Source organism: Streptococcus halitosis (assembly GCF_003143695.2).
Lineage (GTDB): Bacteria > Bacillota > Bacilli > Lactobacillales > Streptococcaceae > Streptococcus > Streptococcus halitosis.
The window spans coordinates 629,571-687,241 of record NZ_QEMY02000001.1 but is presented as its reverse complement, the minus strand read 5'-3'; the positions used below and the strand labels follow the sequence as shown (position 1 = coordinate 687,241).

The window sequence follows — 57,671 nt, the reverse complement described above, 5'->3', positions numbered from 1 at the left end:
AACGATAGATGCAGGAAGTTCAAAGGGTGCTTCTGAAAATATGTTGGCCATTGCAAACGGGGGCTTGATTGGCAGTGTTTCAAAAGTGGAGGATCATTCAACAACGATCAACCTATTGACAAACACCGAAAATTCAGACAAAATTTCCGTTAAAATCTTGCATGGTTCTACTGAAATTTACGGAATTATCGTTGGTTATGACAAAGAAACCGAACTTCTTAAAATTAGTCAATTAAACAGTAACAACGACATTAGTGCCGGAGATAGGGTGACTACAGGGGGGCTTGGAAACTTTAATGTTAAGGATATTCCTGTTGGAGAGGTTGTTGCTACAACTCATAGCAGTGATTATCTAACACGAGAGGTAACAGTAAAGTTAAGTGCTGATACTAAAGATCTTCATGTGGTAGAGTTAGTGGGGAATTAGCAATGAGACTGTTAAAACAAGTTGGTATTTTCTTTTTACTTCCTTTTCTTGTGCTAATTGATGCACATATTGGTCAATTAGTAGAATCCTTTTATCCACATTTTCACTTAGCAAGTCATTTCCTGTTTTTATTTCTCTTGTTTGAGACAATTGAGGTATCAGAATACTTCTATTTAGCTTATTGCTGTATAGCAGGTTTGGTGTACGATATCTATTTTTTCCACTTGATAGGAATTGCGACACTTTTATTTATCTTGATAGGTGCCTCACTTCACAAGTTTAATAGTGTAACTTTGTTGAACCGTTGGACGAGAATGTTAACAATAGTTGTGATGAGCTTCCTATTTGATATGGGTAGTTATCTTCTGGCCCTTGCTATGGGACTGACAGTAGAATCAATGCCAGTTTTCATTGTTTACAGCCTTGTCCCATCAATGATTTTAAACTTTTTATGGATGCTTATTTTCCAATATATTTTTGAAAAATATTATCTATAAGAAAGAAATAAAAATGTAACAAAGGCGTAATATTTATTATGTCTTTTTTTGGTATACTAGTAATGTCTTAAATAGAAGGAGTATCTACACAATATGAAGAAAAAAATCTTAGCGTCACTTTTATTAAGTACAGTATTAGTGTCTCAAGTGGCAGTGTTAACAACTGTTCACGCTGAAACAACTGATGAAAAAATTGCTGCTCAAGATAGTAAGATTAGTGACTTGACAGCTCAACAAAAAGAAGCTCAACAACAGGTAGATGAAATCCAAACGCAAGTTACAGCCATTCAAACACAGCAAGCAAACTTACAAGCTGAAAATGAAACACTACAAGCGGAATCTAAAAAACTCGAAGGAGAAATTACAGAGCTCTCTAAGAATATTGTTGCTCGTAATGAATCTTTGGAAAAACAAGCACGTAGCGCACAAACAAACGGTGCTGCAACTAGCTATATCAACACAATTGTAAATTCAAAATCAATTACAGAAGCTATTTCCCGTGTTGCGGCTATGAGCGAGATTGTATCGGCTAACAACAAAATGTTAGAGCAACAAAAAGCTGATAAAAAATCAATTTCAGAAAAACAAGTCGCAAATAATGAAGCAATCAATACTGTCATTGCGAACCAACAAACGCTTGCTGACGATGCACAGACATTGACAACAAAACAGGCGGAGTTAAAAGTTGCTGAGTTGAACCTTGCTGCAGAGAAAGCTACTGCAGAAGGTGAGAAAGCTACCTTGTTGGAACAAAAAGCAGCAGCAGAGGCAGAAGCGAAAGCAGCAGCTGAAGCAGAGGCAGCTTATAAAGCACGTCAAACAAGTCAACAACAATCAGTTGTTGCTTCTGGAAACACAAGTTTCTCAGCTCAAGTGCAAGCAACATCTACATCAACGTCAGCATCAGCATCTGATGACGAGGACTCAAGCTACACTCCAGCACCTACACCTACTCCAACTCCTACTAGACAACGTCCAACATACAGTACAAATGCTTCAAGTTATCCAACTGGTGAATGTACTTGGGGAGCTAAAACATTAGCACCTTGGGCTGGAGATTACTGGGGTAACGGAGCACAGTGGGCTACAAGTGCAGCAGCTGCAGGTTTCCGTACTGGTTCTCAACCACAAGTTGGTGCGATTGCATGTTGGAATGATGGTGGCTATGGACACGTAGCGGTTGTTACAGCAGTTGATTCAACTACTCGTATTCAAGTATCAGAATCAAACTATGGTGGAGATCGTACAATCGGTAACAAACGTGGATGGTTCAACCCAACTACAACATCTGAAGGTTATGTTACTTACATTTATCCAAACTAATGAATGAAACGAAGAGGCTCGATTTGAGCCTCTTTTATTATTTTTAATCGAGAGCAAGATCGAAATCTATCAAAATCACTTGAAAATATCGCTAAAATGTGGTAGAATGAAACTTGTCGTGTAAACGATAATACTCATTCTTGATGAATTGTGAAACTGTTGCCCTCGGGTCGTTTTGCAAGTTGAAATCAAGAAGAGGAAAAAAACAAAAAGGAGAAATACTCATGGCAGTAATTTCAATGAAACAACTTCTTGAGGCTGGTGTACACTTTGGTCACCAAACTCGTCGCTGGAACCCTAAGATGGCTAAGTACATCTTCACTGAACGTAACGGAATCCACGTTATCGACTTGCAACAAACTGTAAAATACGCTGACCAAGCATACGACTTCATGCGTGATGCTGCGGCTAACGATGCAGTTGTATTGTTTGTTGGTACTAAGAAACAAGCTGCTGATGCTGTTAAGGAAGAAGCAGAACGTTCAGGTCAATACTACATCAACCACCGTTGGTTGGGTGGAACTCTTACGAACTGGGGAACTATCCAAAAACGTATTGCTCGTTTGAAAGAAATCAAACGCATGGAAGAAGAAGGAATCTTTGATGTTCTTCCTAAGAAAGAAGTTGCACTTCTTAACAAACAACGTGCACGTCTTGAAAAATTCTTGGGTGGTATCGAAGACATGCCTCGTATCCCAGATGTAATGTACGTAGTTGACCCACATAAAGAACAAATCGCTGTTAAAGAAGCTAAAAAATTGGGAATCCCAGTTGTAGCGATGGTTGACACAAACACTGATCCAGACGATATCGATGTAATCATCCCAGCTAACGATGACGCTATCCGCGCGGTTAAATTGATCACAGCTAAATTGGCTGACGCTATCATCGAAGGACGTCAAGGTGAAGATGCAGCAGCAGTTGAAGCAGAATTTGAAGCTTCAGAAGCTCAAGCTGACTCAATCGAAGAAATCGTTGAAGTTGTAGAAGGCGACAACGCTTAATTCAAATAAGTAATCATTACCTAGGAGGGCGGGGCTTAGCCCGGCTCTCCTATTTTTAAAAAATATAGGAGAATCAAAATGGCAGAAATTACAGCTAAACTTGTTAAAGAGTTGCGTGAAAAATCTGGTGCTGGTGTTATGGACGCTAAGAAAGCATTGGTTGAAGTTGAAGGTGATATCGAAAAAGCAATCGAATTGCTTCGTGAAAAAGGTATGGCTAAGGCAGCTAAGAAAGCTGACCGTGTTGCAGCTGAAGGTTTGACTGGTGTATTTGTTAACGGTAACGTTGCAGCAGTAGTTGAAGTAAATGCTGAAACTGACTTCGTTGCGAAAAACGCTCAATTCGTTGAGTTGGTAAATGCAACAGCTAAAGTAATTGCTGAAGGTAAACCAGCGAACAACGAAGAAGCACTTGCTTTGACAATGCCTTCAGGTGAAACTCTTGAAGCAGCCTATGTATCTGCAACAGCTACAATCGGTGAAAAAATCTCATTCCGTCGTTTTGCTTTGCTTGAAAAAACAGATGCGCAACACTTTGGAGCATACCAACACAATGGTGGTCGAATTGGTGTTATCTCTGTTATTGAAGGTGGAGACGAAGCGCTTGCTAAACAAATCTCAATGCACATTGCTGCGATGAAACCAACAGTTCTTTCTTACAAAGAATTGGATGAGCAGTTCGTTAAAGATGAGTTGGCACAATTGAACCACGTGATTGACCAAGATAATGATAGCCGTGCAATGGTTGGTAAACCAGCTCTTCCACACTTGAAATATGGATCAAAAGCTCAATTGACTGATGAAGTGATTGCTCAAGCTGAAGAAGATATCAAAGCTGAATTGGTTGCAGAAGGCAAACCGGAAAAAATCTGGGATAAAATCATCCCAGGTAAAATGGATCGCTTCATGCTTGACAACACTAAAGTTGACCAAGCATACACACTTCTTGCACAAGTATACATCATGGATGACAGCAAGACGGTTGAAGCCTACCTTGATTCAGTTAACGCTTCAGTAGTTGAGTTCGCTCGCTTTGAAGTTGGTGAAGGTATCGAAAAAGCTGCAAATGATTTTGAAGCTGAAGTTGCAGCTACAATGGCAGCAGCCTTGAATAACTAAAGAATCTGAAACAAAATAGTTCTCAGCCACAAAAAAGCTAGAGGTTTCCAATTGAGGAACTCTAGCTTTTTAATTTTGACTCCTTCTCTTATTGTATTTTAAGAGGTTATTGGCCATGAGTATGAATCCCATGTTAATTCTCACTTGACGCTTACCTCTCAGATTACATCTCGTGTAACCCCAGCAAGCCTTTATCTGCCCCAAAACTTTGTTTTAGAGAATAGGCTCTATATGAGTATATAAAAAGCCCTTTAATAAGGGCTAAGTGCATTTAGGAGACTACACTTCAAATTCGTAGAGTGCTGTAGACAAATAACGTTCGCCGTTATCTGGTGCTAAAGCAAGAACTTTCTTCTCTGTACCTAATTTCTTGGCAACCTCAATTGCCCCGTAAATTGCTGCAGCTGAAGAAATCCCAACAAGGAAGCCTTCTTTTCCACCAATTTCACGTCCGAGTGCTAGAGCATCATCTGACGTTACGCGGACGATACCATCATAGGCTTTTGTATCAAGGGTTTCAGGAATAAATCCAGCTGAGATGCCTTGAATTTTGTGAGGTCCTGGTTTTTCACCAGACAAGATAGCTGACTCGTCTGCCTCAACTGCATAAACTTGAATGTTTGAATTTGCTGCTTTAAGAGCGTGAGAAACACCTGAGATCGTTCCACCGGTGCCAACACCACCCACAAAAGCATCTAGTCCATCAGAACCGAAAGTAGCCAGTATTTCAGCTCCTGTTGTTCTTTCGTGCACTTCTGGATTAGCTGGATTATTAAATTGGAGGGGAAGGAAGCCGTCACGTTCAGCGGCGATTTCCTGAGCTTTGGCAATAGCCCCTTTCATTCCTTCACTTCCAGGAGTAAGGACGAGTTCAGCACCATAGGCTTGGATAATCTTACGTCGTTCCACACTCATCGTTTCAGGCATGACGATAACAACTTTATATCCTTTAGCGGCACCAACCCATGAAAGACCGATACCAGTGTTTCCACTCGTTGCTTCAACAATGGTAGCACCCGGTTTTAGAATACCATCTTGTTCCGCTTTTTCAATCATACTAAGGGCAATACGGTCTTTTACTGACGATCCAGGGTTAAAAGCTTCTAGTTTAACATAGACGTCTGCAGCACCCTCTGGAACAATGTTGTTGAGTTTAACAATCGGTGTTTGTCCAATTAGTTCAGTGATATTATTATAAATAGTCATAGATATACCTCTTTGTATAAGATGATACTAGTATAACGCGCTCAAGGCTATTTGTAAAATATAGAAATCCTATCAAAGTGATAGGATTTTTTTATATCAAAGGTCTAAGCCATTAATTTTTAATCGATTGTGATAAGCCAATTCTAATAAATAGGTGTAAAGCGGAAGGATGTCCGTTTTTTTAGGGAATTCAAATTTATGGAAACTCAGATGCTCATTATGTGCTTTTAGAAAGACATTTTCTAAATAAGTGATCGTAATCTCACTATCATCTATACCTGCTCCAGCAGTTTCCATTTCAACGTTTACAATGTTCATCAAAAAGAGTGACTTAACAGACATCTTGCGACCAGTGGCACCTTGCTTATCTGTAAAGATGATACGGATATTTGTAAAAATAATTGAATCGCGAATAAGTTTATATCCACTTTGAATTTCTTCATTCTCTAGTAGATATTGTCCATATTCTTTGATAAGAGTCTCTTTGTTTTCCTCGCTGAAGTTACCAGCAAGTCCTTGAATAAATTTTCCAAACGCCATGTATTTCTCCTTTGTTTACACTAAGTTTACAGGGACTTCAACTTCTCGTAAACCTTGATCCGTTAAAGTAACCTTTCCATTAAAAAACTCTACAAGAGCAGCCTTGATATTTTCTTTCTCTTCCTTATCAACATAAATCATTGTATCAACTTGATCTGTAAAGTTTGTATCCAGCTCCATGAGATTATGTTCTTTAAGAAAATTGCCATATTCTTGATACTGAGTGTAGGACATCTGAATGGCTATACCAGCCTGTTCTTTGATTTCAATAATGCCAATTTCTTTGACAGCCAAGGCCACACTACCTGCATAGGCACGGATCAAACCGCCAGCACCTAGTTTGATGCCACCAAAGTAGCGTGTCACTACCACACAGAGATTGGTTAGATTATGATTTTCTAAGACACCCAGCATAGGGACTCCAGCAGTACCACTAGGTTCCCCATCATCACTCGTACGTTTGATTTCACTGCGTTCCCCTATAATAAAAGCAGAGCAGTTATGGGTGGCTTTATAGTGTTCTTTTTTGATGGTAGTGATGAAGTCACGAGCCTCTTCTTCGCTATAAACACGCTTGACATGACAGATAAAGCGGGATTTTTTGATTTCTTCTTGGACCTGCCCATCCTCTTTAATTGTTCTAAATTCCATGATTCAATTGTACTAAAAAAATATCTAAAGTGCTAGATTTTTACGAATATTAAAGTATGAAAGTAAATCCAAATTACCTCGGTCGCTTGTTTACTGAGAAAGAATTAACGGAAGAAGAACGACAGGTAGCAGTGAGACTGCCAGCAATGAGAAAAGAGAAGGGGAAACTGTTTTGTCAACGTTGTAATAGTTCGATTCTAGAAGAATGGTATTTGCCTATTGGCGCATACTATTGTAGGGAGTGCTTACTGATGAAGCGAGTCAGGAGTGATCAAGCCTTATACTATTTTCCGCAAGAAGATTTTCCTAAGCAAGATGTCCTCAAGTGGCGTGGTAAGTTAACCCCTTTTCAGGAGAAGGTGTCAGAGGGATTGATTCGAGCAGTCGAAAAGAAAGAACCGACCTTGGTTCATGCTGTAACAGGAGCTGGAAAGACGGAGATGATTTATCAAGTTGTGGCCAAGGTAATCAATAATGGTGGTGCAGTGTGTTTGGCCAGTCCTCGAATTGATGTATGTTTGGAATTGTATAAGCGACTGCAGAATGACTTTGCTTGTGAGATAGCACTGCTTCATGGCGAATCAGAGCCCTATTTTCGAACTCCACTAGTTGTTGCAACGACTCACCAGTTGTTAAAATTTCATCATGCTTTTGATTTGCTGATAGTAGATGAAGTAGATGCCTTTCCTTATGTTGACAACCCTATACTTTACTACGCTGTAAACCAATGTGTAAAGGAGGAGGGGTTAAAGATATTCCTTACAGCGACTTCTACAGATGAGTTAGATAAGAAGGTTCGCACAGGAGAATTAAAACGATTGAGCTTGCCAAGACGATTTCATGGAAATCCATTGATTATTCCTAAACCAGTCTGGTTATCGGATTTTAATCGCTGTTTAGAGAAAAATCAATTGTCAACCAAGTTAAAGACTTATATTGAGAAACAGAGAAGAACAGGTTATCCCTTACTGATTTTTGCATCAGAGATTAAGAAAGGCGAAAAACTAAAAGAAATCTTGAAGGAGCAGTACCCGAATGAGAATATCGGCTTTGTGTCTTCTGTGACAGAAGACCGATTAGAGCAGGTGCAAGCTTTTCGAGATGGAGAACTAACAATACTAATCAGTACGACAATCTTGGAACGCGGGGTTACCTTCCCTTGTGTGGATGTTTTCGTAGTAGAAGCTAATCATCGTCTCTTTACCAAGTCTAGTTTGATTCAGATTGGAGGGCGAGTTGGACGCAGTATGGATAGACCAACTGGTGAGTTGCTCTTCTTTCATGATGGATTAAATGCTTCCATCAAGAAGGCAATCAAGGAAATCAAGCAGATGAATAAGGAGGCAGGGTTATGAACTGTTTATTATGTGGCCAGACTACAAAGAGTGAGCTGACTTTTAGCAGTCTCTTCCTTTTGAAGGATGACTGCAGTTATCTTTGCTCAGCTTGTGCTTCTAGTTTTGAGAAGATTGGAGAGAATTATTGTCCAAACTGTATGAAAACAGATATGTCAACTAAGTGTCAAGATTGTAAGTTTTGGTGTAAAGAAGGAGTTCGTGTTGATCATAAGGCAATCTTTACCTATAATCAAGCTATGAAAGACTTTTTCAGTCGCTATAAGTTTGATGGCGATTTTTTGCTTAGAAAAGTTTTTGCTTCTGTTCTTGCTGAGGAGCTGAAAAAGTATAAAGGTTATCAATTTGTTGTAATTCCCCTAAGTCCTGGAAGATTGCTTGAGAGGGGGTTCAACCAAGTCGAGGGTTTGGTTGAGGCAGCAGGCTTTTCTTTTAAAGATATATTAGGAAAAAGAGAAGAGAGCGCTAGTTCTTCTAAAAGCCGTTTGGAAAGGTTGGCTACTGAAATTCCATTTTTTATTAAAGATGGAATCTCACTTCCTAAGAAGATTTTGCTGATTGATGACATCTATACAACAGGGGCAACTGTGAATCGTGTGAAACGACTTTTGGAAGAAGCAGGTGCTTTGGAAGTTAAAACTTTTTCCCTTGTAAGATGAGGAAAAAATTTGCAAAATGAAAATGAAAGCGTTATAATATAGTTAGAAAAACAAAAATGTTTAGAAAGAAGGTACTTATATGATTAAATATAGTATCCGTGGTGAAAACCTAGAAGTAACAGAAGCAATTCGTGATTATGTAGTTTCTAAACTCGAAAAGATCGAAAAGTATTTCCAACCAGAGCAAGAGTTGGATGCACGTGTGAATTTGAAAGTTTACCGTGAGAAAACAGCAAAGGTTGAAGTAACAATTCCACTTGGATCTATTACTCTTCGTGCAGAAGATGTTTCTCAAGATATGTATGGTTCTATCGATCTTGTAACAGATAAAATTGAACGTCAGATTCGTAAAAATAAGACTAAAATCGAACGCAAGAATAAAAATAAAGTTGCGACAAGTCAACTCTTTACAGATGCTCTAGTTGAAGATGCAGATGTTGTGCAACCCAAAGTCGTTCGTTCAAAACAAATTGATTTGAAGCCAATGGATTTAGAAGAAGCGCTTCTTCAAATGGATTTATTGGGACATGATTTCTTTATCTATGTAGATGTAGAAGATCAAACAACTAATGTTTTGTATCGTCGAGAAGATGGTGAAGTTGGTTTGCTCGAAGTAAAAGAATCATAAAATTGAAATAACTAATAAGAGTGGTTTACTGATTTGTAAACCACTTTTTCTTGTGCCTATAAGTAAGTAGAAAAACGAGGAAATCCTTGATAAAACAGTCAGAATCAGCCCCTATAATCTGAACTTATAGGGGTGTTTATATTTATTAAGTAGACAAAATAATACCCTAAGGGATAGAATGGGGTTGTCAACAAATAGCGAATACAAAAATGTAAGCGCTCTTATAACAAATAAAGGAGTCATGACTATGGCAACAAAAGAAGAAATTTTACGCGAACTATATCCTGAGGACCTTTTTCACTATGCAGATGGTCTAACTTTGGGAGAAGCAGAGGTTTTACAAGAAACTCGCCGTTTGATTGAGAAACATCTCCGTCCGGTTATTAATGAATACTGGGAAAAACCTGATTTTCCTTTTGAAGAATTCTATGCTGTGGCTAAGGGCGCTCAAATTATGAACAATCCAAAATTGTTTGAAGGACGTGAGGGCAGCTGGAAACCTTCTGAACTTTATATTGCTTTCTTGTATCTTGAACTTGCTCGCTTCGATGCTTCTATGGCAACATTCTACACCGTTCATGGTGGACTTTGCTACAACACAATTCTCTTGGGTGGTGATGAGCGTCAACAAAAAGAATTTCTTCCAAAACTAGCTGCATTTGATTGGCAAGGTTGCTTCGCTTTGACTGAACCTCTTTCAGGTTCTGATATTGCTGGAGGACTTGCAACTACTGCAGAACGTGTTGGAGACAAGTGGATTCTAAATGGTGAAAAACGCTGGATTGGTGGTTCAGATACTGCGGATGTCGTTCCTGTATTTGCTCGTGATGTTGCGGATGGCAAGGTGAAATGCTTTATCGTTCGTAAGGGAGCTCCTGGATATCATGCGGAACCAATCCCACATAAGATTGCTCTTCGTTGTGTCCGCAATGGCCATATTACTATGAAGAATGTAGAGGTTCCAGATTCAGACCGTTTGGTAAATATCAATGGTTTTGGTGATGTAGCCCGTATCTTGACCTTCACTCGTGCGGACGTTGCTCACATTGCTATGGGAGTGACTTGTGGATCTTATGTAGCAGCTCTTAAATATGCTAAAGATCGTGAACAGTTCAAACGTCCAATTGCCAAATTCCAAATTGTTCAAGAAAAATTGGCTCGTATGCAAGCAAATGCTGTAGCAGTTATTGCTTATTCAACTCGTATTGCTGAGATGCAAGAGAAAGGTAATGAATTGATGCTTAACTCTGCTCTTGCTAAGATGCACAATTCCTTGGTGATGCGCGAAACAGTTGCCCTTGCTCGTGAAACTTGCGGAGGTAATGGTATTACACTTGAGACAGACGTTGCTCGTTTCTTTGCAGATGCTGAATCAATCTATACCTATGAAGGTTCACACGAAGTGAATGCCTTGATTGTTGGTCGTGAGATTACTGGACTAGGTGCCTTTGTTTAATGTCAGAAGGGCGATTGAAGGATTTCTGTTCAATAGTCCTTGCTTCATGCACTGGATTTTTGTAAAATAAGAAGGAGAAAATAATGATATCTAAGGTGATGATTATTGGTTCTGGTCAAATGGGAAGCGGAATTGCTCAAGTATTTGCTCAGGCTGGTTTTACAGTTTACTTAAACGATATTAAAGAAGAATTTGTTCAAAGAGGCTTGAATAATATCACAAAACAATTGGAACGTTCAGTTGAAAAAGGACGGATGTCTGCGGATGAGAAGGATCAGGTATTGGCCAATTTGCTTCCATCTGTTTCATATGAAGATGCGAAACAAGTCCAATTGGTGATTGAAGCTGCAACTGAGAATCGTGAGATTAAGTTGAATATTTTCAAACAATTGGATGAATTGACAGATCCTAAAACTATCTTAGCATCAAACACATCCTCTTTGTCAATCACGGATATAGCTGCTGCTACTAAACATCAAGAGCGCGTGATTGGAATGCACTTCTTTAATCCTGCCCCAATCATGAAACTTGTAGAGGTTATTAAGGCCTTGCAGACTTCAGAAGAAGTGGTTCAGGCGGTTCGTGAACTGACAGTGAAAATTGGTAAAACACCAGTTGATGTTAAAGATTCTTATGGTTTTGTTGTGAACAGAATTTTGATTCCTATGATCAATGAAGCCATTTACATTCTAGGTGAAGGAGTGGCTAGTGCCGAAGAAATCGATGAAGCGATGAAACTTGGTGCAAATCATCCTATTGGACCTTTGGCTCTTGCTGACTTGATTGGGTTGGATGTTTGTTTGGCTATTATGGGCGTCCTAAACCAAGGGTTTGGTGATCAAAAATACCGTCCTGCCCCTCTTCTTAAGAAAATGGTCGAAGCAGGAAAATTGGGACGGAAGACAAAAGAAGGTTTCTTTACTTACTAGACACTGATGGAGGTAGTCATGAAAGACGTAGTTATTGTTTCGGCAGTGCGAACACCTTTAGGTTCCTTTGGCGGGAGCTTGAAGAATGTTTCTGCTGTTGATTTGGGATCTTTGGTAATTAAGAGTGCTTTGGAAAAAGCGAATATTAAACCAGAGCAGGTAGATGAAGTGATTATGGGGAATGTCCTAGGCGCAGGTTTAGGTCAAAACGTAGCTCGTCAAATGAGCATTCACGCAGGACTCCCTGAATTTACACCAGCCTTTACTATCAACAAGGTTTGTGGTTCCGGTTTGAAGGCAGTGCAGTTGGCTGCTCAAGCGATTCGATGCGGCGATGCAGATATTATCGTAGCTGGTGGTGCAGAAAACATGAGTCAGGCGCCATACGTTTTGCCAAGTTTCCGTTGGGGTGGTCGTATGGGAGATTCGAAAGTGGTAGATACCATGATTAAGGACGGTTTGTCTGATGCCTTTAACGAATACCATATGGGGATTACAGCTGAGAATGTGGCAGAAGAATATGGTATTAGCCGAGATGATCAAGATGCGCTTGCTTTGGAATCACAAAAACGAGCAGTGGCGGCTATAGAATCTGGACGCTTTAAGGAAGAGATTGTTCCGGTGGTTATTCCTCAACGTAAAGGCGATTCTATCGTCTTTGATACAGATGAATTTCCTAGAAAAGATGCTAGCTTGGAGAGTCTGTCTAAGCTACGACCTGTTTTCAAAAAAGACGGTTCTGTTACAGCGGGTAATGCATCAGGTATCAATGACGGAGCAGCGGCTGTCTTGGTCATGAGCGCTGAAAAAGCTGAAGAATTGGGACTCCCAGTGATTGTTCGCATTCGTTCGTATGCAAGTGCAGGTTTGGATCCTAAAATTATGGGATGTGGACCGATTTATGCGACTCGCAAAGCTCTAGAAAAAGGCAATTTGACAGTTGATGATCTTGACTTGATCGAGTCAAATGAAGCCTTTGCTGCTCAGGCTTGTGCGGTTGGGAAAACACTTGGCTTTAACACAGATATTGTCAATGTTAATGGTGGCGCGATTGCTCTTGGTCATCCAATTGGAGCTTCAGGCTGCCGTATCTTAGTGACTCTGGTACATGAGATGATGAAACGTGATGCCAAAACTGGTTTAGCAACTCTCTGTATCGGAGGAGGGATGGGAACAGCCCTCATCGTTGAACGTTAGTTATTAGAAAACTGAACGTCAGTTCCTCTTTTTCAATATTACGATTACAAAATGAGATATTGATCCGATCTCATAGTTACATACCTTATCAAGTGTCTTTCTCCGAAAGTGCTTGATAAGGTATTTTTGCTTTTCCTAAGACTTTGAGGGTAGATTGAATGGCTCTATTCTATAAGCTGGACTTATAGGTCTATAAATAAAGATTAAGTAGACGGATAGGGAAAAAAGGATTATGATGAAAATGTAAGCTCTTACATTTTGTGTTGGTATTTGTTGACGCTGTACTCTGTACTCAAAATAAATCAAGTAGGAGCAGAACAATGAGTAAAACTGTTTTATTAGAGGTTAAGAATGGTTTTGGCTATCTAACAATTAACCGTCCATCGGCTTTGAACGCTTTAAGTTCAGAAGTCTTAAAGGATTTGAATCTCGCTTTAGACCAAATTGAAGCAAGCGAGGACATTCGTGTTGTCATTGTGACCGGTCAAGGAGAGAAAGCATTTGTCGCAGGAGCAGACATTAAAGAGATGGACCAAATGTCTCCAATTCAGGCTCATGAATACATGACCTATGCGAACGACACCTTTACCCGCTTATCTGAATTGACTCAGCCAACTATTTCAGTATTGAATGGTTATGCTTTGGGAGGCGGTTTAGAATTAGCTCTTTCAACTGATATCCGAATCGGCTATGACAAGACAATGGTTGGCTTCCCTGAAGTCGGCTTGGGAATCATTCCTGGTTTTGCAGGTACTCAAAGAATGTCTCGTTTGATTGGTACTAGTAAAACAAAGGAATTAATCTTCACTGCTAGAATGGTTAAAGGACAAGAAGCATACGATCTTGGAATTCTTAACAAGTTGGTAGCAGCAGAAGAACTATTGCCTGCGGCAGAAGAGCTAGCAGGAGCGATTATGAAAAATGCACCGCTAGCAGTTGAAAAAGCTAAACATATTATCCAAGTTGGCTCAGAACTCCCTCTGAAAAATGCTATTCGTTTGGAAACAGAAGCGGAAGCTCTACTCTTCTCAACAGAAGATAAGGTAGAAGGAATGCGCGCTTTTGTTGAAAAACGCAAAGCTGTCTTTCAACGTAAATAAGAGAGGAGATAGGTTATGAAAGTTGTAACATTGTCTGAAGCTATTTCCTTGATTCATTCAGGAGATAAAGTTGGTATTTCTGGATTTCTCGGAGTGGGAGAACCACTTGAGTTAATTGAGGAACTGGTTCGTCAAAACCAGCAAGATTTGACCTTGGTGTCTGTTGTAACCTCTCAACCCGGTAAGGAAGTTGGAGTTGGTCGTCTTTGTGAAAACCATCAGGTTACAAAATACATTGCAGCTCACGTAGGGACATCTGCTGCTGCTCAGCATGATTATTTTTCAGGAGCCATGAAAGTGGAGTTCACTCCGATGGGAACTGTTGTAGAACGCTTGCATGCTGCGGGTGCGGGTCTTGGAGCAGTCTTAACACCAACAGGTGTAGGAACAATTCTTGAAGATGAACACGAAAAAGTGACTCGAAATGGAAAAGAATATTTGATTTATGATCCATTGAAGATTGATGTTGCCTTGATTAAAGCTACAAAGGCTGATAAGTATGGCAACCTTTATCTGGATGGGACTACTAAAAACATCTCCCTTCAACTCGCTCTAGCAGCTGACACAGTTATTGTTGAGACAAACGAATTGGTTGAAGTCGGAGAAATTGATCCAAATGATATTTACATCCCTGGTATCCTAGTTGACTATGTCGTTCAAGGATTGACACCACAAGAGCATCATCAGATGATGGGAGATCTGTGGACAGAGACAAAGAAACTGGCGGGGGTGAAGTAAAATGAAAGCAAAAGAGATTATCGCAAGACGTGTAGCACTTGAATTTAAAGATGGAGATGTGGTCAATCTTGGTTTTGGGATTCCAAATGCCTCTGCTGATTACATTCCTGAAGGTGTAAATGTTATTTTACAGGCAGAAAATGGCGCTCTTCGATTTGGGGAAACACCTACCAAGGACAACTATAATGCCAATTTAGCGAACTCTGGTGGAGCTCCTATTACATTGTTGCCAGGAGCAGCCTTGTTTGATCTACAAACTTCCTTTGCCATTATTCGTGGTGGACACGTGGATGCAACCGTTCTTGGAGCTCTTGAAGTCAGTCAAGATGGAAGCATTGCGAACTGGATTATCCCAGGGAAATTTGCTCCTGGTATGGGTGGCGCAATGGACTTATTGGTAGGAGCTAAGCGCGTAATCGGGGCTATCCAACATACAACTGCTGATGGGGAATCTAAGTTGTTGAAAGAATGTACCTTGCCACTTTCAGCTAAAGGAGTATTGGATCTTGTCATCACAGAATTAGCTGTTTTTGGATTCAAAGATGGTAAATTCCTGTTGAAAGAGCTGGCTCCTGGTGTGACATTAGAAGAAGTTCTTGAAAAAACAGCTGGGGAAGTCATTGTCTCAGAAGACCTAAAAATAATGCCGATTTAAGCAAAAAAAGAGCTATTTTCTACTTAGTGTGTTATGATATAAACTAGATAGTATTGTAAGCGCTTTATATACAACGTTAAAATGAAGTATTCGAAATGTTATTTCGATAAAAAGTCAGTAGACAACTATCAAACACTAGAATAGTTGTCTAATTGACCTACTAAAATAGTGAAGGAAAGCTAGGTGATGGGTAAGTGGATATTATCCAAATGAACTATTTCATCAATATCATAGAATGCGGATGCAACCTTTCCATTGCTGCAAAGAAGATTCACATTAGTCAATCAGCCTTGAGTCAATTTGTGACAAATTTTGAAGCAGCTGAAGGGGTTCAATTATTCAATCGCAAGAATGGAAGATTAGAAAGTTTAACAGAGGCGGGACGCAAAATTTATCGTTATGCGACCGAGATTGTGAATCGACATGAAGAAATGCTTTCCATGATCCATATAGAAGCTCAAAAGCAAAAAGGCACCATTAATTTTGGTATTCCGTCCTTGATTTTACGAGTTTATTTTGCTAGTGCCTTGCCTCATTTTCTGAAAAATAATCCTCATATCCATATCCAGGTTACGGAAGGTGGAGGGAAGGAAATTCGTCAAAAAATGGTTGATGGAGATTTGAATCTCTCTATTCTGATAGAGCCTACGAGCCTGGATGCTAAAAAATATGAACAACATATCATTCAATTGGATGAATACGTTGCTTATATGGATAAGGATCATCCGCTGGCTCAGAAAAGCTTGTTGGAATGGTCTGATATTGCTGGTTATGAATTGGCAACCTTCAACAAAACATTTACGACTTATGATTTAGTGACAGAAAAACTTCGTTCACAACGAATTGAGGCTAAATTTGCTTATCTTTCCTCTACTTGGGACTTCCTAGTTGAATCAACTCATCAGACAGATTTGATTGCCCTTTTGCCAAGGCCGGTTGAATATTTTGTGGATAAGAGTCGTTTTAAGGCGGTTAGATTCAAGGATCCGATTCCATTTAATATTTGGTTTTGTAGACCCTATAAAAACTCCTACAATGAAGTAGAGTCTTATGTGTATGAAGAATTGTTGAAAGATTATTACCAACCGTTTTCTGACAACTAAGATGAGGTGAATGCGATGACCTATAATGACGTGCTGGCACGAGAATTGAAGGCAGATGTGAAAGTGTTGATTCGGGACTATCTTAAGTCTCATGAGGATGAACAACAGTTCCCTAGAGAATTGCTTTATCAGTTTATTGAGCAATTTGATATCTTTTCCTTGCTTTTAGATAGTCAAGATTCTGTTTTGAGAACCGAGTTTTTAACCTTTATTCGCTTGATTTCAAAAGATTTTCCTGCTTTTTCTGCTGTTCTACTAACTCAGGCATGTTATGGTATCTATCCTATTTTACGATATGGGAGTCAGGAACAAAAATCGCGTTATGTAGAACCATTAGTAAGGGGAGAAATCTTAGCTGGCTTGGGATTTTCTGAAGGAAAATTGATGGACAGCTTGGAGGTTATTGCAACAACTGCAAGGAAAACAGAAACAGGTTGGTCTTTAACTGGGAAGAAGTCAATTGTATCAAATTGCCGCTATACAGATATTTTGTTAATCTTAGCCAAGGTTCAGGAAGCTAACGGAGAAGATGGATACGGATTTTTCATTGTTGATACGACTCGACCGGGAGTTGCTTTTGGAGATGATATTGCAAAACCTGGTTTACAGGGTTTGCCTGTGAATTCGGTAACTTTTGATCAGGTCATATTGCCAGAAGATAGTCTGCTAGGATTGACGCTAAATGGGGAAACTCAGTTAAATGATATTATCAAAAAATTACAGCTAGGATTAAGCGCAATCTCTATTGGTATCTCTGAGGGAGCTTTTGAAACAGGTCTGGCTTTTGTAAAGGTCAAAAGAAGATTTGGGAAACCATTAATCGATGCGACAGTCTATCAACATCAATTCGCAGACTTGTATACTAAGCTGTGTGCGGCTGAATCTTACTTTGCTTCCTACAAGGATAGGATGAAGGCGGATTCTCTCTTTGTATCTCAGATAAAACTTTATACGACAAAAGTAGCAATTGAGATTTCTGAGGAAATTATTAGATTAATTGGACCTCTTCAAACCTTGGATGACATCCCCATAGACCGTTATCTAAAGGATGCCAAAACGATTGAAATCTATGGAAAATCTGGGGATTCGATTCGTAAAAGAATAGCAGCCCAATGGATAAAGGAGTAAAGCATGGCAGAACTCACCTTACAGGAATATCAATTTCATGATATGAAACTGACATGGCTACGTGGAGCCGATAAATTGACGGATGCAGGGACTCTTTTTGGTCCGGTTCCGAAAGTTGTGTGGTCTCGTTACTACCCAACAAATGATGCTAATATGATGGCAGAATTGACGGATCCTATTTTGATCCAGTACAAGGGTAAAAATTACTTGATAGATGCAAGTTTTGATACAGCAAAATTATCCGATAAACAAAGGCGCAACTTAGGAATCTTAACTGAAAGTCGGGTAGAAGAAAGTTTATCTCTTTTAGGACTATCGCCTGAAGACATTGACATCGTGCTGATGACACATATGCATCATGATCATTCTGGTGGCTTGACGCGTGTGAATGATCAAGGAGAGTTGGTTTCCAAGTATCCAAACGCTAAGATTATTGTGAATGATGTCGAATGGTATGAGATGAGAAACCCTAATAATCGAACACGAGGAACTTATCTGAGAGAGAATTGGGAACCGATTCAAGATCAGGTGACGACTTTCTCAGAGTATATCAATGTCATTCCAGAAATCCAAATGATTCACACAAGTGGTCACAGCAATGGCCACAGTATTATCTTGCTCAAACAGGGGAAAGATACGATGATCCATATGGGGGACTTGATGTTATCACATGTTCATCGAAATCCTCTCTGGGTTCCAGCAGTTGATGATTATCCTATGAAATCCATTTTAGCCAAAGAGAAATGGTTGCGTCAGGCTTTTGAGAATCATTACAAGTTTTTCTTTTATCATGATCAATTTTTCGCGGTGGTAGAGTTTGACAAGGATGGGAAGGAATTTGTAGATTATGTTCTACGTTCTCGCCCCCCACTTATTCCTTTTACAGATCAGCAGGATCGTAAGCCAGATTTTTTAGGATAACAGAATATGAGGAGACAAATGTAACATTTTCTTGTTGACGGGGATATTGGTGCACTATGCATCCATTTGCCAACAAGAATCAACAGAAAATAAAAGGAGGACTCATATGTCAATTACAAAACTTTTACAGATTCAATATCCAATTTTCCAAGGGGCCATGGCTCAAATCTCCCACTATCAACTAGCAGCAGCTGTTTCTGAGGCTGGAGGATTAGGAATTATTGCGTCAGGTGGTATGACTGGAGAGCAGTTGCGAGAAGAAATTCGTGAATTGAGAAAGTTGACAGATAAGCCTTTTGGTGTCAACATTATGTTGATGATGAAAAACATCAAGGATATTGTGACTGTTATCATCGAAGAAAAGGTTCCGGTGGTAACTACAGGTGCAGGAACACCTAAGCATATCATGCCTTACTTGAAAGAAGCAGGAATCAAGGTTATTCCAGTTATTGCCAGTGTCAAGCATGCTCAAAAAATGGAAGAATTTGGAGTTGATGCTGTAATCGCTGAGGGTTCAGAAGCTGGTGGGCATATCGGAGAGACCAATACAATGGCTCTTATCCCGCAAATCGTTGATGCGGTATCAATTCCGGTCATTGCTGCCGGAGGTGTGGCAGATGGCCGAGGGCTGGCTGCTGCGATTGCCCTAGGTGCACAAGGAGTTCAAATGGGAACAGTTTTTCTTGCTTCAGAAGAATGTCCAATTTCTCCAGCCTATAAAGAAGCTATTTTGGCGGCAAGTGATACAGCGACTGCGGTTACAGGTCGCATTGCGGGAGCGCCAGTTCGTTGTATTCGCAATGAGATGACAGATCACTATATTGAATTAGAGCAGAAAGGTACAAACCGAGAGGAACTGGAAGAAATTACGATCGGTTCCCTATCTAAGGCTGTCTATGAAGGTGATACAGTTCATGGTTCAATGATGAGCGGACAAATTGCAGGTTTGGTGAAAGACATCAAACCATGTAAGTCTATTTTAGAATCAATTGTGAAACAGGCGCAAGAGCGCCTACAAGACATTCGACTAGAATTAGGTGAATAATGTAATCTAGGCGGAAGATTCTGCACTGATGTGGAAAAAGGAGAGCGAGGAATTTGCTCTCCTTTTTTATGTATGGTTTCTTTAAGAGTATCTTACTATAATAAAAGCAGTGCTTTCTCTTTAAAGGTCGCTTTTTAAGGGCATTTGTGATATAATAATGCGCAAGAGGTTTAGAATGAAAAAAAATAATTTAACTCCGAATTCTGCGATTCTACTAGGGATTGCAACTTTCGGAACCTTAACAATGCTGATTATTTTTTCACAAAATAATGTTGTAACAATCAGTGTCTTGTTTTTATTTGTACTTCTTTATCTGCTTTTATTTGTCTGGCAAAAAAAACAGTATGAAAAGAGCGAAATTGAACAAATCCAATACGTAAATCATCAAGCTGAAAATAGCTTGAGTACTTTGCTTGATCAAATGCCGGTGGGAGTCCTGAAATTAGACTTATCTAGTGGCGAAGTGGAATGGTTTAATCCCTATGCTGAGCTGATTTTGACGAATGAAGAAGGGGAAATTGATGTTGAATTAATTCAAACCATCATCAAGGCTTCTGTTGGGAATCCTGGTTCGTATGCTACCTTGGGCGAAACACGGTATGCTGTTCATATGGACAAGGCTTCGGGTGTTTTGTATTTCTTTGATGTTTCTGGGGAGTACGAAGCGACTGTCGAATTGGTAACTAGTCGTCCAGTCATTGGGGTCATCTCAGTGGATAATTACGATGATTTGGAGGATGCGACGTCTGACTCTGATATCAGCCATATCAATAGCTTTGTAGCTAATTTTGTTTCAGAATTTGCTAGTAAGTATGCTATGTTTTCTCGCCGTGTGGGGATGGATCGTTTTTATTTATTCACAGATTACACAGTACTCGAGGAATTGATGAATGATAAATTCTCTGTTATTGATAGTTTCCGAGAAGAATCAAAACAGAGGCAACTGGCCCTAACCTTAAGTATGGGATTTTCTTATGGTGATGGAAATCATGAAGAGATAGGGAAAATTGCCTTGCTCAACTTGAACTTAGCAGAAGTTCGCGGTGGTGACCAGGTGGTGGTCAAGGAAAATAACGAAACCAAGAATCCTGTCTACTTTGGTGGAGGAACTGCTGCATCTATCAAACGTACTCGTACACGTACCAGAGCCATGATGACAGCCATTTCTGATAAGATTCGAAGTGTTGACCAAGTTTTTGTAGTCGGTCATAAAAATCTAGATATGGATGCTTTGGGCTCTGCTGTTGGTATGCAGTTGTTTGCAAGTAATATTATTGAGAACAGTTATGCTGTCTACGATGCAGACCATATGCCAGCAGATATCGAACGTGCTATTCAGTTCTTGAAGAAGGAAGATGTCACGAAACTTTTATCTCTTACAGATGCGATGAAGCTAGTTACAAACCGTTCATTATTGATTCTGGTGGATCATTCCAAGACGGCTTTAACCTTGTCAAAAGATTTTTATGATTTGTTCACTCAAACTATTGTTATTGACCATCATAGACGTGATCAGGATTTCCCTGAGAATGCGGTCATCACCTATATTGAAAGTGGGGCAAGTAGTGCCAGTGAGCTGGTCACAGAATTGATTCAGTTCCAAAATTCTAAGAAAAATCGTTTGAGTCGTATGCAGGCCAGTGTTTTGATGGCTGGTATGATGCTGGATACCAAGAATTTCACATCTCGCGTGACGAGCCGAACCTTTGATGTGGCTAGCTACCTGAGAACACGGGGAAGTGACAGTATTGCTATTCAGGAGATTGCTGCGACAGATTTTGAAGAGTATCGTGAGGTAAATGAACTCATTTTACAAGGTCGTAAGTTAGGTTCAGATATCTTGATTGCCCAAGCTAAGGACCCAACCACTTATGACACCGTTGTTATTAGTAAGGCTGCTGATGCTATGTTAGCTATGTCCGGCATTGAGGCTAGTTTCGTTCTGGCAAAAAATACACAAGGATTTATCTCTATCTCGGCTCGAAGTCGTAGTAAAATCAATGTGCAACGCATTATGGAAGAGCTGGGTGGTGGAGGTCACTTTAATCTAGCAGCTGCGCAAATCGAGGATATGAGTTTGTCGGAAGCGGGAGAAAAATTGACTCAACTAATCTTGGAAGAACTAAAGGAAAAGGAGAAAGAAGAATGAAAGTAATCTTTTTAGCAGATGTTAAAGGAAAAGGGAAGAAAGGCGAAATTAAGGAAATGCCAACTGGCTACGCTCAAAACTTCCTGATTAAAAAGAATTTGGCCAAGGAAGCAACTGCTCAAGCAGTGGGTGAGTTGCGTGGAAAACAAAAATCAGAAGAAAAGGCTCATGCTGAAATGATTGCTGAAGCAAAAGCCATCAAGGCTAAGCTTGAGGCAGAAGAAACAGTTGTAGAGTTTGTTGAAAAGGTTGGACCAGATGGCCGTACATTTGGTTCCATCACTAACAAGAAAATTGCAGAAGAATTGCAAAAGCAGTTTGGTATTAAGATTGACAAACGCAATATTCAAGTGCAAGCACCAATTCGAGCAGTAGGTTTGATTGATGTACCAGTGAAGATCTATCAAGATGTTACAAGTGTCATCAATCTTCGTGTAAAAGAAGGCTAAGTTTACAACTTCTTGACAAGATTGTAAAAGGAAGGAAAGTCGGATGGCAGAAGTAGAGGAACTGCGAGTTCAACCTCAGGATATTTTAGCAGAACAATCTGTTTTGGGGGCTATTTTTATAGATGAGAGTAAGCTCGTTTTTGTCCGAGAATACATTGATTCTCGTGACTTCTTTAAGTATGCTCATCGATTGATTTTCCAAGCGATGGTAGATTTGTCGGATCGTGGGGAAGCAATTGATGCGACTACAGTTCGGACGATTTTGGATAGTCAAGGGGATCTCCAAAATATTGGCGGCCTGTCCTATCTTGTCGAAATTGTCAACTCTGTACCAACCTCAGCTAATGCGGAATATTATGCTAAAATCGTAGCCGAAAAGGCTATGCTACGTCGCTTGATTTCCAAGTTGACAGAGTCTGTCAACCAAGCCTATGAAGCTTCTAAGCCTGCAGATGAAATCATCGCTCAGGCTGAAAAGGGGCTTATTGATGTTAGCGAAAACGCCAATCGTAGTGGGTTCAAGAACATCCGAGATATTCTAAATATCAACTTTGGGAACCTAGAAGTTCGGTCACAACAAACAACGGATATCACTGGTATTGCAACGGGTTACCGTGATTTGGACCATATGACGACAGGTCTCCATGAGGAGGAACTAATTATCCTAGCGGCGCGACCAGCAGTTGGTAAGACGGCCTTTGCCTTGAACATTGCTCAGAACATTGGGACTAAGTTGGACAAGACGGTTGCCATCTTTTCACTGGAAATGGGTGCGGAAAGTCTAGTAGACCGTATGTTGGCGGCCGAAGGCTTGGTGGAGTCTCATTCTATCCGTACGGGTCAATTGACTGATGAGGAGTGGCAAAAGTATACCATTGCTCAAGGGAACCTAGCCAACGCGAGTATCTATATCGATGATACGCCGGGGATTCGGATCACGGAAATTCGTTCGCGGTCACGCAAACTGGCTCAAGAAACGGGCAATCTAGGATTGATTTTGATAGACTACCTACAGCTTATTACAGGGACTGGTCGTGAGAACCGCCAACAAGAAGTTTCTGAAATTTCTCGTCAGTTAAAAATTCTAGCCAAGGAATTGAAAGTTCCAGTCATTGCTCTTAGTCAGTTATCTCGTGGAGTGGAACAGCGTCAGGATAAGAGACCAGTCTTGTCTGATATTCGTGAATCGGGTTCTATCGAGCAGGATGCGGATATCGTAGCTTTTCTATACCGTGACGACTACTACGATCGTGCGGGTGAAGAAGAGGAAGGAATTCCAAATAATAAGGTTGAGGTTATCATCGAGAAAAACCGTAGTGGAGCTCGCGGAACGGTGGAATTGATTTTCCAAAAAGAATACAATAAATTTTCAAGTATTTCAAAGAGGGAGGCATAAGATGTCAGATGCATTTACAGATGTAGCCAAGATGAAAAAAATCAAAGAAGAAATCAAGGCACATGAGGGACAAGTCGTTGAAATGACTTTGGAAAATGGCCGTAAGCGCCAAAAAAATAGATTGGGTAAGCTAATTGAGGTTTATCCATCTCTATTTATCGTTGAATTTGGGGATGTTGAGGGAGATAAACAAGCTAATGTCTATGTTGAATCCTTCACCTACTCAGATATCTTGACAGAAAAGAACTTGATTCGCTATCTAGACCAAGAATCCTAAAATGAAGTGAGCTTTGCTCACTTTTTTCTTTTTCTCCCGAATAGTATAAACGAGGGTAACCTCGGAAATATATATTATTAAGGAGAATGAATGACGTTTTTTAAATCAGGAGTTAAGAAGAGTAGATGTACTCAGTTGAGTGTAGGGCTGGCTACTTTGTTTGTTACAAGTACCTTTTTGTTTGGTGGAGAATCGGTTCAAGCTGATAGTGTAGCGCGTGGAGATGACTATCCGCTTCACTACAAAAATGGTAGTGTTGAAATCGATCAGTGGCGGATGTATTCTCGCCAGTGTACCTCTTTTGCGGCCTTTCGTTTGAGTAGTGTAAATGGCTTTGAGATTCCTCCTGCTTACGGAAATGCGAATGAATGGGGACATCGTGCAAGGCGAGAAGGCTACCGTGTGGATACTAAGCCAGAAGTTGGAGCTATTGCTTGGTCGACAGAAGGTTATTATGGGCACGTGGCCTGGGTATCAAATGTATCAGGGGATACGATTGAAATCGAAGAGTATAACTATGGGGTTCGAGAAAAGTATAACCGTCGAAAAGTCAAGGCTAGTTCGATGACAGGTTTTATTCATTTCAGGGATTTATCCGCTACCCATAGTGTGAGTGAGGGTTCTCGTAACTCAGAGCTTCCGTCCAGCGGGACAATAGTATTCACGGGGAAATCGCCGATTATGGACCAACCGTCAAGTACAGGACAGGTTATTGATTACTATTATGCTGGTGAGAGTGTGAGTTATGATCAAGTTCTTGAAAAGGATGGTTATAAGTGGCTCGGCTATCTATCCTACAGTGGTGCTAGAAGATATGTGCAGTATGCAGAGTTAAGCAATACAGAGAAAGGCTGGAAAAAAGAAGGAGGGAGTTGGTATTACCGAGAGAATGGTAAGCTAGTGATAGGTTGGAAAAAAGTTAACGACAATTGGTATCATTTAAAAGAAAATGGGGCCATGTCAACTGGCTGGATTAAGGATGGCTCTCACTGGTATTATCTAAAGGCTTCAGGTGAGATGCAGACGGGATGGCTCAAGGAAAATGGAACATGGTATTATTTGGAGAGTTCAGGGGCTATGAAGTCTAGCCAGTGGTTCCAAGTAGGAGGAAAGTATTACTACGTTAATGCTTCAGGGGCTTTAGCAGTGAATACCACTGTGGATGGCTATCAAGTAGATAGTAACGGAGCTAGAATCTAGAAAGAATATAAAAAAGAGGACTTCATTACCATTTGCCTATTCTTTCCGATGGTATTTTTCCCCTCTTTCCTTTATAATGGGTGTATGGACAAGAAAAAATTATTATTAATTGATGGATCTTCTGTTGCTTTTCGAGCTTTTTTTGCGCTCTATCAGCAGTTGGATCGGTTTAAAAATGCTAATGGCCTTCATACCAATGCAATCTATGGCTTTCAACTCATGTTGAATCATGTCTTGGAGCGGGTTGAGCCCAGTCATGTTTTGGTAGCCTTTGATGCAGGTAAGACGACTTTCCGAACAGAGATGTATGCGGACTACAAGGGGGGGCGTGCTAAAACTCCAGATGAGTTTCGTGAGCAATTTCCCTTCATTCGTGAGTTGTTAGACCACCTTGGGATTCGCCATTATGAGTTGGCCCAGTATGAAGCCGATGATATCATCGGGACTCTAGGCCGTTTGGCTGAGAAGGATTCTTTTGATGTGACAATTGTTAGCGGAGATAAGGATTTGATCCAGTTGACGGATGAGCATACGGTGGTCGAGATTTCCAAGAAAGGTGTGGCTGAGTTTGAGGCCTTTACACCAGACTATCTCATGGAAAAAATGGGCCTCACACCAGCTCAGTTTATTGATCTTAAGGCCCTTATGGGGGATAAGTCTGATAATATCCCTGGTGTCACTAAAATTGGTGAAAAGACGGGTATCAAGCTCTTGCTAGAGCACGGTTCGCTTGAGGGTATTTATGAAAATATCGATGGGATGAAGGCTTCTAAGATGAAGGAAAATCTCATCAATGACAAGGAACAGGCCTTTTTATCGAAAACACTAGCGACCATTGAGACTCAGGCACCGATTGAGATTGGACTAGATGATTTGGTCTATAATGGCCCAGATGTGGAAAATCTTGGGAAATTCTACGATGAGATGGGCTTCAAACAGCTCAAGCAAGCTCTAAATGTGTCATCAACGGATGCGCCTGAAAGCTTGGATTTCGCCATCGTTGACCACGTTAGTCAAGACATGCTGAGCGCAGACTCTATCTTCCACTTTGAACTCTTTGGTGAGAATTACCATACAGATGACTTGGTTGGTTTTGCCTGGTCCTGTGGGGATAAACTTTACGCTACAGACAAACTTGAGCTCTTGCAGGAGCCGATTCTCAAGGATTTTCTAGAAAAAACACCTCTGAAAGTGTATGATTTTAAGAAAGCTAAGGTTCTTTTAAATCGCTTTGGTTTGAATTTACAGGCTCCTGCTTTTGACAGCCGTTTGGCCAAATACCTCCTCTCTACTGTCGAGAATAATGAAATTTCAACCATTGCGAATCTCTATGGCCAGACTTATTTGGTCGATGATGAGACTTTCTATGGTAAGGGGGTCAAGAGGGCAATTCCTGAACGTGAGAAATTCTTGGAGCACTTGGCTCGCAAGATTGCTGTATTGGTTGAGACTGAGCCGGTTTTACTTGAAAAACTCAGTGAACATGTACAGTTAGATCTCCTCTATGACATGGAGCAACCTCTGGCTTTTGTCCTTGCTAAGATGGAAATTGCTGGTATCAAGGTCAAAAAAGAAACTCTGCTTGAGATGCAGGCTGAAAATGAGCTTGTTATTGAAAAACTGACTCAAGAGATTTACGAGTTGGCTGGTGAGGAGTTTAATATCAACTCCCCTAAGCAGTTGGGCGCGCTTCTCTTTGAAAAACTCGGTCTTCCTCTAGAATACACTAAGAAAACCAAAACGGGTTACTCGACAGCCGTGGATGTGCTAGAGCGACTAGCTCCTATTGCTCCGATTGTTAAAAAAATCCTCGACTACCGTCAGATTGCTAAGATCCAGTCTACCTATGTGATTGGTTTGCAAGACTGGATCTTGGATGATGGCAAGATTCATACGCGCTATGTACAGGACTTGACTCAGACAGGTCGTCTGTCTAGTGTGGATCCAAACTTGCAAAATATTCCTGTACGTTTGGAACAAGGTCGTTTGATTCGTAAGGCTTTCGTACCTGAATGGGAGGATAGTGTTCTTCTTAGCTCGGATTATTCACAGATTGAATTGCGCGTTTTGGCTCATATTTCTAAGGATGAGCATCTGATTAAGGCCTTTCAAGAGGGAGCAGATATCCATACTTCGACGGCCATGCGGGTCTTTGGAATTGAACGCCCTGAGGATGTGACTCCAAACGACCGTCGTAATGCCAAGGCGGTTAACTTTGGAGTGGTTTACGGGATTTCAGACTTTGGCTTGTCTAATAATCTGGGCATCAGCCGTAAGGAAGCAAAAGCCTACATTGATACTTACTTTGAACGCTTCCCAGGTATTAAAAACTATATGGATGAGGTGGTGCGTGAGGCGCGTGATAAGGGCTATGTAGAAACTCTCTTCAAGCGTCGTCGTGAGTTGCCTGATATTAATTCGCGCAACTTCAACATTCGTGGTTTTGCAGAGCGGACGGCCATCAACTCTCCTATTCAGGGTTCGGCAGCAGATATTCTCAAGATTGCTATGATCCAGCTAGACAAAGCTCTAGTTGAAGGTGGCTATCAGACTAAGATGCTGTTGCAAGTGCATGATGAAATCGTCCTCGAGGTTCCAAAATCAGAACTAGTAGCCGTCAAAGCTCTAGTGAAACAAACCATGGAAGAAGCCATCCAGCTTAGTGTTCCCCTCATTGCAGATGAAAACGAAGGAGCAACTTGGTACGAGGCTAAATAAGAGAGTTATGATAGAGTTTGAAGCATTTGCCTTCAAACTCTTTTTCAAGATTTTCTGTAAGCAGTTTCCTTGACTTTTCCTTGTATTTGCGTTACTATATGTCCATATAAGATATGGGAGTCTGTGTACAGTCTGAGAGGAAGTGTTAAACTTCGACCGCACCTGATCTGGGTAATGCCAGCGTAGGGAACGATACTTAGCCAAATTCTGCACCTTTTCCATATATGGAAGGGGTTTTCTTTTTGTCAAAAGGAAACCTGAGAAAAGGAGGTTTTTATGAAAGCAAGCATTGCCTTGCAAGTCTTGCCCCTATCGCAGGGGGTTGATCGAATTGCTATTATCGATCAGGTGATTGCTTATCTGCAAGCTCAGTCCGTGACCATGGTAGTGACATCATTTGAAACGGTATTGGAAGGGGAGTTTGATGAGCTCATGCGCATTCTCAAAGAAGCGCTTGAAGTGGTAGAGCAGGAGGCAGATAATGTCTTTGCCAATGTCAAAATAAATGTAGGAGAGATTTTAAGCATCGATGAGAAACTTGAAAAGTATGATGAGACGACACATTAGTCTTTTGGGCTTTATAGGAGTCTTGTCGGTCTGGCAGTTAGCGGGAATATTCAAACTTTTACCCAAGTTTATCCTACCAACTCCCTTTGAAATTCTCCAGGCCTTTGTTCGTGACAGAGAATTTCTCTGGCACCATAGCTGGGCGACCTTGAGAGTAGCTTTACTCGGACTAGTCTTAGGAGTCTTGATTGCCTGTCTCATGGCGGTGCTTATGGACAGTCTGGCTTGGCTCAATGACCTTATCTACCCTATGATGGTGGTTGTTCAGACCATTCCTACCATTGCCATAGCCCCTATTCTGGTCTTGTGGCTAGGTTATGGGATTTTGCCCAAGATTGTCTTGATTATCTTGACAACAACTTTCCCTATCATCGTCAGTATTTTAGATGGATTTAGGCATTGTGACAAGGATATGCTGACCTTGTTTAGTCTGATGCGGGCCAAGCCTTGGCAAATCCTTTGGCATTTTAAAATACCGGTCAGCCTGCCCTACTTTTATGCAGGTCTGAGGGTCAGTGTCTCCTACGCCTTTATCACAACAGTGGTATCTGAGTGGTTGGGAGGCTTTGAAGGACTAGGTGTTTACATGATTCAGTCCAAGAAACTGTTTCAGTATGATACCATGTTTGCCATTATTATTCTGGTGTCGATTATTAGCCTTCTGGGTATGAAGTTGGTCGATGTCAGCGAAAAATATGTGATTAAATGGAAACGTTCATAGGACAAGAACGTTTGAGAAAAAGAAAAGAGGAAATCAAAATGAAAAAAACATGGAAAGTGTTTTTAACGCTTGTAACGGCTTTTGTAGCTGTCGTACTTGTGGCTTGTGGCCAAGAAACTGCTTCTAAGGATAACAAAGAAGCAGAACTCAAAAAGATTGACTTTATCCTAGATTGGACGCCAAATACCAACCACACAGGGCTGTATGTTGCCAAGGAAAAAGGTTATTTCAAAGAAGCTGGAGTGGATGTTGATTTGAAATTGCCACCTGAAGAAAGTTCTTCTGACTTGGTGATCAATGGTAAGGCACCATTTGCAGTGTATTTCCAAGACTACATGGCTAAAAAATTGGAAAAAGGGGCAGGAATTACTGCCGTTGCCGCTATCGTTGAGCACAATACATCAGGAATCATCTCTCGTAAATCTGACAATGTAAGCAGTCCGAAGGATTTGGTTGGTAAGAAATACGGAACTTGGAATGACCCAACGGAGCTTGCAATGTTGAAGACTTTAGTAGAATCACAAGGTGGAGACTTTGAGAAGGTCGAAAAAGTACCAAACAACGACTCAAACTCAATCACACCAATTGCTAATGGCGTCTTTGACACTGCTTGGATCTACTACGGTTGGGATGGTATTCTTGCCAAATCTCAAGGCGTAGACGCTAACTTCATGTATTTGAAAGACTATGTAAAAGAGTTTGACTACTACTCACCAGTAATCATCGCTAACAACGACTATCTCAAAGACAACAAAGAAGAAGCTCGCAAAGTTATCCAAGCTATCAAAAAAGGCTACCAATATGCCATGGAACATCCAGAGGAAGCTGCAGATATCCTCATTAAGAACGCACCTGAACTCAAGGAAAAACGTGACTTTGTTATCGAATCTCAAAAATACTTGTCAAAAGAATACGCAAGCGACAAGGAAAAATGGGGACAATTTGACGCAGAACGCTGGAATGCCTTCTACAAATGGGACAAAGAAAATGGTATCCTTAAAGAAGACTTGACAGACAAAGGCTTCACTAATGAATTTGTAAAATAATGACAGAAATTAGACTAGAACACGTGAGCTATGCCTATGGCGATGAAAAGATTTTAGAGGACATCAACCTGCAGGTGAAGTCAGGTGAAGTAGTTTCTATCCTGGGACCTAGTGGTGTTGGAAAGACCACCCTCTTTAACCTAATCGCTGGGATTTTAGAAGTCCAGTCTGGGCGAATTGTCCTTGATGGCGAGGAGAATCCTAAGGGGCGCGTGAGTTATATGTTACAAAAGGATCTCCTCTTGGAGCACAAGACGGTGCTTGGCAATATCATCCTGCCGCTCTTGATTCAAAAGGTGGATAAGGCAGAGGCTATTGCCCGAGCGGATGACATCCTTGCGATCTTCCAGTTGACAGCTGTACGGGACAAGTATCCTCACGAACTCAGCGGAGGGATGCGCCAGCGTGTAGCCTTGCTTCGGACCTATCTTTTTGGACACAAACTCTTTCTTTTGGATGAGGCCTTTAGCGCTTTGGACGAGATGACCAAGATGGAACTCCATACTTGGTATCTGGAGATTCACAAACAGCTACAGCTGACGACTTTGATTATCACACATAGTATCGAAGAGGCCCTCAATCTCAGCGACCGCATCTACATCCTAAAAAATCGTCCTGGGCAAATTGTTTCAGAAATTAAACTAGATTGGTCTGAAGACGAGGACAAGGAAGTCCAAAAAATTGCCTACAAACGACAAATATTAGCAGAATTGGGCTTAGATAAGTAGAAAAATAGGGAGTTGGTGAAGATTATCCTTCACCAGCGCCCTTTTTCTTTTAAAAATGAAAAAATTTCGGTATAATAGTCAAAGATAGTCAAGGTTCAAAGAAGGAGTTTGATTTACTATGAGATTTAAAAATACATCAGATCATATCGAAGCCTATATCAAGGCGATTTTAGACCAGTCTGGTATCGTGGAATTGCAACGGAGCCAGTTGGCAGATACCTTTCAGGTTGTACCGAGTCAGATTAACTATGTAATTAAGACCCGCTTTACGGAAAGTAGAGGTTACTTAGTTGAGAGCAAGCGTGGTGGTGGAGGCTACATTCGCATAGGGCGGATTGAGTTTTCCAGTCATCATGAGATGCTCCGCGATTTGCTTTACTCGATTGGTGAGCGAGTTAGTCAGGAGATCTATGAGGATATTCTCCAGCTTTTGGTGGAGCAGGACTTAATGACCAAGCAGGAGATGACCTTGCTAACTTCAGTAGCAACGGATCGTGTCCTAGGGGAAGAATCCTCAGTTGTTCGTGCCAATATGCTCCGACAGCTATTGCAAGAGGTAGATAGAAAAGAGAAGTAAGATGAACTATTCAAAAGCATTGAATGAATGTATCGAAAGTGCCTACATGGTTGCGAGCCATTTTGGAGCTCGTTACCTAGAATCTTGGCATTTATTGATTGCCATGTCCAATCACAGTTACAGTGTGGCAGGTGCAACTTTAAATGATTATCCTTATGAAATGGACCGTTTAGAAGAGGTTGCGTTGGAACTGACTGAAACGGACTATAGCCAAGATGAAACCTTTACGGAATTGCCCTTTTCCCATCGTTTAGAAGTTCTCTTTGCAGAAGCAGAGTATGTGGCCTCAGTGGTCCATGCAAAGGTGCTTGGGACAGAGCATGTCCTCTATGCGATTTTGCATGACGGCAATGCCTTGGCGACTCGCATCTTGGAGAGAGCAGGTTTTTCTTATGAAGACCAGAAAGATCAGGTCAGAATTGCCGCTCTTCGTCGCAATCTAGAGGAGCGTGCAGGATGGACAAGAGAAGATCTTAAGGCTTTACGTCAACGCCATCGCACGGTATCTGACAAGCAAAATTCCATGGCCAATATGATGGGCATGCCTCAAGCTCAAAGTGGTGGTCTAGAGGATTACACGCATGATCTAACGGAGCAAGCGCGCTCTGGCAAGTTAGAGCCAGTTATCGGTCGTGACAAGGAAATTTCACGTATGATTCAGATTTTGAGTCGGAAGACCAAGAACAATCCGGTCTTGGTTGGGGATGCTGGTGTCGGGAAAACAGCTCTGGCACTTGGACTTGCCCAGCGTATTGCTAGTGGGGATGTACCTGCGGAAATGGCTAAGATGCGCGTTCTAGAGCTCGATTTGATGAATGTCGTTGCAGGGACACGTTTTCGTGGTGACTTTGAAGAGCGCATGAACAATATCATCAAGGATATCGAGGAAGATGGCAAAGTGATCCTCTTTATCGATGAACTCCACACCATCATGGGTTCTGGTAGCGGTATTGACTCGACTCTGGATGCGGCCAATATCTTGAAACCAGCCTTGGCTCGTGGAACTCTGAGAACGGTTGGTGCAACCACTCAGGAAGAATACCAAAAACACATCGAAAAAGATGCTGCCCTTTCTCGTAGGTTTGCCAAAGTGACGATTGAAGAGCCAAGTTTAGCTGACAGCATGATTATTTTGCAAGGTTTGAAAGCTACCTATGAGAAACACCATCGTGTGCAAATCACAGATGAAGCTGTTGAAACAGCTGTTAAGATGGCGCATCGTTACTTGACCAGTCGTCACTTGCCAGACTCTGCTATCGACCTCTTAGATGAAGCAGCAGCAACAGTGCAAAACAAATCCAAGCATGTGAAAGCAGACGAATCCGACTTGACTCCAGCTGACAAGGCCCTGATGGATGGCAAGTGGAAACAAGCTGCCCAGTTAATTGCAAAAGAGCAGGAAGTCCCTGTCTATAAAGACTTGGTAACAGAATCTGAAATTTTAACCACCTTGAGTCGTTTGTCAGGAATTCCAGTTCAAAAACTGACACAAACGGATGCCAAGAAATACCTTAATTTGGAAGCGGAGTTGCACAAACGTGTCATCGGTCAAGATCAAGCTGTTTCAAGTATTAGCCGTGCCATTCGCCGTAACCAGTCAGGTATTCGCAGTCACAAACGTCCGATTGGCTCCTTTATGTTCCTAGGACCGACGGGTGTCGGAAAGACCGAATTGGCTAAGGCTTTGGCAGAAGTTCTCTTTGATGACGAATCAGCTCTTATCCGCTTTGATATGAGTGAGTATATGGAGAAATTTGCAGCTAGCCGTCTCAACGGTGCCCCTCCGGGTTATGTGGGCTACGAAGAAGGTGGGGAATTGACAGAGAAGGTTCGTAATAAGCCTTACTCCGTACTCCTCTTTGATGAGGTCGAGAAGGCACACCCAGACATCTTTAATGTTCTCTTGCAGGTCTTGGATGATGGAGTTCTAACAGACAGCAAGGGGCGCAAGGTTGACTTTTCAAATACCATTATCATCATGACGTCAAACCTTGGTGCGACAGCCCTTCGTGATGACAAGACTGTCGGTTTTGGGGCCAAGGACATTCGTTTTGACCAAGAAAATATGGAAAAACGAATCTTCGAAGAGTTGAAAAAAGCTTATCGACCAGAGTTTATCAACCGTATTGATGAAAAGGTGGTCTTCCATAGCTTGGATAGTGAACACATGCAGGAAATTGTCAAGATCATGGTTAAACCATTGATTGCTAGCCTAGCAGAGAAGGGTATTGACTTGAAACTGCAAGCTTCGGCACTGAAGTTACTAGCAAGCCAAGGATATGATCCAGAAATGGGAGCTCGCCCACTTCGCAGAACACTGCAAACAGAGGTGGAAGACAAGCTGGCAGAACTCCTCCTCAAGGGAGAACTGGTAGCAGGCAAAATCCTCAAAATCGGTGTCAAAGCTGGTCAACTAAAATTTGATATTGCTTAAAAATGGAGAATCAGGAGAAGTCCTGATTCTTTTTTGTATTTATTTTTATGAAACCAAAGGAAACAAGTTGACAATATGTAAATATTGGTTATAATAAGAATAGATATTAAGATTTGTATAGCATGAAAAAGAGCAGAGTTTCCTGAAATTTCCACCATTTCAATAGAGCCCTGTTTCTTTTTTTGCGTATGAAATGAAAATAATGTAAACCTAGCAAAAGGGTGAATTTTAGATAGGTTAAGAAGGGAAATAGATGAACATTTTAGTTGTAGATGATGAGGATATGATTAGAGAGGGGGTCGCTGCTTTTTTGAGAGAAGAAGGCTATCATGTTATTCTAGCAAAGGATGGGCAGGAGGCTTTGGAGAAATTTCATGAGTTCCCGATTCATCTGATGGTCTTGGATCTGATGTTACCGAAGCGGAGTGGATTTGAGGTTTTAAAAGAAATTAATGGAAATCATGATATTCCTGTAATCGTCTTAAGTGCGCTCGGAGATGAGGAAACTCAGATGCAGGTATTTGACCTTTATGCTGATGATCATGTGACAAAACCATTTTCACTGGTGCTCCTAGTCAAACGGATTCAAGCCTTGCTTAGGCGTTACTATGTTGTGGAGGATATTTGGCATTATCAAGATGTGACAGTGGATTTCACATCCTACCAAGCTCGAGTCAAGAACGAGGAGGTTGCAATTAAGCCGAAAGAATTGTTGGTTTTAAAATGTTTGATCCAACATAAGAACCAGGTCTTGAGTAGAGAGCAGATACTCGAGTCTATCTCAAATGATTTTGCAGATTTGCCTCTTGATAGAGTAGTTGATGTTTACATTCGAAATCTTCGTAAGAAGTTGGATCTGGATTGCATTGTAACAGTGAAAAATGCCGGATATAAAATTAGCTTATGATAAAAAACCCTAAATTATTAACCAAATCATTTTTAAGAAGTTTTTCGCTTTTAGGTGCAATAGCTTTGGTCATCCACATTGCCATCTATCTGACCTTTCCTTTTTATTACATTCAGCAAGAGGGTGAGAAGTTTAATGAGAGTGCGACTATTATGAGCAGGTACTTAGAAGGCAAAAATTTTCATGAACTGCCTAGTTTGCTGGAGTCCTATTCGAAATCTCTTCGTATCTCTGCCCATTTGAAAGATGACGTACTGGATAAGAGAATTTCCCTTGTGCACGACTTGGAAATAAAGGAAGGCAGCCCCACTAACTATATCGTAACGATTGACCGTCAGATTACGACAGCTGATGGTAAAAAGGTAACCATTCAATTTATTCAAGGTGTGGATATTTATAAAGAGGCAACACGGATTATGCTTCTCTATCTCCCTTATACCTTTTTAGCAACGCTTGTATTTGCCTTTCTCTTTTCCTACTTCTATACGAAACGTTTATTGGAGCCTCTCTTTTATATCTCAAAAGTTACAGGTAAGATGCAGGAGTTGGATCATGATATTCGCTTTGATGAAACGCGAAAGGATGAAGTTGGGGAAGTTGGAAAGCAAATCAATGATGTGTATGAAAACTTGTTGGCAGTCATTGATGAATCTGAGAGAAGAAATGAACGGATTATCAGGTTGCAAAAGCAGAAAGTTTCTTTTGTTCGTGGAGCGTCACATGAGTTGAAAACCCCTTTAGCCAGTCTTCGAATTATTCTAGAGAATATGCAGTACAATATTGGGGATTATAAAGACCACCCTAAGTATATAGCAAAGAGTATCGATCAAATTGATCAAATGAGTCACTTGCTCGAAGAAGTTTTGGAGTCCTCTAAGTTCCAAGAGTGGACAGAGTGTAGCGAGACCTTGATAATCCAGACTGTTTTGACGGATGTTTTATCTCGCTATCAGGAATTAGCACGCTCAAGAGGAATAGAAATTGAAAATCAATTGACAGATGCTACTAGGGTCATCATGAGTCTCAAGGCATTGGATAAGGTTTTGACAAACTTGATTAGTAATGCGATTAAATATTCAGATAAAAATGGGCGCGTAATCCTATCCGAGCAAGATGGCTATCTTTCTATCAAAAATACCTGCCAACCTCTTAATCAAGAAGAGTTGAATCATTTGTTTGATATTTTTTACCACTCTCAAGTTGTTACAGACAAGTCTGAAGGGTCTGGTTTAGGACTCTATATCGTGAATAACATCCTAGAAAGTTATCAAATGTCTTATAGTTTTCTCCCTTATGAACAGGGAATGGAATTTAAAATTTACTTGCAAGCAGATTAGTTGTATAAAGTAACAGAACGGAAATCTCTCCGTTCTTTTTTGTTAAAGTTCACATAGGTTTAACATGAGAATATTATTTTAAATATAGAAAAAAGAAAGGATACTGGTATGGTATTAGCGATTATTTTAGTAACCTTCCTCGTTCGATTGATTTTTTTAAAACGTTCGATGGAGAATGAAAAACGAATCCTTAGCAATGGCGGGAAAGAATTTGGAGTTGAGAATACAAAACGATTAACGATGGCTCATATTGTTTTTTATCTCTCTTGCTTCGTTGAAGCAATGGTGCACAAGACAAATTTTGATGGCATGAGCATAGTTGGTTTAGTTTTGCTTATTTTTTCCATGTTGATGTTATTGCTGGTCATTCACTTGTTGGGAGATATTTGGACAGTTAAGCTAATGCTTGTCAATAATCACAAATATGTAGATCATCCTCTCTTTCGAATTGTGAAACATCCCAATTACTTTTTAAATATTCTCCCTGAGCTAGTTGGTTTAGCTTTGGTGAGTCATGCTTACGTAACTTTTATCTTTATTTTTCCTGTCTATGCGGTTATTCTTTATCAAAGAATAGCAGAAGAAGAGAAATTACTGCAAGAAGTTATCATTCCTAATGGAAGAATGAAAGGATAGCGAAAATAATATAGCAAATTTCATATACAATTCATATTGGCAGGATATACTGTAGTTAATTAAAATCACGGAGGATATAGATATGTTTAAATCAAATCATGAACGAAGAATGCGTTATTCCATTCGTAAATTTAGTGTAGGAGTAGCTAGTGTACTAGTAGCTAGCTTCTTTATGGGGAGTGTTGCTCATGCTGATGAGATGAACTCGAGTGCACCCACAAATAGTGCCAAGGTCACTGAACAAACTTCATCTAAGGATAAGGCAGGAGAAAACAAAGAAACTTCTTCTGAAAATAATAAAAAAACAGAACCAGCTAGAGAAACTTTGAAAGATGCAAAAGAAAAATTAATAAAAGAGCTAGCGGAAAGTGACCTTCCTGCAGATAAAAAAGCAGCATATAAGCAGAAAATCGAACGGGCGAATGATACAGGAAGCTTGCTTTCGATAGATAATGATTTTCACCTAGACTTACTAAAACATCATGAAAAGCAGCATATAGAACAAGAAAGTAAGGAAAAAGAAAATCAATCGAAAGATGAAAACAAGGTAGTTCCACCGACTAAGGAGAGCTCGGAACAGTCTCAAGATACTTCTACAAAAGAGAACACAGGTGCGGTCGCTGAAATTCAAAAACGTTTAAAAGAAGAAATCAGAAAGGGTACCCTACCAACTGAGCGGAAAGATTCCTTGATAAAAGAGATTGAGGGAGAAGATGACCGTGATAACCTAGAAACTTTGGAGAATAGTTATAGAGAGCTGGAAGATACTTTCAAAAAAATCAATGAAGAACTCGACCATCAAAAGAAATTGATTAGCGATATGGTAACTACAAAAGGTATCACCGAAGAGGATAAAAGTTCTTTAGTAGGCGAAATCAATAAAATCAAAGAGCGAGTTGTAAATGATTTTAAGAACGAGTCGGATAAATCACTCCAAACGATTAAACAAGAAGTTATTGCTGATCTAGGTAAGTTATTCAAATCTTACAAAGCTTACGTTGAAAAAGAAATTCAAAACTACGTCAATGAACGAGTGGACAAAAACATAAAGGAGAAAAAACTAAACAAAGAAGAAGCAAACGAGGATGCCACAATCAAACAGTTACGCGAGTTGGAAAAAAAGGCGCTTCAGCAACTCGATCAGGCCGCGAAAAACGAAGAGGTGCTGAAGGCTAAACACAGTCTTCTTGATGAGATTGCAAAACTCAAAACATCTAATGGCAATAAAGAGACAACGAAACCGAGAGACAAACGAAGTGCTAAGGAGACTGATCAGCAAGATTTGGCTAAACAAATTTCAGAAGCTAATCTATCGCTTTCTAATCACATGAGTGAGCTGTTGGATAGAACTAAAAAGGATCTGAAATCTGAGGACGAGTCTAAATTTGATGAATTAATTAAAAATGCCTTAGGAATTGTAAATAAATATAGATCAGAGCTTTCTAAAGCTCAAACAAAAGAGGAACTAGATCGGATTCTAGAAACAGCGAAGTCAGAGCTAAATGCTGTTGTGGAGGAATTCAAAAAAGGGTTAACGAAACCAACTGAGCCTCAAAGAAAGCCTGATATGGAAGGTCATATTCCTCCAACTAAAGATGGGAAATCTCAGACACCGACTGAAGAAACGAAAGAGATAGAATCTTTGAAGAATAAGGCTAAGGAAGAGCTAAAAAAACTAGAGCAAGCTTTGGCTGAAGTGAATAACTATCCAGAGTTACCAGAAAATAACAGTGATTATAAGGTGCAGAAAAAAGATATTTGGGAAGATTCTAAAAAGATTGCTCCTGCTAAAATAAAAGCATTTAGAGAGCAGTTAGAAAAAGGTTCATACACTGCCAAAACTCTCCAAACGTTTATAGATGACTTTATCTATTATCAAATCCATGCACAAATCGAAAAGATGACAAGACAAGTCGCTTTGTATCGAGAGAAATACGCGAAAATTCCTAGTTTAGAAAAAGAATTTGAATCAGGTATCAAGCAAATATGGAATAAGAATTATGCTACCTTAGAAGGGAAATATCTAGCGGATTACTTTAAGAACGAATTTCTTCCATCCTTTAATAAGATTCAGCAGATTGTGGAACTTCAGAAGGCTATCAGTCAGCTTGAAGAAGAAATGAAGACGGTTCCAGATGGAGCTAAGTTAACAGGAGAAGCTGGTTCTGCTTATGAAAAGGTCAGAAATCGCGCAAGCGAAATCATTAAACAGGGGAAAGAGCTTCTAGAACAAGTAAATATTACAGAAAAGCAGCTAGATACTCAGATAGGAGAGCTTCAGAAGAGCTTATCGGAATTGAAGGTAGCGAAGGCCAACTTAGTGCCAAAGAAAGAAGATAAGAAAGAAATTCCAAAACCAGATATGCAACCAAGTCCTCAACCAGAAGGCAAAAAACCGCAAACACCGACACAACCTGGTACTGAGGATAAAAAGCCATCTGCTCCAAAACCAGGTATGCAACCAAGCCCTCAACCAGAGGGTAAGAAACCACACACACCGGCGCAACCCGGTACTGAGGATAAGAAGCCATCTACTCCAAAACCAGATATGCAACCAAGTCCTCAACCAGAAGGTAAAAAACCGCAAACACCGGCGCAACCCGGTACTGAGGATAAGAAGCCATCTGCTCCAAAACCAGGTATGCAACCAAGTCCTCAACCAGAGGGTAAGAAACCGCAAACACCGGCACAACCAAAGACACATAAAATTTTTACAGCAGCAGATGGCAAGACGAAAGTCTCAGTAATATTTGATAAACCTACAGATGCAGATAAGTTACATCTCAAGGAAGTAACGACGAAAGAGTTGGCTGATAAAATTGCTCGTAAAACAGGAGGGGGAACAGTTCGTGTGTTTGACTTATCTCTTTCTAAAGGAGGCAAGGAAACTCATGTCAATGGAGAACGAACTGTTCGGCTCGCGCTTGGGCAGACTGGATCAGATGTTCACGTCTATCACATAAAGGAAAATGGCGATCTTGAACGCATTCCTTCTAAAGTTGAAAATGGGCAAGTTGTCTTTAAAACGAGCCACTTCAGTTTGTTTGCGATTAAGACACTTTCTAAGAATCAAAATGTCACTACACCTAAGCAGACTAAGCCGTCTATCCAAGATAGTCAAACACAGATAGGAGAGAGCCGAACTGGAAAATTCCAGAATAAAGAAGTTAATCATAAACCACTGGCTACTGGAAATGAAACGGTGGCAAAAGGAAATCCTACATCAGCAACTGAGAAGAAATTACCATCTACAGGAGTGGCGTCTAATCTAGTTCTTGAGATCATTGGTCTCCTTGGTTTGATTGGAACTTCATTCATCGCGATGAAAAGAAGGAAATAATGATTCAGTTTTTTAAAAATATCCACTTTCGATATTTAGCATTTGATTGGTTAACCATTGAAGATCCCAAAGATTTTACTTATAATTGGTATCTAATAATGATAAGTCATTTCATATAGAGATGAATCTAAGATATAAAAAGAGAAGGCTAGTGAACCGCAAAAGTTAGATTTTTTATGTCCAACTTTTGAGGGGTAGTATAAAGATGGCCTTCTCTTTTTTTTGTTACCTTTTTATAAAAAGTAATAAAAGACTATTGACAAAACAAAAATATAGTATACAATAAAAACATAGAAAACAAAAATATCAAAAACCATAAAAAGGAAAAACGTTTATGAAAAAGAAAACAGCAGTGGTATTTGGGACCTTTGCCCCTCTCCATCAAGGGCATATCGATCTGATCCAGCGAGCGAAGCGTCAGTGTGACCAGGTCTGGGTAGTCGTTTCAGGCTACGAGGGAGACCGAGGTGAGCAGGTAGGTTTAAGTCTTCAAAAACGATTTCGCTATATCCGAGAGGCTTTTCGTGATGACGAATTGACCTCTGTCTGCAAGTTAGATGAGACCAACCTTCCCCGTTACCCTATGGGCTGGCAGGAGTGGTTGGACCAGATGTTATCGGAGATTTCCTACGATGAAGCCCAGCAAGAACTGATCTTTTTTGTGGGGGAACGTGACTACCAGCAAGAATTATCAAATCGTGGTTTTGAGACCGTTTTGCAAGAAAGAAAGTTTGGAATCTCAGCGACTATGATTCGAGAAAATCCAAGCAAATATTGGAAATATATTGCTCAACCCTTCCGTCGACAGTTTACAAAGAAAGTGTTGATTATGGGAAGTGCCAGCAATGGGAAGACCACTCTGGCCAAGGATTTGGCAAGGTATTACGATGCTCCGGTCAGCCTGGAATACGCACGTGAGTATCAGATCAAAAACAATGTCCGCGACGATGAATTGACTCCAAAGGATTACTATTATCTCCTTTTAGGGCAGTATGACCAGACCTCCAAGTTAATCGATAGCAATGCCAATCGAGGCCTAGTAATAGCTGACACCAACTCCTTAGTAACCAAGGGCTACTATGATTATTACATGGAGGCTGAGGATCAAGAGGACTTATCAGGAGAAACCTTTGACAATCTCTTTGTTTCAATCTTGGCCAAGGAAAAATGGGACTTGATTCTCTTTGTGCAGCCTGTCGGTTCTTATGTCAATGACGGATTTAGAGATATGACCATGGCGGAAGACCATATTCGCTACAGTTTTTCCCAGCATCTGGACCAGATGAGAGAGCGATATTTAACCACCATTCCACTAGTTTATCTAGCTGAGGATTACCTAGGCAATTATGAAGCAGCAAAAGTGGCTATTGATGCAATTTACCAAGCAGATTAGGAGAAAATTATGGAAACAGTAACTAAAAAAATCACACAATTTATCGAAAACTTTAAAAATGTCCATGCGGAAGCCCGCAAGATCGGTTTTGCAGGGATTATGCGCCTGCTCTGGAAAGATCTCTTTGTCGGCCGTAGTCTTTTTCAGTGGTTGTATCTCATCGCCTTGTCAAGTGTTCCCTTGATCTTAGAGTTCACACAAAATACGGAAAGTCATGACTGGCTGAGCTTGTTTGCATCTTGGACTGGGATTGTCTGTGTTATATTGGTAGCAGAAGGGCGTGCAAGCAATTATCTCTTTGGGACCATTAACTCCGCTATCTACTTGATCTTGGCCATGAACGCGACTTTTTATGGAGAAGTTTTGACGACCGTTTACTTCTTTGTCATGCAGCCGATTGGTCTCTATGCTTGGTTGTCCAATCGTATCAATGAACAGGAAAAACCAGAAGAATCCCACTTTGAAGCTAAGAAATTATCTGTGATTGACTGGCTCAAGTACTTAGCCTTGACTGCCATTATCTGGATTGGTATGGGCTTGGCTTATCAAAGTATCAATAGCGCTCGTCCTTTCCGTGATAGTGTTACTGATGCGACCAATGGTGTTGGTCAGCTCTTGATGACACGTCTCTACCGTGAGCAATGGATTTTCTGGATTGCAACCAATCTCTTTAGTATTTATCTCTGGTGGGGTGAAAATATCCACATTCAAGGGATGTACTGGGTTTACACACTGAACAGTCTAGTGGGATGGTACCAATGGACCAAGGCAGTTCGAAAGGAGGCATAAGATGGCAGACATAAAGATTCCAGAAGGAATGACGGAAAAAGAATATTATGAAATCCATGCCAGTCAGGAGGAGTTTTTAGACTGGTACTACAGGCAGGAACTCCCTCAATATGAAAAACCAAGTGTGACAGTGGATATGGTGGCTTACTGCTTTGTCGAAGGAAAGATCAAGCTCTTACTGATCCGTCGCAAGGCCCACCCTTATCAAAACTGCTTGGCTCTGGTTGGAGGCTTTATGGACAAGGGAGAAGATGCTGCACATGCCTGTCAGCGCGAGGTGAGTGAAGAAGTCAATCTCGATCTACCTTTGGAGAAAATCGAGCAATTGATGACCGTATCGACCCCCGGTCGTGATCCACGGGGCTGGACAGTGACCATTGCCCACTTAGTGTACCTACCTAGTCGTGCCTTAGACCTCGTTCGGGCAGGTGACGATGCCAAGGATGTCGTTTTCGTAGATGTCGATTTTCAGACGGGCAAATGCTACCTAGAGGGAGCCGAGCTGGACGAGCAAGCCTTCGCCTTTGACCATTATGCCATTATCCAAGAATCCATCAAACGAATCCAAGGCCGTCTCGACTGGAACCCGACCTTCCTCTATCTGCTGGAGGAGGAGTTCACTGTCTACGAGGGGACTGAACTGGTCAATCTCATCAACCCTGGTCGCCCAATCGTCAGCAATAACTTTCTCGTAAAATACGGCGAATATGTAGAAGAAGTCGGACTCAAACGAGTACCCAAAAAGAAACCAAGAAAAACCTATCGATTGAAATAAAAAGTGAGGTCGGGACAAAGTTCCCGACCTCTTTATTTATCATCATTTTTATGAATGGCTATCTTTCTTAGAATTGCACAAGAGCGATGCAAAAAATAGGACTCTAATCTAAAAAAATTTCTATTTTTTCGTTTCGATTACGAATTGAAATAGTGGAGAGAACATTTTTTAAAATAGGTTCTCTAAATAGTTGACAGATTCAAAACCTAATGTTACAATTATGTTACGAAAAGATTTCTTAATATTTCAAAAACGTTACAAAGGAGTAAAAAATGAAAAAGAAAACCTATATCAAATTGATGGCAGCGACTGTGTTGGCTTCTACCTTGCTACTAGCAGCTTGTGGAAATAAAAACGAAACCACTCAAACTAGTAGCTCTGCAAAGACAAGTCAATCATCAAGCTCTAAAGCAGCTTCTTCTAGCAAAGAAAGCAAGACTCAAAAATCTTCAAGCTCAGCTTCATCTGAAAAGGCCCAGGCATCTTCTGGTCAGTCTTCTACAGCGGCGGATCAGTCACAAGCGAAACCAGCGCCTGAATCAAGACAAGAACAAGCAGCCCCTAGTCAGCAAGCTCCATCTCAGGCACCTTCAACTCAGCAAGGCTCTCAAGCCCAGTCTAACCAGTCAGGCTATGATCCAACAACTGACCGCAAACTTCAAGACAAGCAAGCAGAACACAACAAACGCTACAAGGGTGTTTTAACCATGGTCGATGGTGATTTCTCAGCAGCTGCAGGCAACTGGAAGGGAGCGAATGGCGAAACTATTACGGTTTCATCAGGGGGCCAATTTACAGTAGAAACTGCAGAAGGAAAGAAAGAAAACTATTCTATCAGAGGCTACTCTTACACTCTTGATGATGGCAAGTATAATGCCAAAATCGGAGGAGGAAAAATCATCCAAATTACAACAGGTGCGGATGGTAAAGTTTCGAGTGTTGCCTTGATTCAATAATAAAATTTGGTGTTTTAACTTTTACTAGAAATCGTTCTGTAAAAGAGTGAGTCAACTGTTTTTCACTTAGTTTCTCCAAGAGAAAGTGGTATAATAAAAAAATCAAAGGAAAACGAGTGATAATACATGGCGGATAAATTAATCTTACCTCAAAACACACGATTGATGGGAGTATTTCTTGGATTTGTAGGTGGTTCTTTGGATGTGTTTTGCCATATTCAATACCATAGTTTGGTAGCGACACAGACAGGGAATATTCTCCTACTGATATCTGATTGGCACGACTCAAATGTCATCAATACGATGCTACGATTCTGCTCTATTATTTTCTTTTCTCTAGGATTTCTGTTTGCATTGCACATGAAAGAATACCGCAAAACGGCCTACTGGCGGGTTAAGATGCTGCTCCCTTTATTTATTGGAACTCTTATTCTCCCTTTCTTTTCACGATTTCCTCTAATAGAAGTTCCTTGCATCGCTTTTGGAACAGGAATGATGATGTTAACATTTACGGGCAGTTTGATTGAAGATCATCCCTATGTCATTTTTATGACGTCTGGAAATTACCGAAAGATGTTGACCGCTTTGTATCGCATTGCTAGAAGAGAAGGAAATATCCAAGAATACCGTCGTCAGGCCTTAAATTATGGGATTGTTGTGGGAAGTTTCATAGTGGGCGCAATCAGCTTGGCTGTATTGATGCATTTTCTTCATGAATGGTCTATATGGATTGTCAGCCTCAATTTGTTTTTGATTATGTCCTATTATATAGCTAGAGTGAAGCAATTAGATTTACAAGATGAAAACATATAAAAACGGCAAGACTCATTTTTGAGCTTTGCCGTTTTTGTGAGTTGTAGATGTGAGACTATGCTTTGTCTAGTTGCAAGAGGGCCTCAATTTCTGCAAGAGTACTAGCTTGTGAAATGGCTCCACGAAGCTTGGCTGCACCAGATGTACCACGAAGGTAGTGAGGAGCGAGGCCACGGAATTCACGGACTGCAATTTTTTCTCCTTTGAGGTTAATTAAGCGTTTTAAGTGTTCGTAGGCGATTTTCATCTTATCTTCAAAGGTCAAATCAGGAAGGATTTCTCCTGTTTCAAAGTAGTGGTTGATTTGATTGAAGAGGTAGGGATTTCCCATGGCTGCTCGGCCAATCATAACTGCGTCAGCACCAATTTCTTCGATGCGTTGTTTAGCATCTTGAACTGTACGGATGTCACCGTTGGCGATAAATGGAATCTTGGTTAAAGCTTGAGCAACCTTGTGAAGGGTCTCAAGATCAGCGTGACCAGTATACATTTGCTCACGGGTACGGCCGTGCATAGCGAGGGCAGAGACGCCTGCAGCCTCAGCTGCGAGGGCATTCTCCACGGCCAGGGATGGATCAGACCAGCCTGTACGCATTTTGACAGTGAGGGGGATATCAAGGACAGATTGGACCTTGTTGATAATAGAGTAGATCTTGTCTGGATCCTTGAGCCACATAGCACCAGCTTCGTTCTTCACGATTTTGTTAACTGGGCAGCCCATGTTGATATCGACGATATCGGTCTTGGTGTTTTCTTGGATGAATTCTGCTGCGCGTGCTAAACTGTCTTCATCGCTACCAAAAAGTTGGATAGAAACGGGGTTTTCGCCTTCATCGATATGAAGCATATGTAGAGTTTTTTCGTTGTTGTATTGGATTCCCTTGTCAGAGACCATTTCCATGACAACGAGTCCAGCTCCGAGCTCTTTTGCGATGGTACGAAAGGCTGAGTTGGTCACGCCAGCCATAGGCGCTAAAACGGTACGATTGGGAATCTCAACATTGCCGATCATAAAGGGTGTATTAAGATTTGTCACGAATGAGTTCCTCCAGGTCGTTTTCATCAAAGTTGTAAGTTGTTTGGCAGAATTGGCAAGTGATTTCTGCCCCGTGGTCTTCCTCTTTCATTTCCTCTAAGTCTGAGCTTGGAAGGCTGGCAAGAGCGTTCATAAAACGGTCTTTGCTGCAGTCGCATTTGAAACGAATTTCTTCTTCAGATAGACGTTTGTAAGATTCGTCACCATAGATAGCCTTGAGAAGGGCTTCGATATGGTCGTCGCTTTCTAGAAGAGTTGAAATGGCTGGCATTTCTTGGATGCGTTTTTCAAAGCGGGCAATCTCTTCCTCTTTGGCATTTGGCAATACTTGTAGTAAGAAGCCACCAGCGACTTTGACCTTGTCGTCTTTATCCAAAAGAACATTGAGGCCGACAGCTGAAGGGGTCTGTTGGCTTTCAGTCAGGTAGTAGGCCAGGTCTTCACCGATTTCTCCAGAGATGAGAGGAGTCATAGAATTGTAAGGATTTCCAGTACCATAGTCTGTGATAACGAGAAATTGACCATTGCCGACAAAAGGTCCGACTAGGACTTCACCCGTTGCAGTTTTTTTGATATCTACACCGGGGTTTTGAACGTAGCCTTTGACATTTCCCTTGGTATCTGCGACAGTGATGATGGCACCGAGAGAGCTCGTTCCAAGAACTTTTACAGTAATCTTGGTATCTCCTTTTTCATTGGCTGCGAGAATTTGGCTAGCGATAAGGGCGCGACCAAGTGCAACAGTTGAACTGGCTTGAGTTTGATGTTTTTCTTGAGCAGTGCGGACGGTTTCAGTGCTATCAAGGACAAAAGCACGAAAGGCTCCGCTTTCTGATATAGTTTTAATAATTTTATCCATAGCTACTATTTTAGCATAAAAATGCCCAAAGGGGGAGTCGTGTGTTTGCTGTCATTCTTTAAACTGTTTAATTTCTGATGACTGGTATAGGAGATTTATAGAAATGGAAATTTTTGTTCACATTTGTTGTTAACATTTTAATTTATCTTAAAATAACCTAAAACGAACTTTTAAGTTATGGTAAACAGTTGAAAAAAAGGTTGATAAAGTGGTAAAATGTTAGGAAGATAAGTTACTAATAGTGCGTATTTGTAGCCGATAGAAATGATATATTAATGGATAGCTTATGAAAAAACAACGAAATCTGCATGTATTCTTAGGCCGAACGGCCCTATATTTTGTAATCTTGCTTGGCCTGCTTTATTTTTTTAGTTACCTTGGGCAGGGACAAGGTGGCTTTATTTATAATGAGTTCTAGTTTAAAGGAGAAAAGGAACAGTGTCTAATAAACCGATAAAAGATATGATTGAAACGATTGAGCACTTTGCTCAAACACAGCCAACATATCCTGTCTATAATGTTTTAGGTCAAGAGCATACTTATGGTGATCTGAAGGCTGATTCAGATAGTTTAGCTGCAACTATCGATCGACTTGGCTTGCCTGAGAAATCACCAGTCGTCGTTTTTGGTGGTCAGGAATATGAGATGTTGGCTACCTTTGTAGCACTGACTAAGTCAGGTCATGCCTACATTCCAATTGACAGCCATTCGGCCTTGGAACGAGTTTCTGTTATCGTAGAAGTTGCAGAGCCAAGTTTGATTATTGCTATCTCAGATTTTCCATTGGAGCAAGTCTCTACGCCAATGATGACTTTAGCTCAGGTTCAAGAAGCCTTTGCTCAAGGGGATAGCTATGAGATGACTCATCCAGTCAAGGGAGATGATAATTACTACATCATCTTTACTTCTGGTACGACCGGTAAGCCTAAGGGGGTGCAGATTTCCCATGACAATCTCCTCAGTTTTACCAACTGGATGATTACAGATAAGGAATTTGCGACGCCAAGTCGTCCACAAATGCTGGCTCAGCCCCCTTATTCTTTTGACCTATCTGTCATGTACTGGGCGCCAACCTTGGCACTAGGTGGTACGCTTTTCGCTCTTCCTTCAGCCATTACTCAGGACTTCAAAAAACTCTTTGCGACGATTTTTTCATTGCCAATCGCTATCTGGACATCAACACCGTCCTTTGCAGATATGGCCATGTTGTCAGAAGACTTTAACAGCGAGAAAATGCCAGGGATCACGCATTTCTACTTTGATGGTGAAGAATTGACGGTCAAAACAGCTCAAAAACTGCGCGAACGTTTCCCAAATGCTCGTATTATCAATGCCTACGGTCCAACAGAAGCGACAGTAGCTTTGTCAGCAGTTGCTGTAACAGACGAGATGTTGAAGACTCTCAAACGCCTGCCAATCGGCTATACCAAGGCGGATTCTCCAACCTTTGTCATTGATGAAGAAGGTAAGAAACTGCCAAATGGTGAACAGGGAGAAATCATTGTTTCTGGACCAGCTGTTTCAAAAGGTTATATGAATAATCCTGAAAAAACGGCAGAAGCTTTCTTTGAGTTCGAAGGTCTTCCAGCCTACCACACAGGGGATGTAGGAACCATGACAGAGGAGGGCTTGCTTCTCTATGGCGGACGCATGGACTTCCAAATTAAGTTTAATGGCTATCGCATTGAGCTTGAAGATGTCTCTCAAAACCTCAACAAGTCTCGCTTTATTGAGTCGGCTGTTGCTGTTCCACGTTATAACAAAGACCACAAGGTGCAAAATCTGCTGGCCTATGTTATCCTAAAGGACGGTGTTCGTGAACAGTTTGAACGCGATATCGATATTACCAAGGCTATCAAGGAAGATTTGGCAGATATCATGATGTCCTATATGATGCCATCTAAGTTTCTCTATCGAGACAGTTTACCACTAACGCCTAATGGTAAAATTGATATCAAAGGCTTGATTAACGAGGTAAACAGTAGATGATGGAGCTTTATAAACAGCTACCTCATTTGGAACCTTATGGTGATCTTCAGTACTTTTTATACGTAATTGTTGCGACTTTACCTATCTTCATCGGTCTTTTTTTCAAGAAACGTTTTGCCTGGTATGAGGTACTGGTTAGTCTCTTCTTTATCGTCACCATGTTGGTCGGTGGAAAGACGAATCAAATAAGCGCTCTTATCCTTTATGTTATCTGGCAAGTACTTCTTGTATCTTTCTACAAAAGGTACAGGAAAAAGCGGGATAGTAAATGGATATTTTATCTGGTTAGCTTTTTATCCCTATTGCCAATCGTCTTTGTGAAAGTATCTCCTGCTATTCATGGATCTCAATCTTTGTTTGGATTTTTAGGGATTTCTTACTTGACCTTTCGTGCAGTTGGGATTATCGTTGAACTGAGAGATGGTGTCATCAAGGATTTAACGATCTGGCAATTCTTACGTTTTCTTCTCTTTATGCCGACTTTCTCGAGTGGTCCCATTGATCGATTTAAACGCTTCAATGAAAATTATGAGACCATTCCTGAACGGGATGAGTTGATGAACATGCTAGAAGGGGCTGTCAAGTATATCATGCTTGGCTTCCTTTACAAGTTTATCTTGGCCCATGTTTTGGGAGAGATATTACTGCCTCCGCTGAAAAATTTGGCCTTGCAGACAGGCGGTTTCTTTAATCATTATGCTCTGGCGGTGATGTATACTTTTGGTCTAGACTTGTTCTTTGACTTTGCGGGCTACTCTATGTTTGCCTTAGCCATCTCCAATTTGATGGGGATTCATAGTCCCATCAACTTTAACAAGCCTTTTTTGTCAAGGGATTTAAAGGAGTTTTGGAATCGTTGGCACATGAGTCTGTCTTTCTGGTTCCGTGACTTTGTCTTTATGCGGATGGTCATGGTGTTGACCAGAAAGAAGGTCTTTAAAAATCGCAATGTCACTTCAAGTGTAGCCTACATTCTCAATATGCTGATTATGGGATTTTGGCATGGTGTGACCTGGTACTACATCGCCTATGGACTTTTCCATGGGATTGGGCTAGTCATCAATGATGCATGGATTCGTAAGAAAAAAGCGCTCAATAAAGAACGGAAAAAAGCTGGAAAGGGTTCCTTACCTGAGAATCGCTGGATTCAGTTGCTTGGCATGGTTGTCACCTTCCATGTCGTGATGGTTTCATTCTTAATCTTTTCTGGATTTTTGAATGATTTATGGTTTAAAAAATAAAAGGATATGAAAAATGGATATCAAATCAGAAGTTATTGAAATTATTGATGAGTTGTTTATGGAAGATGTTTCTGACATGATGGATGAAGATCTTTTTGATGCTGGTGTCTTGGATAGCATGGGAACGGTTGAATTGATTGTTGAGATTGAAAACCGTTTTGACATTCGTGTTCCAGTGACGGAGTTCGGTCGTGATGACTGGAATACGGCTAATAAAATCGTAGAAGGTATTACGGAGTTGCAGAATGCTTAAACGCTTGTGGCTGATCTTTGGGCCTATCTTCATTGCTGGATTTTTGGTTCTTCTACTCATCTTTTTTTATCCAAGTACAACAAGCCATAATCTGACGGAGGAGAAATACTCTGCGGCTTCTATTAGTACAGAGAGCTTTAAGGAGAGAAGTCAAAAAGTGAGGGCTCTTACGGATCCAAATATGCGTTTTATTCCTTTTCTAGGGTCCAGTGAATGGATTCGATTTGATAGTGTCCATCCAGCTGTTTTAGCGGAAAAATACCATCGTCCCTATCGTCCTTACTTTCTAGGTCAAGCAGGAGCAGCCTCTCTAAATCAATATTTTGGTCTACAGCAAATTTTGCCAGAAATAGAGAATAAGCAGGCGGTATTTGTGATTTCGCCTCAGTGGTTTACGGAGACAGATTATGAACCCGCAGCGTTTCAGAGATTTTTTAACAGTGACCAATTGACAGCTTTTTTGGAAAATCAATCTGGTGATATTGCTGCAAAGCATGCGGCTATTCGATTGTTAAAGCAGAATCCTAATGTTGCATTAAAAGGCATTGTTCAAAAACTGTCAAAGGGTGAAGAATTATCAGAGGTTGATCAGGTTGCTATTGATATTTTTGCGCGATTCAATGAAAAGCAATCCGCTCTCTTTGGACAATTCTCCATTCGAGGAAAACTCAAGTACAAGGAACACGTGGAGAACTATTTAAAGGATCTTCCGGATCAATTTTCTTATGATGAGTTAGAAAAAATTGTTCGTAAGGACGCAGAAGCAAATACGACCAATAACGATATGGGGATGGAAAATCATTTCTATACGAGAGAGGTTAAAAAGGATTTAAAAAAATGGGAAGGGTATCAAAAAAATTACAACTTCCTCAAGTCCTCTGAGTACAATGATTTGCAGCTGGTCCTCAATCAATTTGCTAAGTCGAATGTCAATGTACTCTTTGTCATCCAGCCCGTTAACAAGAAGTGGATGGAGTACACAGGGCTCAGCGAAGAGATGTATCAACATGCAGTGGAGAAAATTCGTTACCAATTAGAAAGTCAGGGCTTTACCAATATTGCTGATTTTTCAAAAAATGGAGGAGATCCATATTTTGTTAAAGATACCATTCATCTAGGATGGTTGGGTTGGCTAGCTTTTGATAAGGTTGCCAATCCTTTCTTAACGGATCCAAAGCCAGCTCCAGACTACAAGATGAATAACCGCTTCTTTAGCAAGGACTGGGCGACCTATGATGGGAATATGAATGATTTCCAATAAAACCAGATAAAAGTTTGGGATTTGAACCCAAGCTTTTTTTGTTTAAATAGCGAATGTTTTAGATGAAAATAAGTCAAAAGTTTCAAATTTTCTAGAAATATCGTATAATATAAAGGAAAAAAGAAAAGAAAAGGATTTCAAAATGAATAAACGTTCTTTGTTACCTGTCTTATCGACAGCTCTATTAGCCCCAGCCTTTTTAGCTGGACAAGTATACGCTGAAGAAGCAACAACTCCTGCAGAAAGTTCAGCTGTTGTAGCAACTCCCGCCACGTCGGAGGCTCCTGCTCCTGTGTCGAACCCTGTAGCGTCAGCAACTCCAACAAACGAGGTAGAGACTCCAGCAACCGTTGCATCTGCAGAAGCTCCGTCAGCTCCTGCTGAATCTACTAAAAGCGAAGAAAAGGACACCGTTATCTTACACACCAATGATGTCCATGGTCGTATCGTAGAGGAAAAAGGAGTAATTGGAGATGCCAAGTTAGCGACTGTCATTGAGCAGGAACGTGCGAAATCAAATCAAAATACTCTGGTTGTTGATGCGGGAGACGCCTTCCAAGGTTTGCCGATTTCCAACTCTACGAAGGGTGAAGCGCGTGCTGAAATTCTCAATCAGATGCAGTATGATGCCATGGCAGTAGGAAACCATGAGTTTGACTTTGGCCTTGATGAAGTTAAAAAATACAAGGAAATCTTGAAATTCCCATTACTTAGCTCAAATACCTATGTCAATGGCGCTCGTCTTTTTGAAGCTTCTACAATTGTTGATAAAGATAAGACTGTGGAAGGTGATGAATTTGTTGTAATCGGTGTGACAACACCTGAAACCGCTACAAAAACCCACCCTAAAAACATTAAAGGGGTAACTTTTACAGATCCAATCTCTGAAGTCAATAAGGTCATCGAAGAAGTTCAAGCCAAGGCTCGTGCAGAAGGCAAGGACTACAAACACTATGTTGTGCTCGCTCACTTGGGTGTAGATACCACAACTCCAGTCGAGTGGCGTGGTTCAACCTTGGCAGAAGCTCTATCTAAAAATCCTCGTCTCAAAGGCAAACGTGTGACAGTTATTGATGGGCATTCTCATACAGTAGCTTCCACAACTTATGGCAACAATGTTACCTATAACCAAACAGGAAGTTACCTTCATAATGTTGGGAAAGTTATCTACAAATCACGTCAGCTTTTGGGGAATCCTACGTTGATTGCAGCTGCTGATGCCAAGAAATTGACTGCCAATCCAAAAGTTGAAAAACTAGTCAAAGACATTAAACAAAAATACGATGCTGAAAATGCAGTTGAGATTGTCTCAAACAGCCCTGTAGAACTAAACGGTGATCGTGAAAATGTTCGAGTTCGTGAAACCAACCTCGGAAACGTCGTAGCAGACTCTCTCTATCAGTATGGTCAAACAGGATTTAGCCATCCGACAGACATCGCTGTGACAAATGGTGGTGGCTTGCGTGAAACCATTGCAAAAGGCAAACCAATCACTAAAGGAAATGTCATTGCTGTTCTTCCATTTGGAAATACCATTTCACAAATCCAAGTGACGGGGCAACAAGTCTTAGATATGTTTGAAAAATCACTCGGATCTATCTTGCAGGTCGATAAGGATGGCAAGAAGGTCTTGGATGAGAACGGACAACCATTGCTAGAACCAAGTGGTGGCTTCTTGCAAGTTTCAGGTGTGAAGGTCTACTATGATACCAACCTCCCATCAGGCAAACGTGTCTTGGCTATCCAGGTTAAAAACCGTGCGACTGGTCGTTATGATCTCCTGGACCTCGCAAAAACTTACTATCTTGCAACCAATGATTTCCTAGCTGCGGGTGGTGATGGCTACACGATGTTAGGTGGTGCGCGAGAAGAAGGTCCTTCTATGGATGCAGCCTTTGAAGAGTATCTTAAAACAGCTGATTTGACCCAGTATGAAAAGATCAATCCGAACTCACGGACGATTTCTGTGGACTCTACAACTTTTAGTCTGCCAGTAGAAACGCCTCAAACGAATGCGACTGCTAACGATGCGACTACAAATGTGCCATTGACTTATGAGGTGGCAGGTCAATTTAGCAAGAAGGCAGTTGTCTCAGAAAAAGCCCTCCCAAATACAGGAAGCGAACAGTCCATCTTCTTGCTCTTGATGGGAATGGTAGCTGGCTTGGCAGGTATCTTATCGAGTCGAAAACCAAAGCAAAAATAGGTTAAATTTTACATCTAGAAGAGTCTAGGGAAACGTTTTTACGCCTTTTTCCCTTGACTCTTTTTTGGTTTATGATATAATTAACCAGTAAAGAATCGGTGGCTATCTCTATTTTTTACGAAAAAGATAGCTTGGGAAGGAGTAACACATGAGACAGCTTGCACAGGAAATCGACAATTTTTTAAACGAGGTGATCTTGAGATCTGAGAACCAGCATGAAATTCTGATCGGGCATTGCACGAGTGACGTTGCCTTGACCAATACTCAGGAACACATCCTCATGCTCTTGTCAAAAGAATCCCTAACCAACTCGGAGTTGGCCCGTCGCCTTAATGTCAGTCAGGCGGCAGTGACCAAGGCTATCAAGTCTTTGGTTAAAGAGGGTATGTTAGAGACATCCAGAGATCCAAAAGATGCGCGTGTGGTTTTTTACCAACTGACAGAACTAGCTCGACCAGTAGCAGAGGAACACCACCATCATCATGAACACACGCTCTTAGCCTATGAACAAGTAGCAAGTCAGTTTACTCCAAATGAACAAGAAGTTATCCAGCGGTTTTTAACTGCTTTAGTAGGAGAAATCAAATAATGAGGTATATTACAGTAGAGGACTTGTCTTTCTATTATGACAAGGAACCTGTCCTCGAACATATCAACTATAGTGTTGATAGTGGGGAGTTTGTCACCCTGACTGGTGAAAATGGGGCTGCCAAGACGACGCTTATCAAGGCGAGCCTAGGCATCTTGCAACCAAGATTTGGCAAGGTAACCATCTCAAAGACAAATACTCATGGGAAAAAGCTTAGGATAGCTTATCTTCCCCAGCAGATAGCCAGTTTTAATGCTGGCTTTCCGAGTACGGTTTATGAATTTGTCAAGTCGGGCCGCTATCCGCGAAAGGGTTGGTTCCGTCGCTTGAACGCCCATGATGAGGAGCATATCAAGGCCAGTCTAGACTCAGTTGGTATGTGGGAACACCGTGACAAACGAATTGGCTCCCTCTCGGGAGGCCAAAAGCAACGAGCAGTGATTGCCCGGATGTTTGCTTCTGACCCAGATATCTTTGTCCTAGATGAGCCGACGACAGGGATGGATGCGGGGAGCAAAAATGAATTTTACGAACTCATGCACCATAGTGCCCACCATCATGGCAAGGCTGTTTTGATGATTACCCATGATCCTGAGGAGGTCAAGGACTATGCGGATCGCAATATTCATCTGGTTCGTAACCAAGATTCGCCGTGGCGTTGTTTCAATGTTCACGAAAGCGACCAGGAGGTGGACCATGCTTAGTTTGTTATCTTATGACTTTATGCAGCGTGCCTTCTTGGCGGTCATTGCCATGAGTCTCTTTTCTCCGGTTCTTGGGACTTTCCTTATCTTACGTCGTCAGAGTCTCATGAGCGATACCCTCAGTCACGTTTCTCTATCAGGAGTAGCCTTTGGTCTGGTTTTGGGAATTTCTCCAACCATTTCAACCATTGCCATTGTCTTGATCGCTGCGGTCTTTCTAGAGTATCTCCGGACAGTCTATAAGAACTTTATGGAAATCGGGACTGCCATCCTCATGTCAACAGGACTTGCAGTGTCTCTTATCGTGATGAGTAAGGGGAAAAGTTCGAGCTCCATGAGTTTGGACCAATATCTCTTTGGTTCGATTGTGACCATTAGCCAGGAGCAGGTGATATTCCTCTTTGCCATTGCGGCGGTCGTTTTACTCTTGACTTTCTTGTTCTTGCGACCAATGTATATCCTGACTTTTGATGAGGACACGGCCTTTGTGGATGGCTTGCCAGTTCGTACCATGTCTATCCTCTTTAACATGGTGACAGGGGTGGCCATTGCCCTTATGATACCAGCGGCAGGAGCTCTTCTGGTATCGACCATTATGGTCTTGCCAGCTAGTATTGCCCTTCGTCTGGGGAAAAATTTCAAATCCGTTATGTTACTAGCCAGCGCTATTGGCTTTTTGGGAATGGTGGCAGGTCTCTATATTTCCTACTATGCGGAAACACCTGCCAGCGCTAGTATCACCATTATCTTTGTAGCTGTCTTTTTGTTAGTCAGTCTACTGAAACGTTTTATCAAATAGGAGAATGAAATGAAAAAATTGAGCTTACTACTGGCTAGTCTATGTGCCCTGTTTTTAGTGGCTTGTTCCAATCAAAAACAGGCAGATGGGAAACTCAATATCGTGACAACCTTTTACCCTGTCTACGAATTTACCAAGCAAGTCGCAGGAGATACTGCTAATGTAGAACTTCTAATCGGTGCTGGTACAGAACCCCATGAGTATGAACCGTCTGCCAAGGCAGTTGCCAAAATCCAAGACGCAGATACCTTTGTCTATGAAAATGAAAATATGGAAACTTGGGTTCCTAAATTGCTAGATACTTTGGATAAGAAAAAAGTGAAAACCATCAAGGCGACAGGTGATATGCTCCTCTTGCCAGGTGGTGAGGAAGAAGAGGGAGACCATGACCATGGCGGTGAGGGTCACCATCACGACTACGATCCCCACGTTTGGCTTTCACCAGCACGCGCCATCAAACTGGTAGAGCATATCCGTGACAGCTTGTCAGCAGATTATCCTGATAAAAAAGAGACCTTTGAAAAGAACGCGGCTGCTTATATCGAAAAATTGCAAGCCTTGGATAAGGCTTATGCAGAAGGCTTGTCTCAAGCTAAACAAAAGAGCTTTGTGACTCAGCACGCAGCCTTTAACTATCTTGCCTTGGACTATGGACTCAAACAAGTCGCAATTTCAGGTCTCTCTCCAGATGCAGAGCCATCAGCTGCTCGTCTGGCAGAATTGACAGAGTATATCAAGAAAAACAAGATTTCTTATATCTACTTTGAAGAAAATGCCTCACAAGCCCTTGCTAATACACTTTCAAAAGAGGCAGGTGTCAAAACAGATGTCCTCAATCCTTTAGAAAGTCTGACTGAAGAGGACACCAAGGCGGGAGAAAATTACATCTCTATCATGGAGAAAAACCTCAAGGCTTTGAAACAAACAACAGACCAAGAAGGGCCAGAAATTGAGCCAGAAAAGGAAGAAAACACCAAGACAGTTCACAATGGTTACTTTGAGGATGCAGATGTCAAAGACCGTACCTTGAGTGACTATGTAGGCAACTGGCAGTCAGTTTATCCTTTCCTTGAAGATGGGACCTTTGATCAAGTCTTTGACTACAAGGCTAAGTTGACTGGTAAGATGACCAAGGATGAGTACAAGGCCTACTATAGAAAAGGCTATCAGACAGATGTGACTAAGATCAACATCACGGATAACACTATGGAATTTGTTCAAGGTGGCCAAAGCAAGAAATTCACCTACAAGTATGTCGGCAAGAAAATCTTGACCTATAAGAAAGGCAATCGTGGTGTGCGCTTCCTCTTTGAAGCGACAGATGCGGACGCTGGACAGTTCAAGTATGTTCAGTTTAGTGACCACAATATCGCCCCAGTTAAGGCAGAACATTTCCATATCTTCTTTGGAGGTACTAGCCAAGAGGCCCTCTTTGAAGAGATGGATAACTGGCCAACCTACTATCCAGATAACCTATCTGGCCAAGAAATCGCCCAAGAAATGTTGGCACATTGATGCAAGAGAGAATCCCGCAAATCTGCGGGATTTTTTGCTGGAAATGATTAGGTTGTTAGGTATTATAGTATCACAGCTGTGCTGTTCACAATGTGATAAAGAGGTCATTTTCTACTGGCTGATTCTCACTAGCTGGCGAATGCAAAAGCTACGATTGTACAAATTATAGAATCTTTTCAGGGGATTTAGGAAGGGAGCTTAGTCATATTGACGCTGCTATCGCTTTTTGTTATAGTCAAAGAGAGAGTGGTCTGGAACAATAGTTTATTCACAGTCTGTGGATAAGTCTAGGGGGGAAATGACATACAACTCAGGGTGTTGAAGTATCCT

At 41.1% G+C, this 57,671-nt stretch carries 54 protein-coding genes (1 of these 54 only partly in view); 49 read left to right on the top strand and 5 right to left on the bottom strand.

Annotation, left to right across the window (positions count from 1 at the left end):
• From mreC to tsf, 5 genes are all read left to right on the top strand, one after another.
• On the top strand, positions 1 to 427 hold the 3' portion of the coding sequence (gene mreC, locus DB729_RS03410) for a rod shape-determining protein MreC (RefSeq protein WP_001078968.1). 389 nt of this gene lie to the left of the window's left edge; only the last 427 of its 816 coding nucleotides appear in the window; its start codon lies off the left edge, out of view; its stop codon occupies positions 425 to 427.
• Positions 428 to 429: 2 nt separating this feature from the next.
• Positions 430 to 924, top strand: coding sequence for a rod shape-determining protein MreD (gene mreD / locus DB729_RS03405; protein WP_001237922.1), 495 nt, complete (start codon positions 430 to 432; stop codon positions 922 to 924).
• A gap of 93 nt (positions 925 to 1,017) precedes the next feature.
• Entirely contained in the window at positions 1,018 to 2,247 is a 1,230-nt protein-coding gene (pcsB, locus tag DB729_RS03400) for a peptidoglycan hydrolase PcsB (RefSeq protein ID WP_000727001.1), read from the top strand.
• Positions 2,248 to 2,471: 224 nt separating this feature from the next.
• The gene (rpsB, locus tag DB729_RS03395) at positions 2,472 to 3,251 is read left to right on the top strand and encodes a 30S ribosomal protein S2 (protein ID WP_000268476.1); all 780 of its coding nucleotides are present in this window, start codon (positions 2,472 to 2,474) and stop codon (positions 3,249 to 3,251) included.
• A 78-nt stretch (positions 3,252 to 3,329) separates the two neighbouring features.
• A complete protein-coding gene (gene tsf, locus DB729_RS03390; protein ID WP_000808088.1) occupies positions 3,330 to 4,370 on the top strand; it encodes a translation elongation factor Ts in 1,041 nt (346 codons plus the stop codon).
• 279 nt (positions 4,371 to 4,649) lie between these two features.
• On the opposite strand, the gene cysK is transcribed toward tsf, so the two are convergent.
• The 3 genes from cysK to DB729_RS03375 all read right to left on the bottom strand — a co-directional run bounded on the left by cysK (position 4,650) and on the right by DB729_RS03375 (position 6,767).
• Positions 4,650 to 5,576: a cysteine synthase A gene (cysK, locus tag DB729_RS03385; RefSeq protein ID WP_109289538.1), complete on the bottom strand. Its 927-nt coding sequence runs from the start codon at positions 5,574 to 5,576 to the stop codon at positions 4,650 to 4,652.
• A gap of 96 nt (positions 5,577 to 5,672) precedes the next feature.
• On the bottom strand, positions 5,673 to 6,116 hold the full coding sequence (locus DB729_RS03380) for a PH domain-containing protein (protein WP_033584681.1): 444 nt from the start codon (positions 6,114 to 6,116) through the stop codon (positions 5,673 to 5,675).
• Between the two features lie 15 nt (positions 6,117 to 6,131).
• Positions 6,132 to 6,767 (bottom strand): YigZ family protein, encoded by a 636-nt coding sequence (locus DB729_RS03375; RefSeq protein WP_033584683.1) that lies wholly within the window; start codon positions 6,765 to 6,767, stop codon positions 6,132 to 6,134.
• 56 nt (positions 6,768 to 6,823) lie between these two features.
• Here DB729_RS03375 and DB729_RS03370 point away from each other — a divergent pair, with 56 nt between their 5' ends.
• The 34 genes from DB729_RS03370 (at position 6,824) to DB729_RS03205 (ending at position 44,889) form a co-directional block, all read left to right on the top strand.
• Positions 6,824 to 8,122 carry an ATP-dependent helicase ComFA gene (locus tag DB729_RS03370; RefSeq protein ID WP_002877642.1) on the top strand — a complete coding sequence of 433 codons (1,299 nt, stop codon included), beginning with the start codon at positions 6,824 to 6,826 and terminating at the stop codon, positions 8,120 to 8,122.
• Positions 8,119 to 8,781 carry a ComF family protein gene (locus DB729_RS03365; protein WP_000995719.1) on the top strand — a complete coding sequence of 221 codons (663 nt, stop codon included), beginning with the start codon at positions 8,119 to 8,121 and terminating at the stop codon, positions 8,779 to 8,781. The genes DB729_RS03370 and DB729_RS03365 overlap by 4 nt, the downstream gene beginning before the upstream one ends.
• Before the next feature lie 79 nt (positions 8,782 to 8,860).
• The gene (gene hpf / locus DB729_RS03360; RefSeq protein ID WP_000599116.1) at positions 8,861 to 9,409 is read left to right on the top strand and encodes a ribosome hibernation-promoting factor, HPF/YfiA family; all 549 of its coding nucleotides are present in this window, start codon (positions 8,861 to 8,863) and stop codon (positions 9,407 to 9,409) included.
• 247 nt (positions 9,410 to 9,656) lie between these two features.
• A complete protein-coding gene (fadE, locus tag DB729_RS03355) occupies positions 9,657 to 10,865 on the top strand; it encodes an acyl-CoA dehydrogenase FadE (protein ID WP_000201480.1) in 1,209 nt (402 codons plus the stop codon).
• An 80-nt stretch (positions 10,866 to 10,945) separates the two neighbouring features.
• The gene (locus tag DB729_RS03350) at positions 10,946 to 11,794 is read left to right on the top strand and encodes a 3-hydroxybutyryl-CoA dehydrogenase (protein ID WP_025172369.1); all 849 of its coding nucleotides are present in this window, start codon (positions 10,946 to 10,948) and stop codon (positions 11,792 to 11,794) included.
• Positions 11,795 to 11,812: 18 nt separating this feature from the next.
• Positions 11,813 to 12,991, top strand: coding sequence for an acetyl-CoA C-acetyltransferase (locus DB729_RS03345; protein WP_033584690.1), 1,179 nt, complete (start codon positions 11,813 to 11,815; stop codon positions 12,989 to 12,991).
• 320 nt (positions 12,992 to 13,311) lie between these two features.
• A complete protein-coding gene (locus tag DB729_RS03340; protein ID WP_033584692.1) occupies positions 13,312 to 14,091 on the top strand; it encodes an enoyl-CoA hydratase/isomerase family protein in 780 nt (259 codons plus the stop codon).
• Between the two features lie 15 nt (positions 14,092 to 14,106).
• Entirely contained in the window at positions 14,107 to 14,829 is a 723-nt protein-coding gene (locus tag DB729_RS03335) for a CoA transferase subunit A (RefSeq protein ID WP_000869893.1), read from the top strand.
• Position 14,830: 1 nt separating this feature from the next.
• A complete protein-coding gene (locus tag DB729_RS03330) occupies positions 14,831 to 15,484 on the top strand; it encodes a 3-oxoacid CoA-transferase subunit B (RefSeq protein WP_000644730.1) in 654 nt (217 codons plus the stop codon).
• Between the two features lie 194 nt (positions 15,485 to 15,678).
• Positions 15,679 to 16,587, top strand: a complete 909-nt coding sequence (locus DB729_RS03325) for a LysR family transcriptional regulator (RefSeq protein ID WP_000351428.1) — start codon at positions 15,679 to 15,681, stop codon at positions 16,585 to 16,587.
• A gap of 15 nt (positions 16,588 to 16,602) precedes the next feature.
• Positions 16,603 to 17,715, top strand: a complete 1,113-nt coding sequence (locus DB729_RS03320) for an acyl-CoA dehydrogenase family protein (protein ID WP_000221883.1) — start codon at positions 16,603 to 16,605, stop codon at positions 17,713 to 17,715.
• Positions 17,716 to 17,718: 3 nt separating this feature from the next.
• A complete protein-coding gene (locus DB729_RS03315) occupies positions 17,719 to 18,636 on the top strand; it encodes an MBL fold metallo-hydrolase (RefSeq protein ID WP_033584696.1) in 918 nt (305 codons plus the stop codon).
• A 64-nt stretch (positions 18,637 to 18,700) separates the two neighbouring features.
• Positions 18,701 to 19,681, top strand: coding sequence for a nitronate monooxygenase (locus tag DB729_RS03310; protein ID WP_279633968.1), 981 nt, complete (start codon positions 18,701 to 18,703; stop codon positions 19,679 to 19,681).
• A gap of 175 nt (positions 19,682 to 19,856) precedes the next feature.
• On the top strand, positions 19,857 to 21,830 hold the full coding sequence (locus tag DB729_RS03305) for a DHH family phosphoesterase (protein WP_057488953.1): 1,974 nt from the start codon (positions 19,857 to 19,859) through the stop codon (positions 21,828 to 21,830).
• On the top strand, positions 21,827 to 22,279 hold the full coding sequence (rplI, locus tag DB729_RS03300; protein WP_000864201.1) for a 50S ribosomal protein L9: 453 nt from the start codon (positions 21,827 to 21,829) through the stop codon (positions 22,277 to 22,279). The genes DB729_RS03305 and rplI overlap by 4 nt, the downstream gene beginning before the upstream one ends.
• A 43-nt stretch (positions 22,280 to 22,322) precedes the next feature.
• Positions 22,323 to 23,675: a replicative DNA helicase gene (gene dnaB, locus DB729_RS03295; RefSeq protein ID WP_000852476.1), complete on the top strand. Its 1,353-nt coding sequence runs from the start codon at positions 22,323 to 22,325 to the stop codon at positions 23,673 to 23,675.
• Position 23,676: 1 nt separating this feature from the next.
• Positions 23,677 to 23,952 (top strand): Veg family protein, encoded by a 276-nt coding sequence (locus DB729_RS03290; protein ID WP_001278166.1) that lies wholly within the window; start codon positions 23,677 to 23,679, stop codon positions 23,950 to 23,952.
• Between the two features lie 90 nt (positions 23,953 to 24,042).
• On the top strand, positions 24,043 to 25,152 hold the full coding sequence (locus tag DB729_RS03285; protein ID WP_096421439.1) for an SH3 domain-containing protein: 1,110 nt from the start codon (positions 24,043 to 24,045) through the stop codon (positions 25,150 to 25,152).
• An 84-nt stretch (positions 25,153 to 25,236) separates the two neighbouring features.
• The gene (gene polA / locus DB729_RS03280) at positions 25,237 to 27,870 is read left to right on the top strand and encodes a DNA polymerase I (protein WP_109289540.1); all 2,634 of its coding nucleotides are present in this window, start codon (positions 25,237 to 25,239) and stop codon (positions 27,868 to 27,870) included.
• Between the two features lie 276 nt (positions 27,871 to 28,146).
• Positions 28,147 to 28,437: a thiamine-binding protein gene (locus DB729_RS03275; RefSeq protein WP_033584704.1), complete on the top strand. Its 291-nt coding sequence runs from the start codon at positions 28,147 to 28,149 to the stop codon at positions 28,435 to 28,437.
• The gene (locus DB729_RS03270) at positions 28,400 to 29,158 is read left to right on the top strand and encodes an ABC transporter permease (RefSeq protein ID WP_081730814.1); all 759 of its coding nucleotides are present in this window, start codon (positions 28,400 to 28,402) and stop codon (positions 29,156 to 29,158) included. The genes DB729_RS03275 and DB729_RS03270 overlap by 38 nt, the downstream gene beginning before the upstream one ends.
• A 38-nt stretch (positions 29,159 to 29,196) precedes the next feature.
• The gene (locus DB729_RS03265) at positions 29,197 to 30,204 is read left to right on the top strand and encodes an ABC transporter substrate-binding protein (RefSeq protein WP_109289541.1); all 1,008 of its coding nucleotides are present in this window, start codon (positions 29,197 to 29,199) and stop codon (positions 30,202 to 30,204) included.
• Positions 30,204 to 30,932 (top strand): ABC transporter ATP-binding protein, encoded by a 729-nt coding sequence (locus DB729_RS03260; protein WP_033584708.1) that lies wholly within the window; start codon positions 30,204 to 30,206, stop codon positions 30,930 to 30,932. The genes DB729_RS03265 and DB729_RS03260 overlap by 1 nt, the downstream gene beginning before the upstream one ends.
• Positions 30,933 to 31,050: 118 nt before the next feature.
• Positions 31,051 to 31,509: a CtsR family transcriptional regulator gene (locus DB729_RS03255; protein ID WP_001211263.1), complete on the top strand. Its 459-nt coding sequence runs from the start codon at positions 31,051 to 31,053 to the stop codon at positions 31,507 to 31,509.
• A gap of 1 nt (position 31,510) precedes the next feature.
• On the top strand, positions 31,511 to 33,943 hold the full coding sequence (locus DB729_RS03250) for an ATP-dependent Clp protease ATP-binding subunit (protein WP_109289542.1): 2,433 nt from the start codon (positions 31,511 to 31,513) through the stop codon (positions 33,941 to 33,943).
• Between the two features lie 253 nt (positions 33,944 to 34,196).
• The gene (bgrR, locus tag DB729_RS03245; RefSeq protein ID WP_001024193.1) at positions 34,197 to 34,850 is read left to right on the top strand and encodes a response regulator transcription factor BgrR; all 654 of its coding nucleotides are present in this window, start codon (positions 34,197 to 34,199) and stop codon (positions 34,848 to 34,850) included.
• Positions 34,847 to 36,187 (top strand): sensor histidine kinase BgrS, encoded by a 1,341-nt coding sequence (gene bgrS / locus DB729_RS03240; protein WP_033584712.1) that lies wholly within the window; start codon positions 34,847 to 34,849, stop codon positions 36,185 to 36,187. Before bgrR ends, bgrS begins: the two co-directional genes overlap by 4 nt.
• Before the next feature lie 108 nt (positions 36,188 to 36,295).
• A complete protein-coding gene (locus tag DB729_RS03235; protein ID WP_033584714.1) occupies positions 36,296 to 36,823 on the top strand; it encodes an isoprenylcysteine carboxyl methyltransferase family protein in 528 nt (175 codons plus the stop codon).
• Positions 36,824 to 36,905: 82 nt separating this feature from the next.
• Entirely contained in the window at positions 36,906 to 40,163 is a 3,258-nt protein-coding gene (locus DB729_RS03230) for a GAG-binding domain-containing protein (RefSeq protein ID WP_109289543.1), read from the top strand.
• 334 nt (positions 40,164 to 40,497) lie between these two features.
• On the top strand, positions 40,498 to 41,556 hold the full coding sequence (locus DB729_RS03225; protein WP_033584717.1) for an AAA family ATPase: 1,059 nt from the start codon (positions 40,498 to 40,500) through the stop codon (positions 41,554 to 41,556).
• Positions 41,557 to 41,565: 9 nt separating this feature from the next.
• Positions 41,566 to 42,345, top strand: coding sequence for a nicotinamide riboside transporter PnuC (pnuC, locus tag DB729_RS03220; RefSeq protein ID WP_033584719.1), 780 nt, complete (start codon positions 41,566 to 41,568; stop codon positions 42,343 to 42,345).
• Position 42,346: 1 nt separating this feature from the next.
• Complete coding sequence (locus DB729_RS03215; RefSeq protein ID WP_033584721.1) at positions 42,347 to 43,120, top strand: NUDIX domain-containing protein; 774 nt, start codon at positions 42,347 to 42,349, stop codon at positions 43,118 to 43,120.
• Between the two features lie 272 nt (positions 43,121 to 43,392).
• Complete coding sequence (locus DB729_RS03210; RefSeq protein ID WP_109289544.1) at positions 43,393 to 44,076, top strand: hypothetical protein; 684 nt, start codon at positions 43,393 to 43,395, stop codon at positions 44,074 to 44,076.
• 126 nt (positions 44,077 to 44,202) lie between these two features.
• Entirely contained in the window at positions 44,203 to 44,889 is a 687-nt protein-coding gene (locus DB729_RS03205) for a YoaK family protein (RefSeq protein ID WP_045617903.1), read from the top strand.
• Positions 44,890 to 44,944: 55 nt separating this feature from the next.
• On the opposite strand, the gene dusB is transcribed toward DB729_RS03205, so the two are convergent.
• Together dusB and hslO are read right to left on the bottom strand one after the other, a co-directional pair.
• Positions 44,945 to 45,925 carry a tRNA dihydrouridine synthase DusB gene (gene dusB / locus DB729_RS03200; RefSeq protein WP_033584726.1) on the bottom strand — a complete coding sequence of 327 codons (981 nt, stop codon included), beginning with the start codon at positions 45,923 to 45,925 and terminating at the stop codon, positions 44,945 to 44,947.
• Complete coding sequence (gene hslO, locus DB729_RS03195; protein ID WP_109289545.1) at positions 45,912 to 46,784, bottom strand: Hsp33 family molecular chaperone HslO; 873 nt, start codon at positions 46,782 to 46,784, stop codon at positions 45,912 to 45,914. The genes dusB and hslO overlap by 14 nt, the downstream gene beginning before the upstream one ends.
• Positions 46,785 to 47,070: 286 nt before the next feature.
• On the opposite strand from hslO, the gene DB729_RS03190 reads away from it, so the two are divergent.
• From DB729_RS03190 to adcA, 10 genes are all read left to right on the top strand, one after another.
• Positions 47,071 to 47,202 (top strand): teichoic acid D-Ala incorporation-associated protein DltX, encoded by a 132-nt coding sequence (locus DB729_RS03190; protein ID WP_007518064.1) that lies wholly within the window; start codon positions 47,071 to 47,073, stop codon positions 47,200 to 47,202.
• Positions 47,203 to 47,222: 20 nt separating this feature from the next.
• On the top strand, positions 47,223 to 48,773 hold the full coding sequence (gene dltA / locus DB729_RS03185; protein WP_109289546.1) for a D-alanine--poly(phosphoribitol) ligase subunit DltA: 1,551 nt from the start codon (positions 47,223 to 47,225) through the stop codon (positions 48,771 to 48,773).
• Positions 48,770 to 50,014 (top strand): D-alanyl-lipoteichoic acid biosynthesis protein DltB, encoded by a 1,245-nt coding sequence (dltB, locus tag DB729_RS03180; RefSeq protein WP_109289547.1) that lies wholly within the window; start codon positions 48,770 to 48,772, stop codon positions 50,012 to 50,014. The genes dltA and dltB overlap by 4 nt, the downstream gene beginning before the upstream one ends.
• A gap of 13 nt (positions 50,015 to 50,027) precedes the next feature.
• Positions 50,028 to 50,267, top strand: a complete 240-nt coding sequence (gene dltC / locus DB729_RS03175; protein ID WP_000351973.1) for a D-alanine--poly(phosphoribitol) ligase subunit DltC — start codon at positions 50,028 to 50,030, stop codon at positions 50,265 to 50,267.
• Positions 50,260 to 51,528 carry a D-alanyl-lipoteichoic acid biosynthesis protein DltD gene (gene dltD, locus DB729_RS03170; RefSeq protein ID WP_096421495.1) on the top strand — a complete coding sequence of 423 codons (1,269 nt, stop codon included), beginning with the start codon at positions 50,260 to 50,262 and terminating at the stop codon, positions 51,526 to 51,528. Before dltC ends, dltD begins: the two co-directional genes overlap by 8 nt.
• A gap of 142 nt (positions 51,529 to 51,670) precedes the next feature.
• A complete protein-coding gene (gene nt5e / locus DB729_RS03165) occupies positions 51,671 to 53,734 on the top strand; it encodes a cell surface ecto-5'-nucleotidase Nt5e (protein ID WP_109289548.1) in 2,064 nt (687 codons plus the stop codon).
• Between the two features lie 148 nt (positions 53,735 to 53,882).
• Entirely contained in the window at positions 53,883 to 54,323 is a 441-nt protein-coding gene (gene adcR, locus DB729_RS03160) for a zinc-dependent transcriptional regulator AdcR (protein ID WP_084918040.1), read from the top strand.
• Entirely contained in the window at positions 54,323 to 55,027 is a 705-nt protein-coding gene (locus DB729_RS03155; RefSeq protein ID WP_001269482.1) for a metal ABC transporter ATP-binding protein, read from the top strand. The genes adcR and DB729_RS03155 overlap by 1 nt, the downstream gene beginning before the upstream one ends.
• Positions 55,020 to 55,826 carry a metal ABC transporter permease gene (locus DB729_RS03150; protein ID WP_000950023.1) on the top strand — a complete coding sequence of 269 codons (807 nt, stop codon included), beginning with the start codon at positions 55,020 to 55,022 and terminating at the stop codon, positions 55,824 to 55,826. Before DB729_RS03155 ends, DB729_RS03150 begins: the two co-directional genes overlap by 8 nt.
• A gap of 9 nt (positions 55,827 to 55,835) precedes the next feature.
• A complete protein-coding gene (gene adcA, locus DB729_RS03145; RefSeq protein ID WP_109289549.1) occupies positions 55,836 to 57,341 on the top strand; it encodes a zinc ABC transporter substrate-binding lipoprotein AdcA in 1,506 nt (501 codons plus the stop codon).
• The last annotated feature ends 330 nt before the right edge of the window (positions 57,342 to 57,671 follow it).

Bases quoted from the DNA above. Each gene is read 5' to 3' on its own strand.
- DB729_RS03340 (WP_033584692.1), top strand. From the start codon at position 13,312: ATGAGTAAAACTGTTTTATTAGAGGTTAAGAATGGTTTTGGCTATCTA.
- DB729_RS03150 (WP_000950023.1), top strand. From the start codon at position 55,020: ATGCTTAGTTTGTTATCTTATGACTTTATGCAGCGTGCCTTCTTGGCG.
- DB729_RS03375 (WP_033584683.1), bottom strand. From the start codon at position 6,767: ATGGAATTTAGAACAATTAAAGAGGATGGGCAGGTCCAAGAAGAAATC.
- DB729_RS03250 (WP_109289542.1), top strand. From the start codon at position 31,511: ATGAACTATTCAAAAGCATTGAATGAATGTATCGAAAGTGCCTACATG.
- DB729_RS03285 (WP_096421439.1), top strand. From the start codon at position 24,043: ATGACGTTTTTTAAATCAGGAGTTAAGAAGAGTAGATGTACTCAGTTG.
- hpf (WP_000599116.1), top strand. From the start codon at position 8,861: ATGATTAAATATAGTATCCGTGGTGAAAACCTAGAAGTAACAGAAGCA.
- DB729_RS03265 (WP_109289541.1), top strand. From the start codon at position 29,197: ATGAAAAAAACATGGAAAGTGTTTTTAACGCTTGTAACGGCTTTTGTA.
- polA (WP_109289540.1), top strand. From the start codon at position 25,237: ATGGACAAGAAAAAATTATTATTAATTGATGGATCTTCTGTTGCTTTT.
- dltC (WP_000351973.1), top strand. From the start codon at position 50,028: ATGGATATCAAATCAGAAGTTATTGAAATTATTGATGAGTTGTTTATG.
- DB729_RS03205 (WP_045617903.1), top strand. From the start codon at position 44,203: ATGGCGGATAAATTAATCTTACCTCAAAACACACGATTGATGGGAGTA.
- mreD (WP_001237922.1), top strand. From the start codon at position 430: ATGAGACTGTTAAAACAAGTTGGTATTTTCTTTTTACTTCCTTTTCTT.
- DB729_RS03380 (WP_033584681.1), bottom strand. From the start codon at position 6,116: ATGGCGTTTGGAAAATTTATTCAAGGACTTGCTGGTAACTTCAGCGAG.
- DB729_RS03260 (WP_033584708.1), top strand. From the start codon at position 30,204: ATGACAGAAATTAGACTAGAACACGTGAGCTATGCCTATGGCGATGAA.
- fadE (WP_000201480.1), top strand. From the start codon at position 9,657: ATGGCAACAAAAGAAGAAATTTTACGCGAACTATATCCTGAGGACCTT.
- DB729_RS03305 (WP_057488953.1), top strand. From the start codon at position 19,857: ATGAAAAAAAATAATTTAACTCCGAATTCTGCGATTCTACTAGGGATT.
- DB729_RS03215 (WP_033584721.1), top strand. From the start codon at position 42,347: ATGGCAGACATAAAGATTCCAGAAGGAATGACGGAAAAAGAATATTAT.
- DB729_RS03235 (WP_033584714.1), top strand. From the start codon at position 36,296: ATGGTATTAGCGATTATTTTAGTAACCTTCCTCGTTCGATTGATTTTT.
- nt5e (WP_109289548.1), top strand. From the start codon at position 51,671: ATGAATAAACGTTCTTTGTTACCTGTCTTATCGACAGCTCTATTAGCC.
- adcA (WP_109289549.1), top strand. From the start codon at position 55,836: ATGAAAAAATTGAGCTTACTACTGGCTAGTCTATGTGCCCTGTTTTTA.
- dltB (WP_109289547.1), top strand. From the start codon at position 48,770: ATGATGGAGCTTTATAAACAGCTACCTCATTTGGAACCTTATGGTGAT.
- DB729_RS03225 (WP_033584717.1), top strand. From the start codon at position 40,498: ATGAAAAAGAAAACAGCAGTGGTATTTGGGACCTTTGCCCCTCTCCAT.
- bgrS (WP_033584712.1), top strand. From the start codon at position 34,847: ATGATAAAAAACCCTAAATTATTAACCAAATCATTTTTAAGAAGTTTT.
- adcR (WP_084918040.1), top strand. From the start codon at position 53,883: ATGAGACAGCTTGCACAGGAAATCGACAATTTTTTAAACGAGGTGATC.
- pcsB (WP_000727001.1), top strand. From the start codon at position 1,018: ATGAAGAAAAAAATCTTAGCGTCACTTTTATTAAGTACAGTATTAGTG.
- hslO (WP_109289545.1), bottom strand. From the start codon at position 46,784: ATGGATAAAATTATTAAAACTATATCAGAAAGCGGAGCCTTTCGTGCT.
- DB729_RS03275 (WP_033584704.1), top strand. From the start codon at position 28,147: ATGAAAGCAAGCATTGCCTTGCAAGTCTTGCCCCTATCGCAGGGGGTT.
- DB729_RS03190 (WP_007518064.1), top strand. From the start codon at position 47,071: ATGAAAAAACAACGAAATCTGCATGTATTCTTAGGCCGAACGGCCCTA.
- rplI (WP_000864201.1), top strand. From the start codon at position 21,827: ATGAAAGTAATCTTTTTAGCAGATGTTAAAGGAAAAGGGAAGAAAGGC.
- tsf (WP_000808088.1), top strand. From the start codon at position 3,330: ATGGCAGAAATTACAGCTAAACTTGTTAAAGAGTTGCGTGAAAAATCT.
- DB729_RS03155 (WP_001269482.1), top strand. From the start codon at position 54,323: ATGAGGTATATTACAGTAGAGGACTTGTCTTTCTATTATGACAAGGAA.
- cysK (WP_109289538.1), bottom strand. From the start codon at position 5,576: ATGACTATTTATAATAATATCACTGAACTAATTGGACAAACACCGATT.
- bgrR (WP_001024193.1), top strand. From the start codon at position 34,197: ATGAACATTTTAGTTGTAGATGATGAGGATATGATTAGAGAGGGGGTC.
- DB729_RS03365 (WP_000995719.1), top strand. From the start codon at position 8,119: ATGAACTGTTTATTATGTGGCCAGACTACAAAGAGTGAGCTGACTTTT.
- DB729_RS03315 (WP_033584696.1), top strand. From the start codon at position 17,719: ATGGCAGAACTCACCTTACAGGAATATCAATTTCATGATATGAAACTG.
- DB729_RS03270 (WP_081730814.1), top strand. From the start codon at position 28,400: ATGAGAAACTTGAAAAGTATGATGAGACGACACATTAGTCTTTTGGGC.
- pnuC (WP_033584719.1), top strand. From the start codon at position 41,566: ATGGAAACAGTAACTAAAAAAATCACACAATTTATCGAAAACTTTAAA.
- dnaB (WP_000852476.1), top strand. From the start codon at position 22,323: ATGGCAGAAGTAGAGGAACTGCGAGTTCAACCTCAGGATATTTTAGCA.
- DB729_RS03255 (WP_001211263.1), top strand. From the start codon at position 31,051: ATGAGATTTAAAAATACATCAGATCATATCGAAGCCTATATCAAGGCG.
- rpsB (WP_000268476.1), top strand. From the start codon at position 2,472: ATGGCAGTAATTTCAATGAAACAACTTCTTGAGGCTGGTGTACACTTT.
- DB729_RS03330 (WP_000644730.1), top strand. From the start codon at position 14,831: ATGAAAGCAAAAGAGATTATCGCAAGACGTGTAGCACTTGAATTTAAA.
- DB729_RS03290 (WP_001278166.1), top strand. From the start codon at position 23,677: ATGTCAGATGCATTTACAGATGTAGCCAAGATGAAAAAAATCAAAGAA.
- DB729_RS03335 (WP_000869893.1), top strand. From the start codon at position 14,107: ATGAAAGTTGTAACATTGTCTGAAGCTATTTCCTTGATTCATTCAGGA.
- DB729_RS03345 (WP_033584690.1), top strand. From the start codon at position 11,813: ATGAAAGACGTAGTTATTGTTTCGGCAGTGCGAACACCTTTAGGTTCC.
- dltD (WP_096421495.1), top strand. From the start codon at position 50,260: ATGCTTAAACGCTTGTGGCTGATCTTTGGGCCTATCTTCATTGCTGGA.
- DB729_RS03230 (WP_109289543.1), top strand. From the start codon at position 36,906: ATGTTTAAATCAAATCATGAACGAAGAATGCGTTATTCCATTCGTAAA.
- DB729_RS03370 (WP_002877642.1), top strand. From the start codon at position 6,824: ATGAAAGTAAATCCAAATTACCTCGGTCGCTTGTTTACTGAGAAAGAA.
- DB729_RS03210 (WP_109289544.1), top strand. From the start codon at position 43,393: ATGAAAAAGAAAACCTATATCAAATTGATGGCAGCGACTGTGTTGGCT.
- DB729_RS03320 (WP_000221883.1), top strand. From the start codon at position 16,603: ATGACCTATAATGACGTGCTGGCACGAGAATTGAAGGCAGATGTGAAA.